Here is a 57,671-nt window from a genome sequence, read left to right on the forward strand (position 1 = left end):
CAAATTAAAACGAAATTGATCAAAAATTTAAAATAAAAAAGAAGTGTAAAAAGGCTCACTCATAAAGCTAATTAACGGGTTCCATATATAAGTATTGGAAACAACAAGGAAGAATGTGGTTTGTGGGAAGGAAGTTATTTAGTTGCGGCTTCATCAACAGTAACTACCACCCCTTATAAATCAATCAACCTCCCCTTGCTGTGGCGAATTATCATAAATAATACAATCACATATGAGGTTTAAGTTTGAAATCAAATAATAGAGTTCGTATTTTTGATACAACATTGCGAGACGGTGAACAGGCACTGCGAAGAAGCTTATCAAAAGATGAAAAATTACAACTTGCAAAGGCAATTGCGAAGCTAAATGTTGATGTAATGGAGGTTGGGTTTCCCGCTTCTTCTCCTGGGGACTTTGCCTCTGTAGAGTTAATTGCAAAAGAGATTCAAGGACCTACGATCTGTGCACTGGCCAGAGCCGTGCCTGAAGATGTTATCGCATGTGGTGAAGCATTAAAGCCCGCGCAACATAAACGTATTCATATTTTTATTGCAACTTCACCTATACATCTTGAGAAAAAGTTAAATATCAATTTACAAGCGGCCACGGATAAAGCTGTAGAGGCGATTTCCATCGCTAAAGAGTATACTGATGATATTGAATTTGGGTGTGAAGATGCCACTCGCACCCCACCTGAAGACCTTTGCTATATCATCGAAAAAGCCATTGCAGCTGGGGCTACAACCGTTAACTTAGCTGATACAGTAGGTTATACCACTCCGAAAGAATTTCATCAGCTCCTGAGCCACATCAAAGCCAATGTTTCTAATATTGATCAAGCTATTTTATCAGTTCACTGCCACAATGATTTAGGTCTAGCAGTAGCAAATAGTGCTGAATCACTGTTAGCCGGAGTAAGGCAAATTGAGTGCACGGTCAATGGTATTGGAGAGCGTGCCGGAAACTGCGCATTAGAAGAAATCACCATGCTACTAAGTGCTCGCAAAGACCTGTTCGGCCTTTACAGCAATATTAAAACTGAGCTCATCAAACCAACTTCAGAGCTTGTCAGCTCTGTAGCTAGAATGCCTGTGCAGTTGAATAAAGCGGTTGTAGGAGGTAACGCATTTGCACATTCATCAGGAATACATCAAGACGGCGTTATCAAATCCAGTATTACTTATGAAATATTTCACCCAGAACAAGTTGGCATAAGTAAAAACGAACTTTACTTCACAGCTCGTTCTGGTCGAAAAGCTATTGCACATTTTTTAACACAAACAGGTTGCCCATGTGAAGATCAAGAAATTAACAATATTTACAGTCAATTCCTACAACTTGCTGACAAAAAAGGGCAGGTTTATTGGTACGATTTAACATCTTTGTATTACAAGAACAAAGTAAACCTCTGTGACAAAAGATATAGCTTAGTGAGTGCTATCACCAAGTGCGCTTCTGAACGCGCTATTTCGGTTAATTTAGTCCTGCAAAACAATCAAAAATTACAGAGTTTTGAATCAGATAGCACAAATCTAATTGAAGCATTACAGAATCTAAAAATAACGAATGAGGCCATAATTATTCGAGATCTATCTTTAGAATTCGCTCCTGAAAACTTTATTTATAATGCAAAACTTAGCATCACCTTAAATAACAAACCTATTTATGGAGAAGGCTCTGATGAAGATCCAAATATAGCAATAATAAAATCATATATTTCTATATTGAACATCATTAATATGCTTAACCAGATAAGGGAACATCAACATTCTTTGCAATCAGCCTAAATAAAAATGCAAAATAATAAACAACAAACAAAACCTTAATGAAATTGAAGAAATGCAATACAAATGGGAAAGATTGTGAAAGCAAAAACACTTTACGATAAAATTTGGGAAAGCCACCTAGTGAAGGAAATGCCCAACGGATTTTCTTTATTATATGTTGACCGACATCTCATTCATGAAGTGACATCTGCACAGGCATTTTCTGGTTTGTCAGAAAAGCAGCACAGTGTTCGGCAACCGCTGCTTGCCATAGGCACCATGGATCACGTAGTGCCAACGGCAAAAGATCTTATCGACGTCATGTCCGCTGAGCAACGTAATCTTCTAGCATTAATGCACAGTAATTGTGAAACCCATGGTATTCCTCTGTTTGATTTAGGTCACACTCGTCAAGGGATAGTGCATGTCATCGGCCCAGAACTTGGTTTTATTCTTCCTGGAACAATTGTAGTGTGTGGAGATTCGCACGCTTCTACACATGGCGCATTTGGCGCACTTGCATTTGGTATTGGCGCTTCTGAAATCGAACATGTCCTTGTCACTCAGACGCTTGTACAAAAGAAACAAAAAACATTTCGGATCACCGTTGAAGGTCGACCTAATGATGCTATTTCTGCAAAAGATATTATTTTGAAAACCATCCAAACTCTTGGTGTAAGTTCAGGCAACGGCTATGTAGTCGAGTTTTGTGGATCGGTAATTGAAAACTTGTCCATGGAACAAAGAATGACGCTTTGTAATATGTCAGTTGAACTAGGCGCAAAAGCAGGGCTAATAGCTCCGGATCAGAAAACCATTGATTACATCAAAGGTCGGCAATTGGCTCCAAAAGGCGATGCTTGGCTAGAAGCTTTGGCAGATTGGACAGCATTACGTAGCGATAATGATGCCATCTTTGACAAAGAAGCAAGTATCAATGTCGACGATACTCACTCTTTTGTAACTTGGGGAACCAGTCCAGAACATGCGATTGACGTTACTAGTCTCTTACCTTTCCCAGAGCAAGAACAAGACGAGAACAGAGCACAAGGAATGAGCAGAGCCTACTCGTATATGCAGTTAACGCCGGGTATGCGCTTAGATGAAGTAAAAATAGATGTTGCTTTTGTTGGTTCATGCACGAATAGCAGAATCGAAGACTTACGAGCAGCGGCTACGCAAATAAACAAACGTCGTGTTAGCCCAACAGTTAAAGCGATCATTGTTCCAGGCTCAATGGAAGTCAAAAAGCAGGCTGAAGCTGAAGGGCTTCATATGCTTTTCGAACAAGCCGGATTTGAGTGGCGTCTCCCGGGTTGTTCTTTATGCGTTGCAATCAACAACGACACTTTATCCGCAGGCACTAGGTGTATTTCTACTAGCAACAGGAACTTTGAAAACCGCCAAGGTAAAGGCGTACTTACCCACCTTGCTAGCCCTAGAACCGTGGTGGAATCAGCAATCAAAGGACATATTGCTAACCCAGCATTATGAAATAATTAAATTAATTAGGAGTTTAATCATGTCTTTCAGCTTAGTATGTAATGCTGACAAAATTAATAATGACTTATTAAAAAGCTATGATGCGTTGCCAGCCGATCCTTACATCAAAGATGGCATGAAACGTTTTAGAACTTTTTCTTATGGTGAAGTAAAAAATGGTAAAGTCGATTGGAATGCGACTAAGCCTTTTTTTCAATCTAATGAAGCTAACTCATACGCTGGTGGAATTAAAAGATCGTTCCAACATACGGGTGAGGAGGCCAAAAAATTTGCGCAAGCGATTGTTACTGACGCATTAGAAAAAGAGTGGGTCAATGCCGATCACTTTTTTATTGGTTGCCATCAAATACGCGTTACCGCAGATGCTAAGATTGTCGGCTACCCTGCCCCTGAAGGTTTTCACCATGATGAAACCGACTTTATCGCTATCAACCTAATCAATGAGCATAATGTGAACGGTGCAATCTCTTTTATTAGCGACTTCAACGACACCAGCAACATTTTATTTGAGAAAAAGCTAGAGCCTGGACAAAGCCTTTATGTTGAAGATCTCAAGCACAAACATTATGTGTCTCCGTTCACACCCAAATTACCCAATATTGAAACGTATCGAGATATTATTGGCATCGCCTTTTATATGAACGATAGATAACTTAGCCAAGCGCGGGAAAATAGGTTATACCGCACCGGCGTGAGCTTTGAGTTGCAGTTAGGTAGCAAAAAATACGATACATTCGCTAGTAATGCTATCTGGCTGCACATTGTATGTAGGGATATTGAATAAACCAATGAACAAAATTTATAAAGTAGCTGTATTGCCTGGAGACGGAATTGGTCCAGAGGTCATGGCTGAAGCACTGAAAGTACTAGATATAATTGCAGATAAATTTGCATTAACATTCTACTTTCAACATTACGATGTTGGCGGTATCGCCATTGATAAACATAATCATGCGTTACCACAAGAGACACTTGCAGGTTGTGAGTGCGCCGATGCCATCTTATTTGGCTCTATTGGTGGACCGAAATGGGATAGTTTACCACTCGATCAGCGCCCAGAGCGAGCCGCATTGCTAAAGCTTAGGTCACACTTCGATCTCTTTTGTAACCTTCGCCCAGCGACAATATATCAAGGGCTGCAACATCTATCACCATTACGCAGCGACATTGCACAGCAGCAGGTTGATATGATGGTTGTTCGAGAGCTCACAAGTGGTATTTATTTTGGCCAACCAAAGGGACGTGAGTTGAATAACGACCAAGAAGTCGCGTTTGATACCATGCGTTACTCAAAGTCAGAGATAACTCGTATTGCTCATCTTGCTTTCTTAGCTGCTCAAAAAAGAAATAAAAAAGTAACCTCTGTCGATAAGGCAAATGTGCTTGAGTGCAGTCGGCTATGGCGTGAAACGGTAGATGAAGTAGCTACAAGCTACCCAGATGTACAACTTGAACACATGTATATTGACAATGCAGCAATGCAGTTAATTCGTAAACCTAGCGATTTTGATGTCATTTTGTCCTCTAATCTATTTGGGGATATTTTATCCGACGAGTGCGCTATGATCACAGGTTCCATGGGTTTACTCGCATCGGCAAGTATTAACCAATCCGGTTTTGGGTTATTTGAACCAGCGGGAGGCTCAGCTCCAGATATTGCCAACTTAGGCATCGCGAACCCTGTTGCACAGATCCTTTCAGCTGCAATGTTACTGCGCTATAGCCTAGATCAAAATGCTGCTGCTGATGCTATTGAACAAGGTGTCGTGCATGCACTTCAACAAGGGGTATTAACCAAAGAGCTTGTTCCTAGTGATGAGCAACATCTTGCTAAGTCAACTTCAGAAGTAGGCGATTACATCAGAGACTATATTGCAAGGAGCTACTAGTAATGCCTAAAACCTTGTATGAAAAAGTGTGGGATGCGCATGTCATTACGCAAGACGGTGATGAAGTATTGCTTTATGTTGACAGGCATTTAATACATGAAGTCACCTCTCCTCAAGCATTTGATGGGTTAAAGCAAAAGCAGCGCAAATTACGCAGCCCAGATAAAACATTTGGCACCATGGATCACAGTATCTCTACTCGCTCATTAGCCATAGATGCGTGCGGCGATAACAACCGCAGACAACTACAAGCCTTGATTGAAAATTGCGAGGAGTTTGGCGTTCAGCTATACCCTGTAGGTAATGTGAAACAAGGGATCATACATGTTATGGCACCAGAGCGTGGACTCATTCTACCGGGTATGACGGTCGTATGTGGAGATTCACACACCGCAACACATGGTGCATTTGGCGCACTGGCATTTGGGATTGGTACCTCTCAGGTCGAGCACGTTATGGCCACCACAAGTCTAAAGCAGCATAAAGCCAAGACGATGAAAGTTGAAGTCAACGGCACTTTACCTTTTGGGGTGACGGCAAAAGATTTGATCCTCGCTATTATAGCCAAAATTGGGCATGCAGGGGCGACCGGACATGTTATCGAGTATTGTGGTAGTGCAATAGCAAGTCTCTCTATGGAGGCTCGAATGACTATCTGCAATATGTCTATCGAAGCTGGAGCCAAAGCCGGAATGATCGCACCAGATGAGGTTACACTTGCCTACTTGAAAGATAAAGAGTTTGCACCAAAGGGCGAACTGTGGGAGCTTGCTTGTCAAGACTGGAGCCAACTCACAGCTGATCCCAACGCACTCTACGACACGGTTGTAACCCTCAATGCCAACGACATTCAACCGCAAGTGACATGGGGCACTAACCCTGGGCATGTCTTGGGTATTAATGACATAGTACCAGATCCAAATAGCTTCACGGATCCTGCCGATCAAGAAGCTGCCAAAAAAGCATTACACTACATGGATCTCACGCCGGGCTCTAAAATTTCAGACATTGAGATAAATCATGTATTTATTGGCTCATGCACCAATGGTCGCATCGAAGATCTCCGTGCCGCTGCAAGGGTAGTCGAAAATAATAAGATTGCATCTGGTGTGTCAGCAATTGTGGTACCTGGCTCTGGTGAAGTGAAAAAACAAGCCGAAGTGGAAGGGCTTGATAAGATTTTCACTCAGGCTGGATTTGAGTGGCGCTTACCTGGTTGCTCGATGTGCCTAGGTATGAATGATGATTTGTTGCTTCAAGGAGACAGGTGCGCTTCTACCAGCAACCGAAATTTTGAAGGACGACAAGGTCGCGGTTCACGAACCCACTTAGTCAGCCCTGCGATGGCCGCATTGGCAGCCATAAAAGGCAGATTTACCGATATTAGAGAATTTATTAAGGAATAGCTATGAGTTGTGGTATTACAACGGTAACAAGCAAAGCCGCGCCGCTCGATCAGGTTAATGTGGATACAGATCAGATAATCCCCAAACAGTTTTTAACTTCGGTCTCTAAGCAAGGCTTTGGTCGGCACTTATTTCATGACTGGCGTTACTTAGATAGCGCTGGCACGCAGCCTAATCTTGAGTTCGTGTTAAACCAGCCTCAACACCAAGGCGCGGAGATCCTGCTCAGTAGAGAAAATTTTGGGTGTGGTTCTAGTCGAGAACATGCGCCTTGGGCATTAGCAGATTACGGTTTCAAGGTGGTGATCGCCACCAGTTTTGCTGATATTTTCTATGGCAACTGCATCAACAATCAACTGTTACCCGTTTCGTTGTCTAAATCAGAGATGGATGCTTTATTTGACGCGGTACAAAGCGCCGCCGACACGGCTATCACCGTTGATCTGGTTAATCAAACGGTAAGCTGTAATGGTGATAACTATTCATTTACCATCAGTCCTCTTCACAAAGAGACGCTCATTAAAGGACTTGATGCAATTGGACAAACCCTTGAACAAGAAGCGTTTATTCAAGCGTATGAAAAGAAAATCCCACAGTGGCGATGCGCACCACACTACGAGTGAAGTCCGGAGTTAGCCGCGACGTAAAATAAGGCTAGGTGTAGCCCTAGCCTCAAATCATATAGTTTGCTAGATTAGATGATTAATCGCTACTGCAGCTTCTACATCAGCATCATAATCAACTGTTTCTAGACCAAACCCAAATAATTTTAAAAACTCATTATGATAGCCAACATAATCTGTTAGCTCATCAATTGTGTCTGTATCTACCGTATCCCAAATTGTTTGCACGCGACCCTGTACACCCTCTTCTAGCTCTTTATAGTTTTGGAATAAATGACCGCCTTCGTCAAAGCGCGGAGATTGTCCGTATAGGTTTTCGCGGAACAAACCATCTATCTGCTCAATAGTCCCTTCATAGGTACCATCCCCTTTCATGACTTTAAACAGCGCAGAAATATATAAAGGCATAATAGGAATCGCCGAGCTTGCCTGCGTCACAACCGCATTTAACGAAGAAACATAAGCCTCACCATTAATATCAGATGTCGTCTCGCGGATAGCAAGTGTCGCACGGTCTAAATCTTCTTTCGCTTTACCAATTGTCGCATGTCCATAAATTGGCCAAGTTAGCTCTTTACCGATATACGTATAGGCAGTCGTCTTAAAGCCATCGGCGAGTACATCCGCTTGTTTAAGCGCATCAATCCAAAGCTCCCAATCTTCACCACCCATTACTTTAACTGTATTTGCAATTTCTTCTTCATTTGCTGCCTCAACAGTCACTTCGTCGATAATACGCTTTGATGTATTTAGGTTTTTAGTAGTAATAGCAGAGCCAATAGGCTTAAGCGTCGAAGAGTAAACCTCTTCAGACTTAGGGTCTTTGCGGCGAGGGGAAGCAAGGCTGTAGATGACAAGATCGACTTTTCCAAGCTCAGTCTTAATGGTGTCGATGGTTTTTTGCTTTAACTCATCAGAAAATGCGTCACCGTTAATATTCTTTGACCATAAACCGGCTTCTTCAGCTGCTTGCTGGAATGCAGCGGTGTTGTACCAACCCGCAGAGGCTGTTTTTTTCTCTGTGCCTTCTTTTTCAAAAAAGATACCAAGGGTTTTCGCGCCAGCACCAAATGCCGCGGTAATACGAGAAGCCAAACCATACCCTGTTGACGCACCGATCACTAAAACATTTTTAGGGCCATTTTCAATTTGACCTTGTTGCTTTACGTACTCAATTTGCTCTTTTACATGTTCGGCGCAGCCTACAGGGTGCGCGTTCGTACAAATGAATCCACGAATTTTTGGTTTAATGACCATAAGTGATCCTATCCATTAATTTGATACAAAAAATAAAAGTGAGTCTACGCCCACTTTATTAAAATTACTGCGTAGTGTACTGGTAGAAATGCAAAACACACATCTGATCAGCTATCAAACTTTGAGCCACCTAAACATGTTGGTGATACTGGTGCTTGACCTTCTTTTTCTGAAAACTCTTCCGGCGTGTAGGCATGTATTGCTAAAGCATGGATGTGATTTTGTAATTCATCCTTCAGTACTTCGTTAATTTTTCTGTGACGCTGAAGTAAGCGCTGCCCTATAAACTGCTCACTCACAACGATAACCTTAAAGTGAGAGTCTTCGCCACGGCTGTGCATGTGACTTTCATTAATAACATTAAGGTGTTTGCAGGCAACTGCTTGCGCGATTTTGTCGTAAATTTGTGATTGCATTGACATTAAACTTTGTCTCCCATAGCAATTCGTGGCCTTACTATACGCCTATCACTCAGCATTTCCAACACTTCGAAAAGTCAGATTAATACGCCCTTGCGTGACTTTTGCTTGCTTGGGTAAGGCATGCTGGTAATCTCGCTGGCTGTTGCCTTGCATCATTAACAGGCTCCCGGTTTCTAGGAAAATATCGGTCACCTCCTGAGTGTTTTTGTGACGTATTTTAAATTTCCGTGTTGCCCCAAGTGACAAAGATGCAATCACAGGTGTAGCCCCTAGTTCAGGCTCATCATCACTATGCCAACCCATACTATCTTGACCGTCGCGGTAATAGTTTGCCAATAACGCATTGAATGAGACGTCAAAGCGCTGCTCAAGTGTTTTTCTAATACCTTGCAATATCCCTGGCCAAGGCGCACTGTCGAGTAGTTTTCCTGAATAGCTGTAGCGCACACCAGGATCGGCAATAAATCGCTCAAGTCTGGGGATTTTATGGGTCTTACCAAATAATGTGATGGTATTTTGCTGCCAAGGAATAGTGCTATAAAGCGCATCATATAGGGCTAAACTTTTCTCAAAGCTAATGGCACTTGGCTGATAGCTAAAACCGCTTGGCAAGTTCCGTGCGTTGTCTACTGCTCTCATGTTAAACTATCCGCTGCTTTTATTTACAGAAACGACTCATGACGACTGATGCAACTCTAGCCGGAAAACCATTTACGCTACATAGGTTTCCACTCGATCAAAAAAATCGTAGCTTACAAGCTTGGGATTCAGCCGACGAATACCTGTTAGATTATGTCTTTGAACACCACATCGACGCAAATCGTATCTTAATCATTAATGACGCATTCGGGGCATTATGTTGCGCACTTGCCGACAAACATTGCACCCTAGTGACTGATTCTTTTGTCAGTACCTTAGCTTACCAACACAACCTAGAAGTCAATGAACTGGAGCACGCCCAAGTTGAGGTACTCAGTAGCATCGACACATACCCTGAAGATATTGATTTGGTTGTGCTTAAGCTGCCGAAAAACGCCGGCTTATTACAGTCACAATTGGCGAAGCTGAGTAAACTTGACGCTGATATTCCGGTGATTGCGGCAGGCAAAGCGAAAGAAATCCACACCTCAACACTAAAAAGCTTTACGCACTTTCTAACTGAGCCTACCACAAGCTTAGCAGTTAAAAAGTCACGCCTAATATTCAGCAAGACGTCAGCCAAAGCGATTGATAGTAAATTTCCTGTGTCCTGGCCTTTGGAAAAAACAGACTTCGTACTGTCTAATGAGGCCAATGTATTTTCAAGAGACTCTTTGGATATTGGCGCTCGATTTTTTATCAATTATTTACCTATGGGGAAAAAGCCTCTCAAGGTTATCGACTTGGGATGTGGTAATGGGGTAATTGGATTAATGACGTTAGCGAAAATGCCTAATGCCACTGTGACTTTTATTGATGAATCTGCAATGGCTGTACATAGTGCGCAGCAAAATATTAGTCACAATTTGCCAGAACGAGTCAAAGACTGTCGTTTTATACAAAATGATTGCTTGACTGGTTTTGAAAATGAAGGGGCTGATCTGATACTGTGTAATCCGCCATTTCATCAAGCAAATGCAATAACCGACCATATCGCTTGGCAAATGTTTATGCAGGCAAAGGCCGCACTTCGTCACGGTGGAGAGTTGAGAATAATTGGCAACCGCCACCTTGAATATGACGATAAACTGAAACGCCTGTTCGGAAATTGTAAAACACTCGGAAACAACAAAAAGTTCACTGTATTAAGTGCAACTAAAAGGAGCTAAATAAATGCGTGTTATATTGTTAATTGCTGTGCTCTCTTTTCTTTTAGCTGGGTGTAGTAGTACACCTCGCAGCGTAATTTTGCACCCGCAGTATCAAGGTCCATCTTCGAATGCTTTGAATACCAACATGGCATTACAAGTCAATGACTTGCGCACGACTAAATACACTATTCGCGTGAAAGATCAGGAACCGGCGCTGTACATGCCGGATGCAAACTTGCCAGTCAACCTTAATCATGTGATGACACAAGCGCTTGCAGCGCATGGCGCACAAGTTACACCTATAGCACCAACCAAAGTTGTGGTGAACATCAACCGCTTTAAAGCAATTATCGCAGAAACCCTATCACAGCACCAAAGTGACGCTCAAACCAATGTAACGATACAAGTTACGCAAGGCACTAGAAGCTTTGAAAAGCAGTATAAGGGGAGCGCGAGCTTGTCGGGGCCGCTAAAGCATGATCAAGCCAAAGTGGAGGAACAGCTTAATAACCTAGCTCAACAAGTCGTTGCCCGCATCGTTCAAGACCCAGAATTTATCCAGTTTGTGAGAGGACGTTAATGAAAAAAATAATCTTAAGTTTAACTATCTTACTATTTAGTGTCTGCGCCTTTGCCGATATGAACGGCAAGTTTGTGCAAAAAAACAATCTATTCCCACGGGTGCAAATCAATACCACCAAAGGCCCTATTATCGTTGAACTAGATCGCTCAAGAGCACCTATCACGGTCAACAACTTCCTCACTTATGTGATTAATAAAGACTACAATGGCTCTGTTTTTCATCGTGTTGAGCGCGATGAAGCCAACGAAAGAGACTTCGTCATTCAAGGTGGAGGCTACGACAAAGAATACGATGGTATGTTTGAGCGAGAGGCCATTTTTAATGAAAGTGGTAATGGTTTGAAAAATGATATGTACACCATTGCAATGGCTTATCAAGATAATAAACCACATTCTGGTACTCGACAGTTTTTCTTTAACATGGCTGACAATGACCATTTAAATCCGGGTCGAGGCTGGGGTTTTGCTGTGTTTGGAAATGTAATGGAAGGCTATGAAACACTGGATGCTATCATGCAAGTGGAAACGGATTACAATGAAAAACTTGGCTATACCTTTATTCCCAAAGAGCCTGTTGTGATCCTGTCCATCGACGTACTAAAGCAACCTGAGTAAATCTTCGTTATGTTGGTATCATCTAGCTTTTCACAGTACCTCAGTTACTACAAGGACAAACGCCTACTTACCATTTTTGCCTTTGGAATAAGTAGTGGTTTTCCTTGGGTATTAATTGGCTCGGTGATGTCAGCTTGGCTCAAAGACGAAGGTTTGAGCCGAAGCACCATAGGTCTTTTTGGTCTGGTTTATGGTGCATACACCATTAATTTTCTTTGGTCTCCACTCGTCGACAGAATCAAAATACCGCTGTTGCACACTTGGTTAGGTCAGAGACGCAGCTGGATAGCTAGCTGCCAAGTTATTGTTATTGTTGCCACCTTTGCACTGGCGAGTGTGTCGATCACGGAACACCTTTCACATGCCGCATTATTGTGCTTCATTATTGCACTTTTATCAGCAACACAAGATATTGCAATAGATGCTTATCGTATTGATATTTTGCCCGAGAACGAGAGCGAGAAAGCAACCGCTGCCGCCGCGATGGCAACGTCAGGATGGTGGTCGGGTTATGCTTTATTAGGAGCAATTCCATTTTTTATCGCCGACTTGCCCGGATTCAGCTGGCCTATTATTTACCAAATCTTAAGTGCTGTTGTTTGCTGTCTATTTATCATCACACTCTTAGCCAAAGAGCCTGAGTCTCATCGAGAGCAGGTCCAAGCGCAGTTACAGCAAAGCTATGAGCAAAAGCTGACACTCGCCAGCTCACCTTCTGTCTATACCAAGGTGGTAGCGTGGTTAGCTGTCACCTTAGTCGAACCATTTAAGCGCTTTTTCGAGAAAAATGGAGTGAAAACAGCGTGTGCACTGCTTGCTTTTATTTTTATGTTTAAGATTGGTGAAGCGTTTTTGGCTCGAATGTCTATCGTCTTTTACAAAGAAATCGGCTTCACTAACACCCAAATAGGTCAGTACTCTAAGCTCGGAACAGGTGTTATTACTATCATATTTGCTTTTTTAGGCAGCATATTTAATCACAAATATGGCATCGTCAAAGGCCTATTTATCAGTGGTGTTGCCATGGCAGCGTCTAACTTGATGTTCTCTTGGATTGCAGTAGCAGGTCCACAAGAGCACTTATATTTGATGGCTATTATTATTGATGGATTTACACAAGCTTGGTCGCTCGTGGCCATGGTTGCATTCATTTCGATGCTTTGCGATAGAGCTTTCAGCGCTACTCACTATGCGCTACTCGCCTCTCTTGGGAGTCTAGGACGTACCATGCTATCGGGTTATAGTGGTTTTGTAATAGATGATTTACTTGGAGGAAATTGGGCGGTCTTTTTCGCGCTAACAGCACTAATGGTACTACCATCCTTGTTGTTCTTATATCTCATTAGACACAAACTTTATGCAATTGAACGTGCATATCACACTAACAAGCGCTAGAGGTGCAGTTCCTTGCACCTTTTCATTTTGCTAGCGTAGCGCTTATTGCTCTTCTTTAATTAGCTGCAATCCCTCGTAAGGGTCAACTTCAAGCGCTTCGCAATAACGTAAAAACTCGATTACATCCAAACGACGCTCTTGGTTTTCAATTTTACCAATGAAAGAATGTGGTGTACCTAGCACTTGAGCAAGGCTACGCATTGTATGACCCTTCTCATGGCGTTTTGATTTAAGCCACTTAGTTAGTTTGCCGTTTTCTTCGGAAGAAACCGTTTTACCCATCATATTAAACATCTCCTACTAGATGAAAGACTAAATTACCTAAATGAAATATGCCCGTCTCATTTAGTGTTTGCTCAAATATCACAGTTGACTCTTTAATGCTAAGCGCGGCACCCTCCGCCAGCTCAACATCAAACCAGTACAAAGCTTTGCTCAGTAAATTGTTTTTATTGACTGCTAAAGCGCTAAGGTTGCGATCACATATCACTGAACCATAAATTGTAACATATCGACAAATTGGCTTTGTCCCCATGTACCCAATTAGGTATAGACTAAAAAACAGTTAACACCTAATTAATTTTTTACTTTTTCTTAATTCATCAAGCACTGTAATATCCAGTAACACTTTAACAAATTTTTTAAAAAATGTACCAGTATTTGAAATAAATTATTTTTCTTTAAAAAATAAAAACTTATAGCTAGTATTCAATAAAAGGTTAAAAAAGAGGCCGATACAAAATGATTCGACTACTGTTTTTGCTGCCAATTTTACTGTGTTTTGGATGGTATTTCTTTTTGCGTTCAAACGGCGTGCCACTGAAACGAGGAAAGAAAGGTTTTGTATACATCCTAGCATTTTCATCATTTGTGCTGGGCTTTTTCGTCCTGATGATGTATCTGACGGGAAGTTTATGAGGTCGATTGCTGGACTTTTATACACCAAGTCATGAGTCTATAAAAACAAAAAGAGTCATGTAAACATGACTCTTTGAGTGACTTCTTTAGGTATTACCGTTATACGCTAAAGCTTGCGCCACAACCGCAAGTCGTTGTCGCATTTGGGTTATTAACAAAGAAACGAGCGCCTTCTAACCCTTCGGTGTAATCTACAATGCCATCAATTAGGTATTGAATGCTCATCGGATCAACAACCATAGTAACGCCATTTTTTACGATTTCTAAATCACCAGGGTTAACTTTTTCATCAAAGGTAAACCCATATTGAAAGCCAGAGCAACCACCGCCTGTAACATATACACGCAATTTAAGGTTAACGTTCTCTTCTTCCTCTATTAGCTCTTTTACACGGCTTGCTGCTGCATCAGAAAACTGAATTGGTAACTGTTCAGACATAGATGTGGACCCCTAATCCTGTAATTTGTAAATTATCTAATACCTGAGTGTTTTAATCAAGTATAGCGTCATACCCTTTTAAGTCTTCGAATGCGTACATAGGATGTGTAACCTGAACTTGGGATAACACAAGGATTTAATGTCAAAAATTTGGTATTCTTAAGATGTTAATTATCGTGGAATTACGTTTATGTCGCTGGATGCACTGAGACGAAGTCTTGCTAAACCGAAAACCTCAGCCCAACTGTGCCTCTTAGGAGCAGCCGCAGGGTTACTCGCAGCCATGCTGATAATCACATTTCGCCTTACTATAGAACTATTCCAGGGCACTTTTCTCGATAAACCCGATGACTTTACAGAGCTGTCAGAGTTACACAGACTATTTTTACCTGTACTAGCAGCCTTACTCATCGCAACTTTCGCAGCGCTTACTGGGTTTAAGCATTATCGCCTCGGGATCCCGTATGTGATCAACCGTATTAAGCACCATTACGGTCACATGCCGATTTGGAACTCTGCTAACCAATTTTTTGGTGGTGCAGTGGCCTTGATCAGTGGCTTTTCAGTCGGTCGTGAAGGGCCATCTGTTCATATGGGTGCGACCGCCGCGAGCGTCTTATCTGAACGCTTACATTTACCACTAAATGCAGCAAGAACATTGGCAGGCTGCGGGGTAGCTGCCGGTATTGCGGCATCCTTTAATACGCCACTTGCGGCTGTAATTTTTGTTATGGAAGTGGTGCTAAGGGAGTACAAAATTCACATTTTTGTACCTGTGATGTTGGCCTCAGTGATTGGTGCAATGAGCACACAATATGTGTTTGGAAACAATTCCGAGTTAGCTCTTATTCATATTACGCCTTTGAGTTTTTGGCACTATCCTTACCTGATTATCTGTGGCGCCGCACTAGGGGCTGTCGCTTTTGCCTTTAATCAAAACCTCATGCTTATCATTAAAACCTTTAAACCGATCAGCATGTTTCCTCGATTATTACTAGCGGGTTTAATTGCCGGTTTAATCGGTTATGCGGTTCCAGGTGCCATGGGCTCCGGCATGAGTGCCATCACCCAAGCTGTAGAGTCCCCCCATAATTTACAGCTACTCACCACGATATTAATTGCCAAACTTCTGGCTACTTTATTTGCTATTGGCTTAGGTATTCCCGGAGGGATTATTGGTCCTGTTATTGGACTTGGCGTAATTATGGGCACTCTAATGTCATTTTTTGCCCAATTTATTTCACCGAGTGTGGATGTCGCTGGCACTTATGGCGTACTTGGTATGGCAGGTTTACTTGCCGCAACCTTACACGCTCCCCTTGCCGCGCTGACCGCCGTAATGGAGTTGACTTCAAATCCCAAAATTATTGTGCCTGCAATGTTAGTGATCACCACCGCTTATGTAACCGCGTTACAGGTTTTTGGCAACCGTTCAATATTCATCCAACAGCTAGATTTTCAAGGTCTACCTTATCAAGTTTCACCGGCGAAAGAGGCATTACAGAAAGTAGGGATTGTGGCTGAAATGGATGAAAACTTTAAATTGCTCTATTCAGACGACAAAGAGCAAATAAAAGAAACCCTATCGGCGGTCGACAGCCAAACTCCGCTGATTGTGTACGATGAACAAAGTGGTTATCGTCTTGCTGAATACGATTTGAACCTGATCTCACAAGAAAGCGTATCGGTATCTTACATAGAGTTGCAAGGCTTGAGTACCCAAGCAACACTTGCCGATGCCTTTGATGTATTAAAAGACAAGCGCTCAGGTGCGGTATACATTTATAACCAAAAGGATAATAAACAAATACTTGGGTTATTGCGATGGGATCAAATTCGTCACATACTCACCACTAGAAACAGTCTACTCTAGGGGCTGTTTACCTTAATTTACTACTTGGGACTGACAATGAGCTTATTGTTAACATATAAAGCCTTACATATCTTTTTTATGATCGCTTGGTTTGCAGGCATTTTTTATCTACCACGCTTGTTTGTTTACCATGCCTTAACTGAAGAGAAATCTTGTAGTTCTATGCTCAAGATAATGGAAAGACGATTGCTCTACTTTGTCACTCCGTTTGCAATCCTTACTGCTGTATTTGGCGTGTTGACCATTATTGAGTATGGCAGGGAGTGGTTTAAACACAGTATGTGGCTGCACTACAAACTCGCCATAGTCACTGTACTTTACATTTATCACGGCTATTGCTTTAAGTTACTCAACGACTTCAAACGAGACCGCAACCAAAGAAGCGATAAGTTTTATCGTTACTTTAACGAATTTCCTGTACTGCTGCTATTAGCTATCGTCTTTCTTGCCGTCTTAAAACCTGCACTGTAGCCGTGCATTATGAGGGGTACTTGGGTATAATATACGCCCAAGTAACCGCCCACATTCTGCGTGTTATCTGGTTGGGTGAGCGCCCTGCAACCCGGTAGTCAATTTGTCTTTAGGAATCGCCACATGTTCAGTTTCCAAGGTGAAAACATTCTTTCTGTCAATCAACTAGACAGAGATTCTATTGAACACATCTTCTCCATTGCTAAAAAAATGGAACCCTATGCTAAAAAGCAAAAACGCACTCAAGTACTTGATGGCGCGATTTTGGCAAATTTATTCTTTGAACCAAGTACCAGAACACGTGTGAGTTTTGGTACTGCGTTCAACTTGCTAGGTGGTTTGGTTCGCGAAACCACAGGTATGCAAAGCTCAGCATTAGCCAAAGGTGAATCTTTATATGATACTGCCCGCGTGATCTCGGCTTATGCTGATGCTGTCGCGATGCGTCACCCTGATGCCGGCTCAGTCGCTGAATTTGCAACAGGATCGGATGTACCCGTTATCAACGGTGGCGATGGTCCAAATGAACACCCAACACAAGCGCTTTTAGATTTGCTCACCATTGATCGCGAGCTTGGCCGATTTGGTGCAGGAATTGATGGTATGCACATCGCCTTAGTCGGTGACTTAAAATATGGCCGCACCGTGCACTCGTTATCAAAGCTGCTCAGCCATTACAAAGATATCCGTTTTACCATGGTTGCCCCTGACGGCTTACAAATGCCACAATCAATTTTAGATGTGGTTGATAATGCTGGGCATAAGGTTGAACTGGTATCAAAAATGGAAGGCAATCTAGCTGCTGATATTGTTTATCAAACTCGCATTCAAGAAGAACGCTTCCCTTCTCAAGAAGAAGCAAATAAATACCGTGGCGGCTTTAGAATAAGCCAGGCAATTTATGACGCACACTGTAAACCTAGCTCAGTTTTAATGCACCCACTGCCACGAGATAGCCGCAGTGATGCAAATGAACTTGATAATGACCTAAATAATAATGACAACCTAGCTATCTTCCGCCAAGTACAAAATGGTGTATTGATCCGTATGGCACTTTTTGCCTTAACGCTAGGTGTTGAAAACCAAGTGGAAAAATACGAGGTGGATGTACCTTGGTTTAGCCGCAAACGTGAAAGCTAAAAAGGATCGACAATGACAATCAGTCAAGATTTATTCGAACGTGCCCTCGACTCAATTCCAGGTGGCGTAAACTCTCCAGTTCGCGCATTTAATGGCGTTGGTGGCACACCACTATTCATTACCAAAGCACAAGGCGTTCATACCTTTGATGCCGATGGTAAACAATACATTGATTATGTAGGCTCTTGGGGTCCGATGATCTTGGGTCATAATCACCCCGAAATTAAGCAAGCAGTACTTGATGCCGTTGAAAATGGCTTATCTTACGGTGCTCCGACTGAAACTGAAATTTTAATGGCGGAAAAAGTAAAAGCGTTGGTTCCCTCCATTGAAAAAGTACGTATGGTAAGCTCTGGTACTGAGGCAACAATGAGTGCTATCCGCCTTGCTCGTGGCTACACTGGCCGTGACAAGATTTTGAAGTTTGAAGGTTGTTATCATGGTCATGCCGACTCTCTACTGGTAAAAGCTGGCTCTGGCGCACTGACTATGGGTGTACCTAACTCACCGGGTATTCCGGCTGATTTTGCCAAACACACGTTAACGGTTTCATTCAATAACCTAGACGAAGTAAAAGCTATATTTGCTCAGTACAAAGACCAAATCGCTTGTGTAATCATTGAGCCTGTCGCAGGTAACATGAACTGTATTCCTCCTGTTGAAGGCTTTTTAGAGGGGCTACGCGAAATCTGTACTGACAATCAAAGTGTCCTTATTTTTGATGAAGTTATGACCGGTTTTCGGGTTGCACTAGGGGGGGCTCAGCAGTACTACAACATCCAACCTGATCTTACCTGTTTAGGCAAAGTGATCGGCGGCGGTATGCCTGTCGGTGCGTTTGGTGGTAAAAAAGAAATCATGGACTACATCGCTCCTGTGGGCCCGGTTTATCAAGCAGGGACGTTATCTGGCAACCCAATCGCTATGGCGGCCGGCTTAAAAGCACTAGAGCTACTTTCAGAGCATGGCTTACACGAAGAGCTTGAAGCAAAAAGTAAAGCATTGTGTGAAGGCTTCCAAGCCGCTGCTGATGAGGCTGGTATTGCACTCACCACAAACTATGCTGGTGGCATGTTTGGTTTCTTCTTTACTGAAGCTGAGAAAGTGACAAGTTACCAACAAGCAACAGAATGCGATTTGGCGCGTTTCAAAAAATTCTTCCACTTAATGCTTGATGAAGGCGTGTACTTGGCTCCATCAGCATTTGAGGCTGGTTTTGTGAGTACGATGCACTCTGATGAAGAAATTGCCAAAACTATTGGTGCAGCAAAGCGTGCATTTGCCAAACTATAAATAAAATTAATCATTTAAAAAGCCCGCTCAGGGCTTTTTTTGTTTTTTCAGCTACCCTTTGAATAAACTTTTGAAAAGATTCGGTCTACTTGTACCGTATCTTTGAAATAGACTATTCATACAGAGGAAGTGATGGCTGGATTCAATACCATAGTTAACCCTGCAACTCGCTTGATGGCAAGTTTGCAATATAAAACCAAAATGGCAGTTGTTTTTGGCCTGTTGTTATTACCTTTAAGCCTCAGCTTGTTTTTTCTAAATGGTGTGCTCAATCACTCGATTTCCGTCAGTGATATGCAGCGACAAGGGCTCACATTCTACCCTCAAATGCTAGAAAACATTCTAAATGGTGATAGTGCGAATAACACCAGCCTACTTAAGCAAGCCAAATTACCTTCGTTCAGCGCGCCAAATACCAGTGCACTTGAGCAGCTTTCAATTGCCTCTCAGCTCGCGGTTGACGATGATCTTGGCCGTAATTATCTCAATCGTACATTGGTAGAGTCTACTCCTCAGTTAATCGCACAAATTAATCAAATTGAAGTGCAAGCACGACGCGTGATCAGCAGAGGAAGCTTTACCCCAGACAGTTTTATCGCTCTATCTAACTTACATAAAGGTTTGCCTGCGGTAATGAAGCAGTTTTCAGGAACGCTAAACATCGCGATGAATCATAATAAACAACTAAAAAAGCAATTAAATCAATCTCTGGTAGATCTCAATGCTAGCTTGTCAAACTATCAAAGTGCGGTTAAAGCAGGGCTACTTGATCCAGACGAGTTAGCGCTATCACAATCGCAATTCAATCGACATTATCAGCAAGCCAGTCAAACTATTAAGCAGTTTGTTAACATAGCCACTCCCACGTTGGCAGCATTAGTTGCTGAAAAGCAGAGCCAACAACAATGGATCAGAAACACCGTAGCGATTGCATCTATCCTTGCGCTATTGCTGGCTATTTATCTTATGATTGGTTTTTACTTATCTGTCATCGGAACCATTACCACTTTCTCAAAAGCGGCACAAAGTGCAGCAAGTGGAGATTTGAGTGTTAAAGCTAAGACGATAGGCTCTGATGAATTAAGCCAAATTATTGATCAATTTAACGCGGTTTTAGACGCTTTTATATCGCTACTTGGTAACGTCAAGCTCACGAGCAACGAACTACAACAAGCAACGAAAACACTCAATCAAATAAGCCAAGACACCGAAAAAGATGTGGCGCAGCAAGAGAGTAAGATCCAATCGATTCACCACTCACTTGAAAATATGGCACAGTCCGCACGCTCAGTGGAAGATGCTGCATTTAATGCAACTGAATTGGCATCAGTTGCCGCTCAGCACGTCAAGCAAAGTAGTATCAATACCACAACGCTTGCGGGACAAATGACAGAGTTACAGACAGAGTTTCAACAAAGCCGGGCATCATTAGATAAGCTTGCCGAAGATACGCAAAATATCAGTCAAGTAAGTTCTGCGATTAGAGAAATTGCGGAGCAGACTAATTTACTGGCGCTAAATGCTGCAATAGAAGCCGCACGAGCTGGTGAACAAGGTCGCGGGTTTGCGGTAGTGGCTGATGAAGTCCGTACCCTAGCGCAAAGAACTCAGCAGCAGACGGAAGAAATACACAATATAATCCAGTCCTTGCAAGCGGCCTCTAAAGATACCCAAAATAAAATGCGCAGCAGTGAAGAGAATATGGCACAGAGCGTCACCGCTGCCAATGAAACAAATAATGTGTTACAGCATGCAGAGCAAAGTATGCGTGATATTGACGAGCAAGGAAAACTCATTAGTCAACTTGTTCAGCAGCAAACACAGGCGACCGAACATGCACTCAGTGGCTCTCAAGATATCAACAATTTAGCGCAGCACACATTAGGTTCAGCTAGAGCAACACAAGCTGACGCTAAAAAACTCGGTACCCTATCGCAAACCCTAAATAGGGAAATTGACAAATTTAGAACGTAATAGCATTTTGCCGTAATCATTACTCAATATGTGGGAGTAAAGCAGAAGCGATTGGCTTGTACCAAACCAATCGCTTTGTTGACTTATAGATTATCTATAGACTCAGTATATTAAACAAAGGTTAGGATTAGCACCTAGGTCTTGGCTCAAACATACTCGATCGAATAGGCAACTGCACAACAGGGCCACAACTAGGAGGTGATTGTTTACCTGTTTTAGGGTTAATGAATGCCCAACGGATTGAATCAGGGCGTTCATCCACAATAGCTTGAGGGTTAAGTGGTTTGAGGTAACGAATGTAAAGTTCGAGTGCACCTTGACTTCCTGTCAGCCCCGTTGGTTTATTATCATCTCTTCCTATCCAAGTCACTGTCACTGTATTTTGGTCAAACCCTGCAAACCAACTATCGCGTAAATCATTACTCGTCCCTGTTTTACCTGCTAGCTGGATAGAAGGGAAATGTAAGTTTAAACGCTTAGCTGTTCCCTTCTTCGTCACCCTTTTTAGTCCGTACTTCGTCATATACACAGCTTCTGGGTCTAATATTTGCTGCTTTTTCACTCTATGGTCGTAAAGCAATTTACCGATTGAATCCGTGATTGCCATAACACTTGTTAATTCACTATGTTTGCCATCAGCCGCAATCGTTGTATAGGCTTGTGCCACATCTAAGCTAGATAATTCCAATGCCCCTAACAGTAACGATGGATAAAGCGTGATAGACTTATCGACCCCAAGCTCATTTAATGTTTGTGCTACGCGGTTTACTCCGACATCCAAGCCTAAGTTCACAGCAGGAATATTAATACTATTACTAAAAGCATCAAACATAGGGACTTTGCCTCTAAATTTATGGTCAAAGTTTTCTGGCGACCACACTTTACCTGAGCCATCAGTCACTTCCAGCGGGTTATCATCCAATAGCATACCTAAGTGATAATTTGGATTAGCTAATGCACTCAAATAAATAGCAGGTTTTACTAATGAGCCTATGTTTCGCTCTGTATCCAGCACCCGATTAAACCCTGAAAACTTTAATTGCCTACCGGCAACTAGTGCTGACACGCCAGCCTTTTCAACGTTAACAGATAACATTGCGGTCTCTAGATCTTCAGTTTTAAAGCGGCGTTCTAAATATGGTAACCCCTTTTTAACCGCTTCCTCCATTGCCGTTTGTTTTTGTAAATCTAGATACGTGAATATTCTCAGTCCGGAGTCAATCAGGCTATCATCAGGAACTAGCTGTTTCAGCTCGCGGTTAACCAACTCTAGATATCCAGGATACGACTGTAAACGACTGGCTTTTAAAGGCTCAACATCAATCGGTCGCGCCAATGCTACGCGATATTCAGGCGTTGTAATTAAGCCGTTTTCTACCATTAATCGTAACACTAGGTCGCGTCTTTCCATCACCCGTTCAGGGTAACGTCTGGGGTTATAAAAAGAAGGACCTTTGACCATTGCAATGAGCATTGCAATCTGGTCGAACTCTAATTCATCGACGGGCTTTGCAAAATAAAACTCTGCCGCTAACCCCATGCCATGCACGCCTTGGTTATACGCTTGACCTAAAAACACTTCATTTAAATAGGCTTCCAGAATTTCATCCTTACTGTAGCGGAAGTCCAAAATTAACGCGATAAATGCCTCATTCACTTTGCGAATCAGTGTACGCTCACGAGTAAGATAAAAGTTTTTTGCCAATTGCTGAGTTAACGTACTTCCACCTTGCACCGTACGGCCTGCTTTTATATTGGTATAAAGCGCACGCAAAATCGACAGCACTGAAACGCCGTGATGGTCATAAAAGTTTCTATCTTCCACCACTAATAATGTTTCTTTGAGGATATTGGGAAACTTATCAAAAGGTACAAACTCTCTATCTTGGCGAGTTTCGTTACCGATACGTGCTATTTGCACTGGCTCAAGGCGAGCTGCGGATAAACGTCGCCCCTGATTATCAACAATACTTGCGAGCTTTTTACTAGCAAAATTTAGGGTAAAAATACGCGCATTTTCAGGCCCATCATAAAATTCAAATGCTCGACGGTGAATGGTGATAGTGCGACCTTGTACCGTATATTGACCGGTACGACTAATACGATTTACACGGGAGTAGTTAAGCCGTTTTAACTCCCATAATACCTCTTTTTCATTCAAGTATTGATCAGGAAAAAACTGCATTGCTCTGGCATACACTTGAACCGGCAGTTCCCATTTATTTCCTTCAAATTGCCTGCTTATTTTTGCATCTAGATAGATAACATACATTGCCACGACAAATATCATCGCTACCGTGCCTTTCCACACAAAAGACCATGTCGCGCTTAATATTTTACGCTTAACTTTTTGCATCTTAGTGCTAGCAGGTTGGGTCTTTTTTTTACGTGAAGTGCTCGCTTTGACGTTTGATTTTTTGGTAGGTGTTGTTTTCTTTTTGTCCGTCATGACCCAAATAAAACTGAAAAGTGAATCGCAAGATAGTAGAGTAACCTAAATTAACAACTGCTGAAAGCACAATCACGGTGAATAAGAAAAGTGAGCCCACTGGACTCACTTTATTTAGACAACGAGAACTCTAAGAGCGGCTTATCTGTTCACTGACTTTGTCTTATATCAAGCAAAACATTGTAAACATAAAATAAACCACTCCTCACATATTGACCTAGAGCCAATAAGTATTACTGTCCGCGAACTGTCACGAACTCTGGGTAGGCATCTACGCCGCAGTCATGTTGATCCATTCCGCTCAGCTCTTCCTCTTCGCCAACTCGGATCCCCATACTTGCCTTAAGTACACTCCACACAATGTAGGATGTGATAAACACAAAGCCAAGAATCGTCACAAGCCCAACCGCTTGACCTTGAAATGTGGCGTCTGAGTTTGAAAATGGCACCATCATCACTCCTAATGCACCACAAACACCGTGCACTGAAATTGCCCCGACTGGGTCATCAATTTTAGCCTTATCTAGCGCAATAATACTAAATACCACAAGTGCTCCACCAAGCGCACCAAGGATAAGAGCCAGTATCGGTGTCGGTGAAGCAGGCTCTGCGGTAATCGTTACTAAGCCAGCTAATGCACCGTTTAGCACCATTGTTAAATCTGCTTTACCCCACATCATTTTACATACTAATAAAGCCGCCACCGCACCCGCAGCGGCTGCGGCATTGGTATTGAGCATAATTTGACTTACTGCGATGGCATTTTCCTTATCTGCCAAAAATAATTGTGAGCCGCCATTAAAGCCAAACCACCCCATCCACAAAATAAACGTACCAAGTGTGGCTAGTGGCATATTTGAGCCAGGAATAGGATAAACCTCGCCATTTTTACCATACTTGCCTTTACGTGCACCGAGTAATAATACTCCTGCTAAGGCCGCAGCGGCGCCAGCGCCATGCACAATGGCAGAACCTGCAAAATCCACAAATCCAAGCTCAGATAAAAATCCTCCACCCCAAGTCCAATACCCTTCAAGAGGATAAATAAAGCCGGTAAGCACAACACAAAACGCTAAAAATGCCCACAATTTCATTCGCTCAGCTACCGCACCAGAAACAATAGACATCGCGGTAGCCACAAAGACAACTTGAAAGAAAAAGTCAGACTGCAACGCATGATCCGCATCAGTTGCGGCGCTTCCGATTAACGCGCCAATACTTGGCAGGACACCACCCTCAGCGTTATCAACATACATAATGTTATAACCAATAAGCAGATACATAGTACAAGCTATCGCGTAAAGCGCGACGTTTTTGGTTAGTATCTCAGTGGTGTTTTTGGAACGAACAAGTCCAGCTTCTAGCATGGCAAAACCTGCTGCCATCCACATCACCAGCACACCCGAAATCAAAAAATAAAAAGTATTTAATGAGAATTTGAGTTCTATGATTGTATTTTCCATCGTTAGGATCCCCTTAAATCGCTTCTTCATCAAGTTCGCCGGTACGGATCCGAACGATTTGGTCTAAGTCATATACAAAGATTTTTCCATCACCAATTTTGCCAGTGAAAGCTGCCTTTGTTACTGTCTCTACTACACGTTCTGCATTTTCAGCCAAGGTCGCAATTTCTATTTTTATTTTCGGTATAAAATCGACCTGATACTCAGCACCGCGATATAACTCGGTGTGACCACGTTGACGTCCAAAGCCTTTGACATCAACAACCGTCATCCCTTCAATCCCCAAGTCGGCCAACGCTTCGCGCACTTCGTCGAGTTTAAATGGTTTTATTATTGCACTTATCATTTTCATACTAAGTCCCCTTAGGACAGTTGATCCTGTTACATGCTGTAATCCAACCTTTATGCCAAATTTTTTATTCCTTAATTAACAATGAATTAATACTGAATCGCACTTTTTACGCATAAAAAATGCACCATCTAGGTGCATTGTTATTAAGTCTGAACTGGGTTGGTGCAAAACCCTATACTAAAGCAATATTAATGCGCAATAACACAATTTCGCTGCTTATCTTTAGCTTGATATAGCGCTTTATCGGCTTTACGCATCACCTCACTCAGCGTATTTGATTGACACGCCGCCATACCAATACTGATAGTGCATCGGTATTTCCCCTGCACAATCGTAAACGCTTGTTTAGCTAAACGCTCTCGAAAATCTTCTAACATTTGCTTTGCTCGATTAAGATCTGAGCTTGGGATCAATAGCGCAAACTCTTCACCGCCAATTCGAGCGACTATGTAATGCCCAAAAGCACTGCGTAATAAGTCAGCGACCTGTTTAAGTACTTCATCGCCACTTTCATGGCCATATTGGTCATTAATCGACTTAAAGTGATCGAGGTCGAGTAAAGCAAGAATATGCTGGTTGGGTTTATTTTTTATTAGGCGCTCAGCGTGTTGGCAAAAGTATCGGCGATTGTACAACCCTGTCAGATAGTCTCTGTGCGCATACTCTTTGATTTCCGCAATCAAATTAAGCTGCTCCATTGTTTGCATAATTCGACAATGGAACTCCTCACTCATAAATGGTTTCGCCAAAAAGTCATTTGCACCGTATTTGATAAACTTTGCCGATAGCCCATGACTGCCTGCCCCAGATAAACCAATAATGGCAAGTTCATCTCGACCGCGACTATTTCGCACCGACTTTACCAACTCAAAGCCGTCCATTGTTGGCATCGCAAAGTCAGTAAGTAGTAACTTAATATCGTGATCTCCGAGCAGCATTTCCAATGCTTCAGCACCATCTTGTGCTTCTAGTACAGTAAAAAGCTGCTTTTCTAACATCTGCTTCATAACTACACGACTAATCACTGAATCATCGGCGATTAGTGCTTTGCACCCTTGGTTTCTTAACAGGCGAGATGCAAGCTTGACTGCGTATAGATAAGAATCGCGGTTGTCTTTGATGACATAATCTACCACCCCCATCTCAAGCATTTGCTGGCGACTATATTCATCAATTTTCGATGTTAACACCACCGTTGGGATCTGATGACTGAGCGTAAGCTGCACAACTTCTGCGTCCATCGCATCGGGCAGCGTTAAATCTACCAGCGCCAATGTATATTCATGCTGGCTCAAAAAGGCCTTACTTTCCTTGAGTGACCAAGCAAAATCAATTGCGACATCAAGATATTGAGCGGCAAGGTGTCGTAATACCTGCTGTACGACCTTACTGTCTTCAACAATTAGAATTCTTTGCATGGATTGAGATCTCTTAAGTACAACGAGAAGCGCAGTGAAACAAGAATTTAACGAGGCTAAATACTTTATTACTACATAATTAAGTATTAAATATACGCGAATCTAGGACTAAAAAAAACCAGCAGCAGACAAATTTGTTACATAATAATAAATGAGTTGAGAACAGTTATCTTCAAACTAGCTGTTTTTTTACTCTGTTTGTCTCAATGACTTTGAATTTCACCTAAAATACTTTTTTAATGCCGCAATACCTTACCGTTTTATTGAGGAAGCCATGAACAAAATACTGTCATTTGTGTTTTTAAGTTGTGCTTTGTTTTCATTGCCTAGCATAGCTGAACAACACAACCGCACCATTGAGATAGATCATAAAATCACAACAGAACACCGCGTTGAAATTAAAGGCAAGCGTATAAACTATACGGCAACAACGGGGACGCAGCCGGTGTGGAATGAAAAAGGTGAAGCAATCGCCACGCTACATTACACCTACTACCAGCGTAAAAATATAAAAGAAGTAAGCGAACGTCCACTATTAATTTCTTTCAACGGTGGTCCGGGCTCTGCGTCTGTATGGATGCACATCGCTTATACTGGACCAAGAGTATTAAAAATAGATGACGAAGGTTATCCGCAACAACCGTACGGTTTAAAAGATAATCCGTATTCTGTTTTAGATGTCGCAGACATTGTATATGTCAATCCGGTCAATACTGGCTATTCCCGGGTTCTTAAAAATGCTGAAGGTAAATATCCCAGTAAACCAGAACAAACAAAAATGTTTTTTGGAATAAACGCCGATATAAAATATTTAGCGGAGTGGCTAAATACCTTCATTCATCGTAATGAGCGCATGTTATCACCTAAGTATTTAATTGGTGAAAGCTATGGTACCACGCGTGTTGCAGGACTCGCACACGCTATGCAAAACAAGCAGTGGTTATATTTAAACGGCGTTATTCTGGTATCTCCAACCGACATCGGAATCAAGCGTCAAGGCCCAGTAAAAGTTGCTAACCGTTTACCCTATTACGCAGCTGCTGCGTGGTATCATAAGGCCCTACCAACCGAGCTTCAAAGTAAAGACCTACCTGAGGTGCTAGCAGAAGTAGAAGCATATACTATCGACAAATACCTCCCAGCACTCGCCAAAGGAGCATTTATCAGCGAACAGGAAAAACAAAGTGTTATCAAAACTGTTGCTAAATATAGCGGCTTAAATGAGCGTTTCGTTGCTCAAAATAATCTCGACATTCCTACCGCAGCATTTTGGAAAGAGCTATTGCGCGACCGCGGTCGCACTATAGGTAGACTAGACTCTCGCTATCTCGGTATTGATAAAAGAGATGCAGGATCCCGCCCAGACTATTGGCCTGAGCTTACATCTTGGCTGCACTCATTTACACCGGCAATTAATCACTATTTTGCGACTGAACTCAATTATAAAACAGATGTAAAGTACAATATGTTTGGTGCGGTTCATCCTTGGGATAATAGCGACAATAATGTCGGTGAGCAGCTCAGATTAGCCATGGCACAAAACCCTTACCTCCATGTACTTACTCAGTCTGGCTACTACGATGGTGCGACTAATTACTTTGATGCTAAATATAATATGTGGCAACTAGATCCTAGCGGGAAGATGCGAGACAGGTTAACCTTCAAAGGTTACCGCTCTGGACATATGATGTACCTACGTCACGAAGACTTAGAAACATCCAATGAAGATCTCCGCCGCTTCATTCAAAACACCATACCAAAAGTGGGACAGTCAGCACTTTACTAATCTTCATTAAGTAGTGGCTGCAAATGTGGCCACTATTTTAGGCTCTGCCTTGTATAAATACCTATCAAACTGCTACAAAAATAAACTTGAAAGATCAACAGGCCCTAATAATAAAAATTTCCTTTTATCTTTCTACAGTTACCTATAATCTAGATATACTTAATACTATCTATTTACAACTTAGGCACGCACCATGAACGAGCAGTTTAAAGTCGTCTTCGTTGGCATGGCCGACGGTAAAGATCAGCAAAGTGCTGCGACGACCCTCGCTGAAAGGTTAAAAACCTCGCCATCGAAAATTCAGCAGTTTTATGCTGGAAAAGCTTTATTTGCCCCCAGTGATAAAACCAAAGCACTCAAACAGATCAAACTATTAGCCAGTGTCGGGATCACTGCCAAGCTGCACGCTCATTCCTCTGCTGCCGTATCAAATCCAGATCAGGAGAGAGTTTTTGAAGCGCTTGACTACATTACAAGTAGCCTAATCAGAATTGAAGAGCGCTTAGAAGACATAGAGCAGCGCCTCGCTCCTACTCAACAACATGAAGCCACAGATAAAGAAGAAGATGACTGGGAGTCTACTGATCTGTTTGACGAGCTCGAGTACGAGCCTGCACCACCAGCGAAATCAAAAACTTGGCTTTATTATCTACTCGCGGTGCTGATTATTTTATTTATTTTGCTTGGTATCAGCTTATTTTTCCCTGAATTGCTTGCAATAGAATGAGTAAATCTAATAACAACATTAATAATTCTCAACTTACTAGGGGTGAGTTGAGAAAAACCATTAGAAAACGTAGAAACTCGCTATCTTCAATAGAGCAATCTGTTGCAGCCACACAATTAAATATTAATTTTTTTCAACATGTAAACTTACCAAATAACGCCCGTATAGGTGTCTATTTACAAAATGATGGAGAACTAGACACATCCCTTTTAATTCAATCACTTTGGTCTAAAAAACATCAAGTTTACCTACCTATAATACACCCATTTAACCACACTAACTTACTCTTTCAGAAGTATGAAAAAAACTCACCCATGAAGACAAATCGCTATGCTATCTTGGAGCCTAAGCTAGATTGCTCAGCTGTGGCGCCTCTTGCATCGTTAGATTTACTATTGATGCCGTTAGTCGCTTTTGATGAGCATGGAAACCGCTTAGGTATGGGTGGTGGATATTATGATAGAACATTGGCGTTACATTATGCTGAGCAGCGAGATAAGCCAACTTTGATGGGGCTGGCTCATGACTGTCAGCGCGTTTTAAGCTTACCGACCGAAGCTTGGGATATCCCACTGCCAACTATTCTTACACCCACCCGCTTATATACTTGGCCGGAACAATAATAGAGTGCAACAAGTTAAGCGCGATTAGCGCTGCTTTTGACCATGACGCTACCACTTTGATTGAGTTATACTCTGTGCAACTTCAATAACAATTAAGTGTAGCGTTATGACTCAAGATGAAATGAAAAAAGCCGCAGCGTGGGCAGCCTTAAACTACGTAGAAGAAAATACGATTGTTGGGGTTGGAACAGGTTCCACCGTTAACCACTTTATTGATGCGTTAGGAAGCATCAAAGACAATATCAAGGGGGCGGTTTCCAGTTCTGAAGCATCAACGGAAAAACTAAAAGCACTTGGCATTGAAGTCTTTGAGCTAAACGATGTGTCAGAACTTGCAGTATATGTCGATGGCGCAGATGAGATTAACAGTCAAAACGAGATGATAAAAGGCGGTGGTGCGGCACTCACACGTGAAAAAATTGTCGCTGCCGTCGCTAAAAAGTTTGTTTGTATTGTTGATAACACCAAACATGTCGACACTTTGGGCGCTTTTCCGTTGCCAGTTGAAGTGATCCCGATGGCACGCAGTTATGTAGCGAGAGAATTACTTAAGCTTGGCGGCGACCCTGTGTACCGCCAAGGTGTCACTACAGATAACGGCAACGTTATTTTAGATGTACACGGCCTAGAAATTAGCGCAGCAAAAGCGCTTGAAGAAAAAATTAACCAGATTGTTGGCGTTGTCACCAATGGCTTATTTGCCTCACGTGGCGCTGACGTTGTTATAACAGGCACCGAAGAAGGGCCTAAAATCAACTAGTGAGATTACAGATGAGCAAGGTTTCGTTATCAAAGGATAAAATTCGAATTTTGTTGTTAGAAGGTGTGCACCAAAGTGCGGTAGAAACACTAAAGCGCAACGGCTACAGCAATATAGACTATGTCAAAACATCCTTACCGGAGCCTGAGCTTATCGAGCGGATCAAAGACGCCCACTTTGTCGGGATCCGCTCTCGTACACACTTAACAGAAACCGTGTTAGCGCAAGCTGAAAAGCTAGTCGCGATTGGGTGCTTTTGTATCGGTACCAACCAAGTTGACTTGAATGCTGCAAAACAGCGCGGTATCGCTGTATTCAATGCGCCATTTTCTAATACTCGCTCGGTTGCAGAGCTGGTGTTGGGTGAAATCTTGTTATTACTTCGCCGTATTCCTGAGCGCAATGCCAAAGCACACCGTGGTGAATGGGATAAGTCGGCCGATGGCTCCTTCGAAGCTCGCGGAAAAACACTGGGTATTATTGGTTATGGCCATATCGGTACTCAGCTTGGCATTATGGCTGAAAATATCGGCATGAATGTCGAGTTCTACGATATTGAGGATAAACTTACCCTAGGAAATGCAACCCAGCTCCCAACTCTGACGCAATTATTACAGCGTGCTGATGTGGTTAGTTTACATGTACCAGAAACGCCACAAACGAAAAACCTCATCGGTATGGCTGAAATCGAAGTCATGAAACAAGGTGCAATTCTGATCAACGCTTCTCGTGGTACTGTTGTTGATATTGACGCCTTAGCAGAGGCATTAGCGGGTAAAAAGCTATCCGGCGCGGCAATAGATGTCTTTCCAGTAGAGCCTAAGTCGAACAACGAAGAGTTTGTCTCACCACTGCGTGAATTTGACAATGTACTACTGACCCCACATGTTGGTGGCTCAACCCAAGAAGCACAAGAAAATATCGGTGTAGAAGTAGCTGGCAAGCTCACAAAATACTCTGATAATGGCTCAACAGTCACCGCCGTGAACTTCCCTGAAGTATCATTACCTGAGCTATCGAACAGAAGCCGTTTACTGCATGTGCATGTCAACCGCCCTGGTGTGCTGACTCAAATTAACCAAGCATTTGCTCAGCATGGTATCAACATCGCCGCGCAGTATCTGCAAACAGACGAGTCGATCGGTTATGTTGTCATAGATGTCGATAGCGACCATTCAGAAGTTGCGTTGAAAGAGCTGAGCGCAGTAGAAGGTACACTAAGAGCTCGTATTCTTCACTAAACCCAACAGTGTGAGGGTAAACCTCAGGCATAAAAAAACCAGTCACTGTAAAAGCGACTGGTTTTTTGTATCAGTCTGGCTTAAGCCATGAAATCAACACCTTCTTTGATGTCTTTTTCAAGTGTCGCTAGCATGTCGTCTTTTGCTTTTTGCTCAAACGCACTTAGCTCACCGTAAGGAAGTAACTTCTCTACACCGTTTTTGCCAAGGATAACTGGCTGAGCAAAGAATGTAGCATCGCCTGTGTTACCTTCAACATAGGCGTATTCTAACACTTCTTCACCTTGCAGGCCTTTCACTAACGAGAAACAGAAACGTGCAGCTGCTGCCCCCATAGATAATGTCGCTGAGCCGCCACCAGCTTTTGCTTCAACCACTTCAGTACCTGCGTTTTGAATGCGAGTAGTAAGTGAAGCAACTTCTTCGTCAGTAAACTCAACACCTTCAACTTGAGAAAGAAGAGGCAGAATTGTAGTACCTGAGTGACCACCAATTACTGGGATCTTAACTTCAGAAACATCTAGACCTTTTAGCTCTGCGATAAAAGTTTCAGCGCGGATAACGTCAAGCGTTGTTACACCGAATACACGAGCTGGATCATAAGTTCCTGCTTTTTTGAATACTTCAGCAACGATTGGTACCGTGCCATTTACTGGGTTTGTAATGATACCGACAAGTGCTTTAGGGCAGTTTTTAACAATACCTTCAGCAAGCGTTTTGATGATACCAGCATTTACATTGAATAGATCAGCACGGTCCATACCCGGCTTACGCGGCATACCAGCAGGGATAAGCACTACGTCAGCACCAGCTAGTGCTGGGTCTAGGTCATCTTTACCATAACCTGCAACAGTTACCGCAGTTGGGATGTGAGATAAGTCAACTGCAACACCAGGTACAACAGGTGCAACGTCATAAAGCGCTAACTCAGAGCCAGCTGGTAGACCATTTTTAAGCAATAAAGATAGAGCTTGACCGATACCGCCAGCGGCACCTAATACAGCAACTTTCATGTGAATTCTCCATAATTTGAAGGTGGAATTGAGTGTGCAGTAAAGATAATGAAAAGCGCAGGTAAACACAAATATATCACGGCTATTTTCAAGATTTTTTGACTAATGTCTTAAGTAAAAGTGTAAAGATCGCGACACTTTGTGCGCCAATGCTTTACGACAGCGATTTTGGTCGCGCAAATTTGGGGATCCTTACGGTTTTGTGTAGAATTTAAAAATTAGCCGTAAAAGAAGACAAACTATGCAGCCGCAAGAAAAACAAGAAGCACTTATCAAAGCATTTAAAGCGATTCTAAAAGAAGAAAACTTTGGCTCTCAAGGTGAAATTGTTGATGCGCTCAAACAACAAGGGTTTGACAATGTTAGTCAAAGTAAAGTCTCCCGTATGCTTAGCAAGTTTGGCGCTGTAAGAACCCGTAATGCAAAGCAGGAAATGGTTTATTGTTTACCTGCTGAGATGAGCGTGCCCACGGCAAAAAGCCCACTACGCCAACTAGTCGTAGACATTATGCACAATGAAATGATGATCATTATTCGCACCAGCCCAGGAGCTGCCCAGCTAATCGCGCGATTATTGGACTCTCTTGGCACAGCAGATGGTGTACTAGGTACCATAGCCGGTGACGATACTATTTTTATTGCACCAGCTAAAATATCAGAAATAGACGTGACCCTAGATAAAGTAAAGACACTATTTGATAACGTATAATACTCCGCCGCGCTGGTATCACAACTGGCGCGATTTCCCCGCCTCAGCTTATTGCACACAGCTAAACAAATGGGTTAAAACAACAGCAAATATTTAGTTGACATAATATGTCTCATTGTGGCAACTTTAGATACACAGGGTGACTATTTCTCACCTTACAAGAGGGACAGCTTGTTTTATACCAATTATCTATTGAGTATTATCAGCAACACAGCATATCGATTATCCCTCGTTCAGCTATAATGCAATGCGCTGTCAAGTCGTGAAAGCAAAAACCCATGAACACGCAGCCTTTTCTAATTATTTGCTGAGCACAAAGTAAATACGAGGAGTTAAGGAGCGCAAATGGAATTTTTAAATACAGCATTTACTTTTCCTACGATCATTTTTTCAACCTTACTATTGATCGTCATCTTATTTTGGATAATAGCTCTGCTGGGCTTGGTAGATCTCGATATTTTAGAGAGTGATGTTGATATTGAAGCGAACACTGCTTCAAGTAGCTCGTATTGGCAACTCGCATTTGGTGGAGTGCCACTGAGTATCTCACTGAGCATTATTATATCGCTTGGCTGGATTATCAGTTTATATACTCAGCAGCTTTTTGCTTATTTGCTCGGTAATGGTATTTCCTATTATTTTATAGGTACAGTATTCATGCTCGCCAGCCTTATCGTAGCTTTACCACTTACCGCGCTGTTGGTAAGGCCTTTACGACGCTTTTTTGAAAGCCAAGAAACCACTTCAAAACATGCGCTGGTTGGACTTGAGTGTACCATCGCCACGTCACGCGTAAGTAGCACCTTTGGTCAAGCCAGAGTATATATTCAGGGTACTGAACAACTGATTGAGATCCGTTCAGACGAAGACAATACCTTCACCATAGGAGACAGTGCGTTACTTATTGACCATGACATCACGACCCATAGCTACACGGTTGTAGCTAAACCTTGGTAATTGCACCCTTACTCTGCTCAATTAGTGACAGAGTAGAACACACAATTAACTCGTATCTGAAGTAAAAATAAAGTGCTTGTTAAATCGGACTCAACAGCCTTTTTATCTAGCCAACAGCTTTACACAGAGCGTACTTAGTCACCTATCTATTTGCAGCAGGAACATAACTATCAATGCAATGGGTGAAACATACAAAACAACGGAATTAAAACACGAGCCACTACTTCTGGTTCAAACTATATAGCGCAAAGCAGGAACAAGCATGGAATTTCTAAATAACCTCGGACCGGTACTCGCAATCGCGGGAATAGCCATTGTAATCATATTCGCCATTTTACTTTTAATAGGTAAATTCTACCGTAAGGTTGAGCAGGGTCAGGCATTAATCATCAACAAAATGAAAAATGAGCCTGATGTTACTACCACAGGCGGTGTTGTATTACCCGTGATCCACAAAATGGAAGTGATGGATATTTCAACTAATCGCATGGTATTAGAGCGCCGTGATAACAGCGGCCTCATCTGTAAAGACAATATCCGTGCCGATATTGCCATTACCTTTTATATCCGCGTCAACGAAAATAAAGAAGACATTCTACGTGTTGCAAAGCAAGTTGGTTGCGCTCGCGCATCAGCACCAGAAACCTTGCAGGCACTGTTTGAGGCCAAATTCTCAGAAGCCTTGAAAACAGTAGGTAAACGTATGAACTTTGAGGAGTTGTTTACTCACCGTAATGAATTCCGTGATGCAATTAAAGAGGTGATTGGCCAGGATTTATCGGGCTATACATTAGAAGATGTCGCGATTGATTACCTTGAGCAAACTTCTATTGATAAACTAGATCCAAATAACATCCTCGACGCTGAAGGTATTCGTCGTATTACCGAAAAAACCTCTAGGCAAAACGTTGAAACCAATCAGCTTAAATGTGATGAGAAAGCGCAGATCGACAATCAAAACCAAGCTGCATTCGAAAAAGCCGCAGAAGTTGAGCGTCAAAGAGAAGATGCAAGCGCAAAACAACGTCGTGAAATTGAATCGGTGCGTGCAAGAGAAGCTGCTGAAGCGGAGCGCGTGAAACATGAAGAACGCTTAAAAGCCGAAGAGGCTCGTTTAAAAGCCGATGAAGCAATCGCGATTGCTGAGCATAACAAACAACGTGAAATCGACGTAGCGGAGCAAAACCGCCTTCGCTTGCTTGCCATTGAAGAAGAGAAAGTGGCACGCTCACGAGAAATTGAAATCATCGAACGCGAGCGCGAAACCGATATTTTACGTATTCAAAAAGCCAAAGCTCTTGAGGTTGAGCAAAAAGAAATTGCTGACGTTCAGCGTGAACGCGTTGCTGTCGAGAAGACCGTCGCAGAAGAGCAAGAGCGTATCAAAGATGTACAGTGTATTGCTGATGCTGAGCGTCAAAAACAAGCCAAAATTATTCTTGCGCAAGCAGAGGCCGAAGAAGCTCTAGTGAAAGATATTGAAGCGGCAAAGGCCAAAGAGCAAGCAGCTGAGTTTAAAGCCCGTGAAATGGAAAAAATGGCTTCAGCAGAGCTACGTATTGCAAATCAGACAGCTGAGTCGAAGAAGATATTGGCAGAAGCTTCGCAAGTTGAAGCAGCAGCATCTGGGCTTGCTGAAGCCGATATTATCAAAGCGAAAGCAACCGCTAATGCACTGCAAGGTGAAACAGAAGCACAAGTACTAAGACAAAGACTTGAAGCTGAAGCACAAGGCAAGCGTGACATTGGTATGGCAGAAGCCGAAGTGCAGACAGCCATGGCTGACGCCATTGAAAAACAAGGTGAGGCGGAAGCCATCAATCTTGAGCGCAGAATGTCAGCTGAGGCAAAGGGTCTCACAGAAAAGCTTGAAGCGCTTAACAAGATGGATAACGATGCTCGTGAATACGAAGCCTTCACACTGCAACTAAATCAGCAAAAAGAACTGACACTGGCGAATATCGAGGCAAATAAACAAGTTTCAGCAAGCCAAGCAGATGTGTTAGGCAAAGCACTAAGCGGTGCTGATATTAACTTTATGGGTGGCGACGGTCAGTTCTTTAACCAGTTCATGAATGCGATTACCGTAGGTAAGTCTATCGATGGCTTAGTTGGGGAAAGCAAGACTGTGCAAACTGTATTCAAAGATCACTTAAATGGTGAGCGCAATCTAATGGATGACCTAAAAGGGGTGCTAGCAGGTGCCAATGCGTCTTCTGAAACACTAAAGAACATCAACATGAGTAAGTTTTTCCAACAACTGAGCAGCAGCTCAGATGCGGATAAACAGCAGTTACTCAAGTTACTTGGTGGTTCATTAAATGCCAGTAAACAAAACGAACCTGTAGAGTAATCAAGCAAAGGGGCCAAAACCTTGGCTCCTTCCCCATTTGCGCAGTGCACATAGGAAAGCAAAGAATGACGGAAGCAACGCAACAAGCGCCAGAGCGAACGCTCGAGCAAGATTCTTATCAACTCATAAAGCGCCGACTTGGCAACTTTGGTAACGATCTAAAAAGCCAAATAGACCAAATTAACCAACAACGTGTTGATACCTTTGGCAGTACAGAACTTAAAGTACAAGGTCGAGCAAGAGTTCGTACTGAGCATAACTGCGTGCCACGAGACATCGTGCTCATAGGCGATAAACTTATCTTCGCCTACAATGTGTTTATGGGGCTCAAACAAAACACCCAAGTGAGTGACGTATTCACAGTACAAAAACTACACCTGCAAGATGACCATTACGAGATAGAGCCTTACCCCCAAGAAACTAAGTTTCTTACCGATCCGCGTTTTTTACGTGACTTTGATGAACTATACACCTATTACAAAGACACTCGACTACAACACCTCTTTGTCAAATCAAACAAGCTCTTTGCGCTATTTCAGATTGGTGAAAAACTCTCTGATGTCCGTGTCTTTCGCTGGCAGATCGCCAAAGACGAGACCTTAGATTACATTGATAACCGCGGAGAGCGTGACTTAGGCGAGGTAGAAAACTTTGACTTTGAGTGGCAAAAAACCGACCGCTCCGACCATGTCGAAGGCCGCCATCCACATATTAATGTAAACGATAAAGTCTTTATAGAAGTTTCTCGCGGCAAACTCACCGTTAAAATTGAAAATAACACCCAAAGTGGTGAAGGTATTTACCAAGAAGATGTAGATGACGCCAGCCAATCGCTTACAGATTGCGATTTACGCTTTGCCGAAGTTGGCGAAATGGTACTGCTCAAGTTGCTCCCCTATCGTGAAAAACAGTGGCGTTACTTTATTTATAACTGTCGTACCCAGCAGATACTGCGCCAAGATGCACTAGGTGGTGCCTGTGTGCAGCTACCAGAGAATCAAGGTATTATTTTTCCTGGGGGATATTACCTACAATCTGGGCAAACTCGCTATTTTGACGACCAACTAGATGAGTTAATTTTTCATCGTCAGCTCAAGTCCCCCAATGGTGAAGACGTACTCTATATTTTTTACGAACCAAACGATGGGCGCTATGCACTCTTCTCTTATAATATTATTGAGAAAAATCTGCAAAACCCTATTTATTGTCATGGCTATGGTATTTATGACGACGGTTTGGCGCTGACCTTTAAAGCGGAGCCTGAGCCTGAACGCGTTCACCCTATTCAGATCTGGCAAAGCCCTTTTTATAGCAGTGAGTTTGCCGCCAAAGCGCCTCGAGCCACTGGATTATTTGGCCGGATTGGGAACCCTGATTTAGTGAGGGCGATCTCCGATTTATACAGCGTTTTTAAAGCAATCAACGACCAAAGCCCAACGGTATTTCATTATGAAGATTTGATAGCCCTTACCCGCAGTATTTTAGACCGTTACCACTGGCTTGCAGAGCCCGATTTTAAAGACGTAACGGCAAAGCTGCATGATATTTTTGAAACTTCAGAACAAGTACTTGATGAGTTTGAAAAAGTAAGTCAAATTGAAGCTGACGCCAAACGCGCAGAAGCTGAAATACAACAGTCCTTACAAGGCGTATTACGGGAAGTACGCCCAGACAGCTTTAAAAAAGCAGAACAGTTTGTGCAAAGTTTAGAGTCACTTAAGCGTTTAAAGGGAAAAGTAATTAGCCTTGAAGAGGTGAAATACATCAACCTTGAAGCGCTCTTTGCAATGCAGCAGCAAATTGATGAACACACCCTAAGTCTAAGCCACAAAACTGCCGAGTTTTTGCAACAAGACAGTGCATTAGCGCCCTACTACGCCCAACTTGAGGGTTTAGAAGAAGCCAGAGCACACACTGAAAGTGTCACAGAACTAAATGGCTTTCTATCGAACTTAGAAACTTTGAGCGCTGAGCTTGATTTGCTCAACCACACCATGCTGGATCTCGACATTGAAGATAGCCGTGTTCGCACTAAAATTTTGGAAGATATCAGCACTATTTATGGCCAAGTAAATCGCACCAAAGCAGCATTAGAAATTCAGAAAAAAAGTGTCGGCAGCGTGGAGGCTAAAGCGGAATTTGCAGCTCGCTTTAAGCTCTTTAGTCAAAGTATTACCAGTGGTCTTAGCGCAGCTAAAACCCCAGAGCAGTGTGATGAACAGTTATCTCGCTTGCTTATTCAGCTAGAAGAATTAGAGTCCCAGTTTAGTCAATATGATGAATTTTTAACGGAGATTTTGGCTAAACGTGATGACGTTTATGAAAGCTTTGAGGCACATAAACAGCAGCTCATTGACGACAGACAGCGCCGCGCACTGAGCTTAGCAAACGCTGCCGAACGTATTTTACAAGGGGTAACAAGGCGCACACAAAGCTTTAAAACTTTAGATGACATTAATAGCTATTTTGCGTCTGATCCTATGATTGGCAAGCTTCGCGATTTAACCCAAGAGCTAAAAGATCTCAGTGATGAAGTGAAAGCAGATGATATTCAGGCCAAACTCAAAGCCTGTAAAGATCAAGCGATCCGAGCTTTGCGAGACAAGCAAGATATCTATACCGATGGTGGCAACACAGTAAAAGTAGGAAAACACGCATTCAGTGTTAACAAACAAATGCTTGATTTGACTTTGCTACCACGTGACGAACAGCTCATGTTACACCTCACAGGTACTGAGTATTTTGATGTTATTCCAGATTCAAAAAGCAACCAATTACTTAATGATGCAAGTGCCTACTGGCAACAAAATCTGATATCAGAGAATCGCCATTTCTATCGTGGAGAGTACTTAGCAGCACAAGTTTTGGCTGCAGCTGAACAAGAAGAGAATGATTTTACTCAAGCTACACTTGAGCTTGCTGCTGATAATGGAAGTTTGCTTGCCATCGTACAAAAGTTTGCCGAGCCAAGATACCAAGAAGGCTATGAAAAAGGCATTCACGATCATGATGCCAGTCTGATTTTAGAGAACTTACTACAACAAAAGCAACAGCTGGGGTTACTCATCTATCCAGCCAGTTGTCGGGTTGCAGCACAGTTATTTTATACACAACTAAGCCAAACTGAGCTCACTGAATTGACGTTTCAAGCGACACAAGCTGAGTTAATGGCAACGAAGTTAGATGATCATGGTTTTAGCCAGCAGCTGAGCAACACACTAAGTAAACGTATCACTATATTTTGCCAACAGAACTTATCGGGCTATGTAGAAGAGTTAAGCCGCTTTTCAGGCGAATTAAGTGCAGCTTACCTCATTAAAGCCCTTGCTAGGCAACACAAACCGAGACAATTTGATCTGGCAGCGTCGGCTAAACAGATAAGCGAGCAGTTTATCTCAATGGCAAAAGCCAAAGGGGTGTGGCAACAACTTGAAGACTCATTGGCGCATTTAACTAAACTTGCAGACAAATGTCGCCTACTAAGCAGCTGGCTGCGCGCCTATGGCAATAAGCAAAATGCAAGCACAGAGATATTACTCGAAGCGGCAAACAGCATTTTGCTCTCTAAGCATTTTAGCCTCACCTACCAAGTCAAAGAAGCAGAAATAAACACTGAAATTTCAGACTTGATGGGTCAGCACCCTCGTATTGCCAATCAAGTATTGCACCTAGATTACGCCGACTTTTTTGCCCGAAGCAATGAGTATCTTAGTATTCATGTTCCCGCTTACAAACAGTACCAACAACTAAAAGCACAAGTGCTTGAGGCACAAAAGCAGCGCTTGCAGCTGGATGAGTTTAAACCCAGACCACTAAGCTCATTTGTACGTAACCAGCTGATTGACAAAGTCTACTTCCCTATTATTGGCGATAACTTAGCAAAACAAATCGGAGCGGCAGGTAATAATAAACGCACCGATTTAATGGGCATGCTACTCCTTATTTCACCACCGGGCTATGGTAAAACCACACTAATAGAATATGTAGCGAATCGCCTAGGACTCACTTTCGTTAAGGTAAACTGTCCATCAATTGGTCATGACCAAGTATCCTTAGATCCCGCGCAAGCCATCAACGCCACTGCTGCAAAAGAAATTGAAAAGATCAATCAAAGCTTTGAGATGGGCAATAACGTGATGCTATACCTTGACGATATTCAGCATACCAACCCAGAGTTTTTACAAAAGTTCATTTCTTTATGTGACGGCTCAAGACGCATAGACGGTGTGTGGAACGGTCGCAGTAAAACCTATGATCTCAGAGGCAAGAAGTTTGCCGTGGTAATGGCTGGAAACCCTTATACCGAATCTGGTGAGTCATTTAAAATCCCTGATATGCTAGCCAACCGTGCCGATATTTATAATCTTGGTGATACCCTAAGTGGCTGTGAACAAGAATTTGCGATGAGCTTTATTGAAAATACGCTCACTTCCAACGCCGTGCTCGCACCTCTTGCTAATCGTGGCATGGAAGACTTATATAAACTGGTTCGCATTGCTCAAGGTGAAGATCTTTCTATTAATGAATTGGAGTTTAATTACTCTCAAGCACAAGTAAATGAAATTGTCAGCGTACTGAAAAAGCTACTCACCATTCGCGACACTATTTTAAAAGTAAATGCACAGTATATTGCCTCTGCTGCGCAAGATGATAACTACCGCACAGAGCCGCCATTTAAGTTACAAGGCAGCTACCGTAATATGAATAAAATGGCTGAAAAGGTGGTTGCTGCCATGAATGACAGTGAGCTTGAAAACCTAATTCAAGATCACTACCGCGGTGAGGCACAAACACTGAGCAAAGGCAGTGAAGAAAATCTACTAAAACTGGCCCAATTGCGCGGCACATTAACGGATGAAGCAGCAGCTCGCTGGTATGAAATTAAAGCAGAGTACGCGCGCCTAAACCGTAGTAGTGATGAAGGAAGCCCTGCACAATTGGCCGTTGAACAACTAAGCTTTGTTAATAAATCCCTTGCCCAAATCGCCGCTAAACTCGATAAAGAACAGCTTAGCTTTGATTACAGTGCGCTGCTGCAGCAATTGGCTCAAGTGCTTGACGAACAAGAGTTCTCCACCCAGTTAACTGAGCTACGAGAGACCTTATCACAGCAGCCTTATGCCGCCCCGCTAACACAATTGATAGCTTCACAGCAACAAGTTGTTCAGGAAATGACAGGGTTACAAAATACTATCCAACAAACCGCGAATGGCCAGCAGCTACTCGCTAATCTGGATAAACTCAATGACTTGCTTAACACTCAAGCACAAATACAACACGCATTGGGTCAACAGAGTCAGCAGCAAAATACGTTATTTTCACACTTGTCAGATCGCTTAGAGGCGGTGGCACAACCGCAGATCCAAGTCGATAATCACCTTGATGACAGTAATGCAAAAGCGCTTGAGGCCGTCACGACATTATTAGCAAATACCCTAACAAACTCAAATACAGAGCCAGTTCAGCAACAGCTCAAAGACATTTTACATAAGCTTGAGGAAATTAAATCAAGACCCGTCGTCAGTAATGACTCAGGTGCGAAAAATCCATACATGCTATGATACCAATTTGACTTAATACTTGCTCAATTTGAAGGCGAAAACCTGACGCTAACCGCGTTAAAAATTTCTTATTTAGAACAACTAAATAGCAAAATTTTTGCCTTGCCTATACGGAGGTAGAGGACGCGGTAGCGGGGTTATCGACAAGATTTTCTCGCCTCAAAATAGACCACTTAATTAAGAAAATTGGTATCAGCTCGGCGCAATTCGCGCTAAAACTGGCTGCTAGTAAGGCATTAATTATTCAAGGTTCAAATTATTTAGGCGCTGCGACTTTTTTCATTGAGTATTCACTCCATGACCAAGGACTGAGCTCAAATATTTTATCGGATTGAGCTTCACCATTAGCGCAAACATCCTCATGTCCGATGATCCTAACAGGCAAACGCTCCGAATATGATTTTTTCAGAATATCAAATTGATATTGCGCGACAGGTGAAGAAAGGTCTAATTGCCATGTAAGCTCATCACCATTGGCAATACAAGTTTCAAAATTAGAGTACTCTTTCATTACTTCAATTCTAAAGTAAACTGCGTGGTCGCCATTAGCACCCGACCTTGTGATCAGTTGATCAACAGTCCCATATACGTCATTTGCAGCACTAACCGACAATGAAAAAAGACACAGTGTAGTCAGGCAGAAGGTTTTTATTCTCATTATTTTATCCATTATTAAAGTGATACCAACTTGCTTAAGAGGGTAAATCATGTTGATAGCTGCATTACTAAGCAATTACAATTCCAAAAAAATAAATACAGGAATTATTTATTACATAAAATTACCATTTTGGTTAATTTGTAACAAGTAAGTTTACAACTATTTAGATTGGATAAAGGAAAGACCAGGCCGTCGCCTCAATGCTTGCTTTATATTACTTTCTGTCTAATTCCAAAATAAGAAGACCGCTCGGTCAAAATAGTATTCAGATCAACTTGCGACTCACTCCGGCATTTTTGCCATCACTGACAAAAACTCTAAGGATGGTGCAAAAAAAGCAGACCCCATATCTGCGCTGGAATAATCTAATATCGGATCATAATTCTCTGCTACTCCCAGCCTACTTTTTAACACCTGCTCAAACGCATCACCTTTGGCGCTACAACTTAAATACAAGCTTCCTTGTTCAAATACATCGCCAAATGGCATACTTTGCTCCAGTATTAGCGCATGACCATTTTCATCTTTTAATTCGGTTAAAGTTGCGTGGTTCGGGAGTTCACAATCGACTATCAAGTCATTGTCTAACCGTGTGCGACCCATTAAATGCTCTTGTTCACTAAGTGATAAACTCTGCCAACGCATTAGGTCAAACTTCACCCGCTTTACATGAATATAACTTCCTAGGTGATCAGCTGCATTTGGGTTATGCACCAAAGCCACTTCACGCTTGTTACGCCCTCTGGGGTTATTGGCGCCGTAAATAAAACCGTTAAAATCACGCCCATCCAGAAAACGAAAAGCACGGACATGTGCCACCATCTCGACTAAACCATTGAGCATATGCAATACACTTTGGGCAAAGATATGATTAACATCTTCGCGATCAGAGCGGATCACATAGAGTAAGTCGAAAGGTTGAGTATGTACGGTATGCTCCGCATCAATAATGTGCGGAAAGCTTTTTAGCTCTTTAGGAATAAATTCGGGATAGATATGCGGCCAATACTGTGCACCAATAGCCACAAAACTCGACAACATGGACTCAGAAAAGCGGTCTTCTAATTCTTCTTGTAGACGCCCGCAATTACCAAGCGCCGTTCGTAACGCTTCATCTTGCCCTTCAAGCACATTGAAGAACAAATGTAAGCCGTGCAAATTAGCTTCAGCACACACACCAGATTGGGCAAGCGCCATGCTCTACTCCCTGCTTTATTCATCTACTATTAAGAAAAGAAATTTACAGCATGTGCCTTAATTTTTAAAGAGATTGGTTTAGTTAAGTCAAGAGGCTCATGTGCAGGGTGAGATACCTCAAGCTCTTGACCCTCTACGGTCACGCGATAAATATACTCTGTTCCCATAAAACGTTGATTAAGGATCTTAACACTGCCTTGGGCGCAATTTTCTAGAGTAATATGCTGCGGTCGTAGATACACTTCACCTTTTGCATCCATATTCCCAAGTTCAACCAAAGAGTGTACAGCACCAAATTTCGTTTCGACGGAAGCACCATTGACCCTTTGTGCAGGAATGTAGATCCCTTGGCCTAAAAATTCAGCAACCATTTTACTTTTGGGACGTTGAAATAGTGTTTTTGGATCACCAACTTGGGCAATCTTTCCTTTGTCCATAATGGCAAGGCGATCGGCAAAAGCAAACGCCTCTTCCTTTGAGTGGCTCACAAAAATAGCAGAAACCTGCTGATCTTTAATGATACGACGAATATCATTAATTAATTGAAAACGTACCTGCGCATCAATATTTGAAAATGGCTCATCAAGTAATAGCAAATTAGGCTTGTAAGCCAATGCACGAGCAATCGCAACTCGTTGCTGCTGACCACCAGAAAGCTCATGAGGGAAGCGTGCTGCATAGTCTTGAAGCTGCACCAAGTTGAGCATTTCAGCGACTCTGCTTTCACGCGCCGATTTGTCTTTGATAGTTAAACCAAACGCCACATTTTGCGCCACAGTCAAGTGCGGAAATAGCGCGTAATCTTGAAACATCATCCCAATATTACGCTTTTGTGGTGGGATAAATCCGCTAGCACCATTCATGGCTTTACCCAAAATACTGACGCTACCCTGAAATGGCTCTATCAAGCCAGCAATCACTTTAAGTGTCGTGGTTTTTCCGCAACCGCTAGCACCGAGCAAACATACGATCTCATTTTGCTCTACATTTAGAGTTAAGTTATTCACTACGGCTTCGCCGTCATAGCGATAAGAAAGATTTTCTAGCACTAAGCTATGCATTAACTTCGCTGCTCCATTGAACGGTTTACGACATAAAGCGGAATTAAACCAACTAAAACAATAAATAACGCCGACACAGAGGCTAATTCTAGCTGCTCATCACTGACATATTGAAAAACATGAGTGGCTAATGTCTCATAATTAAAGGGTCGCAATAACAACGCTGCGGGTAGCTCTTTCATACATTCAATAAACACCAACAGTGCAGCGGTTAAAATACCACGACGTAATAAAGGCAAATGAATCGATAACATCGTGCTGAGTCGATTGCGTCCTAAAGAAAAGCTTGCCATATCTAGACTTGGGCTGATCCGTTGATAACTTGACTCTACCGCTCCTTGAGCTATGGCATAAAACCTCACTACATATGCAAAAACTAAGGCAAAGATAGTTCCACTAAACAATAACCCAGGCTCAAATTGAGTGCCTTCAAACCATGTGTTTAGCTTATCATCTAGTAAGGTTAGCGGGATCAACACTGCGATTGCCAACACAGTTCCTGGAAGTGCGTAGCCAGTACTCGCTAATTTACCCGGCACAGCAACACGCTTACCATGACTGATACGCTGGTTAAATACCACCAACATACTCATGATAATCAAGACTACACTCACCCAAAATGCAATTTTTAGACTTTGCCACGCGTACAAGAAAAAACTATCGTTCCATGCTTGCTCAAAGTAGTTAATAGCATAATCGACCAGTACCCATGTTGGTACAATGAATGCTACGGCAAGAATCAGCCAACAAAACCCGCTGGCCAACCATGCCTGCGTGCCTTTGAAGTGATATAGCGTGGTGCTGTTTACACTTGATTGGCGCTCATGTACTACTTGTGTTGGCCGGCTCAACCGCTCTAATGTTAACGCCAGAAATAAAAACAACAGCATAATGCCAGATATTTTTGCGGCAGCAGTAAGAGAATAATACCCAAGCCAAGTATCGTATACCGCGGTAGTTAGCGTGCTTACAGCAAAATAGTGAACGGTAGCGAAGTCTGCCATACTTTCCATTGAGATCAACGCTAAACCAGCAACAATGGCACCACGAGATAAGGGTAAACTGACCTTAAAAAAGCTTTGAGAAGGTGATTTACCCATAAGCTGACTAGCTTGCACAAGCTTGAAAGATTGCTCTCTCAGTGCGGTCCTGAAGATCAAAAATAAATATGGATATAGTACCAAAGCTATCATCACGATAGCACCGGGCAAAGTGCGAATATCGAAAAACCAATAGTCATCAGGTGATTGCCACCCAAACCACTCTCTTAGCGCAATTTGTACAGGCCCAGCATAATCAAGTAGATCCGTATAGACGTATGCAATAAGGTAAGTTGGCATCGCCAGCGGTAACATCAACGACCACTCAAAAAAACGCCGCCCAGGAAATTCACAATACGCGGTTAACCAACCTAGAGGTAAAGCTATTAACGCGCAGACAAGACAAACACCAACAATAAGCCAAATGGTATTGCTGACGTAATCCCATAGGACAGTATCCCAAAGGTGAGCAAATACTTCAGAGCCTGGTTGAAACGACTCAACGATCAAAAATAAAAGCGGGACTGATAAGCTAAGCCCTATCAGCCACGCAAACGTCTGCCATTTAGACAGTGACAATGATAACTGCATTAAAGGTCAAATTTTACCTCATCAATTAACTTAAGCGCTAATGGACGGTATTTACTGATCTCTGACAATGGTAGGCTATCTTCCTTAAATTCGCCCCATGATGCCACTAGTTTAGATAACTCGACGCCAGGTTTCACTGGATATTCCATATTCATCGACGCATACATATTCTGCGCCTTATTGTCGGTCATAAACTCAATGAGTTTCAAGGCATTTTCAGTATTTTTAGCGTGCTTGGTTAAGACAACACCAGAAACATTAATATGCGAACCACGATCTTTCTGATTTGGGAAGTTGATATAAACGGCATCAGCCCACGCTTTTTGCTTTTCGTCTTCCATCATTTTACCGAAGTAGTAGCTGTTTCCGATGGCTAAATCACATAGCCCTTCTTTTACCGCTTTCACTTGCGCACGATCGTTACCTTGAGGCTTGCGCGCTAAATTTTCCTTAACCCCTTCTAGCCATGCTTTAGTTTTTGCTTCACCGTGATGTGCAATCATAGAGGCAACTAAACCAAGGTTATAAGGGTGCTTACCTGAGCGTGTACAAATTTTGCCGCGATACTGCTCGTCTGCTAATGCCTCATAAGTAAGTGCATCTAACTTGCCAGTGCGAGCTTTAGATGAATAAACATTACGTACCCGTTTAGTTAATGCTACCCACTGCCCTTCAGGGTCTCTAAAGTTTGCCGGAATATTTTTTGCAACCGTGTCGCTACTAATTGTTTGCGTCAGGTTCTCATCCTCTAACTGGATTAGCGCGCTGAAGTTTGATGTAAGTACAAGGTCAGCACGACTGTGTCTACCTTCACGCTTAACTCGCTCTATCAAGCCTTTTTTTGCAAAAACCACATTAGTTTTAATACCAGTTTGCTTTGTAAAATCATCCAAAATTGGTTGGATTAGAAAAGGTTGTCTAAACGAATAAATATTAACCTCTTCTGTCGCCACTGCTGGTAAGCAAGTGAGCGCAGCCAGTAAAGTAACCAGTGCTTTTTTCATAAAGACTCCATTTAGTAAACAATAATTATTATCAAATAATTCTACCTGTAATTATATCGTTTTACACCCTGAATATTTAATCTTGTATCAGGGCTTGGTGATCCATTGTAGAAAAGCGGAAAATCAACTGTGAGATATTTCTTACTTAACTACCAGAAATTGAGTAAATAGACGCTGAAATAACCCCCAAAACAAAGCTAACCTATTGAAATTTATAGAGTTATAAATTTTTATATTTATCCCTCTTGTAAAAGGTCTACTTTTAACTACAGCGATTTTTTTTGGCTTGCTTATAATTAACAACATCTCAGGAAGAGAGATAAAGGGACATCAGGATACGCTCAGGGTAGGAAATGCAAAAGGAAGCGCACCCACTTAAAGGATGAGAGGGTAAGTAGAGCGAGAATAGTGTTTACAGGGAGTAAGCACAGAGATGGGAATGGAATATAAGGTTCATGATGAACCTGAGGAGCGCTTCAGGGGAGAAGCTAGACGTTAAAGGTTAACGTTACTGTGTTGGATACGCAGTTGGTTAAGGATGAAAAAGGAAGGTACAAAGGATGTACCCGTAACTAGTGGTTTAGGAGATACCAATCGTTGCAGTTATAAGCGCAACACTTAGCTTGATATACCAGCTTCAAGCTACTAAGTGCCTAAGTAGATAAAGCGATTATTGGCACTGCTGCTTTGGAAAGTAGCAACAAGGGACAATGAGAACAAATGGATGTTCTTAGCAATTGGACGGCGAAGGATAAAACAGCGGACGTTTAAAAGGAACAAGGACACAGGGCTAGATGCCTTTATTCGCAAAATGAGAACACTAAGCGATACCATGGAAGAGGAAAGATTCAGGACGTTGAACTACTCAACTTTGCAGGATGCAGTTAGAAGATTCCGTAAGCGCGGCTCAGCAATGGGTCGCGCTCTTCTTATTTTGCTCCCTCTCTAAACTCACCCGCTATTGAGGCTATGTAAATCAAAAGCGTCGTTATACCAATTGCATTATTTGCACAAAATGAAGTATCCATTTACAGCCTATCATTCGAAATAACATCAATAGTTAGCAATAATACCTATTTTCTTAATTAAGTGGTCTATTTTGAGGCAAGAAAATCTTGTCGATAACACCGCTTCCGCGTCCTGCTATCGCCAAGGTAGCTACATCCGTGTAGGCAAGGCAAAAATTTTGCTATTTATTTGTTCTAAATAAGAAATTTTTAACGCGGTTAGCGTCAGATTTACTCCGTCAGATTGAACAAGTATTAAGTCAAATTGGTATTAGTGATTGCTCACAATATACCTAGGCTACATTTTGCTGCGCTTTCCTTTTAGGTAAGCATCTCTAAAGTCGACAAAGTGGGCAGTTAATTTATCAGCGGCATCTTGCTCACCACACTCAGCAAACAATACACAAGCCACTTCTGCCGTTCCAAGCTGGTGCTCATGTGGTGCCACCCGAAGCTTATAATCTGAAAGCTTATCCGGTGCGATTGACAGCACAGGCAGGTTATCCAAGTAAGGGCTTTTTCGAAACATTTTTTTCGCTTCTCGCCATGTTCCGTCCAAAAAGATAAACAATGGTTTTTTATCGGCTGTACGATGTATTTGCGTGATCACCCGCTCAGGCTCTACCCCTTGTTCAGGAAAAACGACTATCGGCGCATATTGTGGATCTGCAAGTAGCGCCAATAAACCTTCATCAGGTTCTGTTCTGTCCCAACGAAACGCATAATTATCAGGAATAACATCAGCAATGAGACGCCCGGTATTGGACGGTTTAAAGCTTTCGTTGTGATACATCAACAAGCATACTGCACAGTTTGCTTCAGCAACTTGTACTTTATCGCAAATACACAAAGTGGACGCTAATAAGCAACATTCACAACGCGCTAATTTGGAGCCTCTGGCTTTATACTCTCGTCGTGCAGCAGCAATTTGTTGCTGTCTAAGTGCTAATACTGAATTGTTCACTCTGTTCCCCATCAAAAAATGCCGGCGTATTTTAGTCAAGCGTTACGCCTGCGTCTACGCAAACTTAATCACTACCTTTACTCAGGATGTAAGCTCTTGTACGCTAAAGTTTTATTGGGAGTATAAATAGATGCAAGTAAAGGATTCAAAAAGGTTACATTACCGTTTGCTCACCGCAGCAGACGCCCAACTACTCGCCGACCTTGATAGCGACCCTGAGGTGATGAAGTTTATTACAGGTGGCAAAACAAATTCACTGGAAGAGGTGAAAACGGTCTATATTCCACGCTTAAGTACATTCACCGAAGAGTCTAAAGGATGGGGACTTTGGGGCTGTTTTGAGTTGCCAGATAAACACTTTCTCGGCTGGATACTAGTCCGCCCTGCTCATTTTTTTAGCGAACAAAGAAATGATCGAGATTTAGAACTTGGCTGGCGATTTAAACAGATATCATGGGGAAAAGGACTTGCAACCGAAGCGGCGCAACAAGTCATGTCTGAATTAGTCAGTGCAAACCCTGATCTTACGCACTTTAGTGCGATTGCTGATGAAGGCAACACAGGCTCTATCAATATAATGAAAAAGCTCGGGATGAGCTTTGTCAAAAAAGGGCTACACACTGACATTTTAGGCGATATGGAAGTCGTATATTACGAAAAGCCAGTATCGGAATAATGCGCTTTGAGAGTGTTCCCCATTCACTGTTCGGTGCGCGATACAGTTAACAGTACCTGCGTACAAGCCTTTATCTTACTGAAGAAAGACTGGATCAAGTGGTATGGTTTAACCACGAGTGAATAGCAGGCAAAACAAATCGCGAGAAAGGGATTAAATCCCTTTTCGGCGTAGCGGTTCAGCATACATGCTCACCACAAACTGTTTCAGTTCATCAGGAACAGTTTCAAGCTTTGACATAAAATCAGCTCTATCCTCAGCGCTTACTTTCGTGTCATCCCCTGCTGCCAAGTGATTAGTTGAATGTAAGTGATAAAGCTCTAAGATTTGTTTATCAATAACTTGGGCTAGTTCGTCGGGATTCTCCACATCGCAAGTAATTGGCGCACCAAAGGCAACATGCACATGGCCTTTGTCTGAGCTAAAGCCGTCAACAATACTGGCGATATCTTCCCCTTGCGCCTTAACATACTGGCCAAACTGCTGCTTATGATACAACTCTTTTGCTTTGGCTACTGCACATGGTTCATATTGATATGAAATCGCAACCGGTACAATTTTTAGCTGCTTAATATACTCAGAAAAGTCTACTTTTAGCTTTCTGCCGTTCAACTGCAACATCTTTAGTAAAGCAGGATCCGTTTGATCGATGCCATCTTTAGCTCGTCCTTCTTTTTGGGCAATCCAAATAGAGTTTCCTTCGCTAAGCGAGTCAAAAATATAGGCAGAGAGCTGGGTTAACGCCTTTAGCATTTCTTTGGGCGCTTTTGCAGAACGTTTCACGATAAAGCTTTTGTTAAGACGCATCAGCTCCGTGATGTAAGGTACTTGCAACAGGTTATCCCCAATCGCGATTCGAACAGTACGCATATGCTGTTGATGCAATCCCCAGTTTACCAAAGCTGGATCCAGCACAATATCACGGTGATTTGAAATAAATAAATAAGAGGTATGCGAGTCAAGCGACTCAAGACCTGAATATGTGACTTTAGACGTCGTTTTGTTGATTAAAATCTGTAAATAGTACGCAACTTCATTTTGTACCTGCTCGATACTGCAAAAGTTTCCCCACTTATTTTTAAGCTTCATTCTTACTAGGGGTCGGGCAACTACCGGCCAGGCACTTAGCCATGCCGGCAAGTTATATTTAGCGATAACATCGATAAACTGGTCATCTCCCAATAAACGTGCCAAGGCAGGTACAACTTCATCATCATTATACGGTCTTATGTCAGCGTATTTATCCACTCTACTTCTCAAACTCTCGGATTAAAGCATACTTTGGCGCATTCTATCGTGTCAGATAAACAGACGCTAAGCATTTCATGTCTGACCACCAGAGTAATACATCTTGCTGGAACATAAAATGCCTAAGCGTAATTTAGCAGTGCTGGATAACGATTACTTTAAAGTCAGCACTACACACTCTCTGCTCTAAATACTTCACTCAGCTTAAGTATCGCCAGTCTCAGTAGTAATGCGGCAAGTAATATTCCCATGGATACGCTAAGCCAGTGAGGCAGAATTTCATGCTCTTCACCAATCATCGGAGTGACCACAAAGCCATAGGTAGCAACGAGGTGATCGGTCAGGAAGCCAAAGATAAGCGCAACCCCAATCACACCGACCAAATAAGCAAATACGGCTCTACGCCCAAGCTCTTTACCTACAACACCTATAGTAGCAATATTGGTGGCAGGGCCTGCCAACATGAATACCAATACCGCCCCCGGAGACACTCCAGCCATTAATAAACCTGCTGCAATTGGCGTTGAAGCGGTAGCACAAATATACATTGGAATACTGATCAAAATAACCACCAGCATCGCTAAAATACCATCGCCCCATTGAGATAAAAATGACTCAGGTACAAATGTTTGCACTAACGCGGCAAAAAATAAGCCTATCAATAACCACACCGCGGTATCAGATAATAACTTATTACAGCTAAACTTTATTGCTTCAATTATTTTTGCCGTAATCGCTGACTGCGCTTCTGTTGGCTGTGAGCTACAACAATTGGTTTCAGAAGGGCTGGGATCACAACAATTTGACGCCGATGAAGCCTTACTCTGGCAACTACTATTACTACTTCCAGCGGCTACTAGCTTTGGCTCTGTTGTTGTACAGCAGCTTGGGCTGGTTACCGGCTTAGTATCGCAACAAGACTTGGTTACCTGCGGTTTTGGCTCCGATGGGGCTGAGGCGCTACAACAACTGCTAGTTTTAGGAGACGTGTTTGACACTTTTTCCGTCGTTGATTTTTTATCTTCATCTTTTTCCTTTCCAACCAATAAACCCGCTGCAATCGCACTAGCAACCGCAGCAATAGGTCTTATCACCGCCATAAAAGGCCCAAGCAGCACATAGGAAACAGAGATTGAGTCGACGCCGGTTTCGGGCGTTGAAACTAAAAAAGCTGTCGTCGCACTTTTCGACCCTCCAGCTCTTCTAAGCCCAACCGCTGCGGGTATAACACCGCAAGAGCATAATGGCATTGGCGCACCAATTAAGGCAGCTTTAATTGTCGTCCAAAATCCTTCCTGACCTAAGTGCTTTTGCAGTAAGTCTTTTGGAATAAAAACGTTGAGTAAGCCCGCCAACACTAAACCTAGTAACAACCATGGCGCTGATACTAAAAATAGCTGCCAAAAATTCAATATCAGTTCATTCATCGATAGCCTCCAAGGCGGTTAAAATTGAGCAGCTCACTGCTGCTTCCTCACCACCACAGCATTGCTTTGCCAGTGTTGACAAGGATTGTTCAAACTTTTGTAACTCTGCTATGCGCGCTCTGACTAAATCACGCTTAGTGAGCGTCAGCGTTTTTACTTCTTCACAGCTGTGCTGATGCTTTTCAAATTTAATTTTTAACAGATCTTGCACTTCTTTGAGGCTAAATCCCACTTTTTTAGCACGAAGAATAAAACGCATCTGTTTTTCACTTTGCTCATCAAACAAGCGATACCCTCCTTCACTCCTTGCGCAAGGGTGAAGCAGATCATTTGCTTCGTAATATCTTAACGTGTCCGTCGATACATTAAGCCGATTTGCCAGCTCACCAATCTTTATCACTTTACACTCCTCAGTCCCGAAGATTATCCTAGCCGATATGATAAGTATAAACCTTAGAGTTAACTCCAAAGTCAAGTAAAGGATAAAAATAATGCAAATAGTGGTTTTAGACGCTAAAACTCTTGCCAATACCGACCTTACACCTATTGCTAAATTAGGCACACTCACATCTTATGATATGACCGCCTACGAAGACATCTTGTCTCGATGTGAAAACGCAGAAGTCATAATTACCAATAAAGTCAAACTTGATGCGAAGCTCATTGCGTCTTTACCTAAATTAAAGCTGATTTGTGTCGCAGCCACCGGGGTTAATAATATCGAGTTAGAAGCAGCTAAGGCACATCATGTTGCGGTGGCAAATGTAGCTGGTTACTCAACCCCCTCTGTTGTTCAGCATACTTTTACTATGTTAGGTAATTTGATGACAAATATTCATCGTTACCAACAAGATTGCCAAGCTGGACGCTGGCAGCAAAGCCCTATGTTTTGCCGTTTAGATTACGACATTAGCGAAATCGCAGGAAAGCATTTTGTCATTATAGGGCATGGCGCTTTGGGTGAAGCGGTTGCAAATGTTGCCAAAGCATTTGGTGCAAAGGTGATCATTGCTGAGCGTAAAGGCGCCACTCAAGTTAGAAATGGCCGAATGGCTTTTACTGAGGCACTACGTATTGCTGATATTGTGTCTATCCATTGCCCCCTGACAGCAGAAACTGAAAACTTGATTGATGACGCTGAGTTTGCAGCACTTCAAGGTCATGCTTTTATAATAAATACAGCAAGAGGTGGGATAGTAAACGAGCAAGCTCTTGTTAATGCACTTAATAATAATCAAATTGCAGGAGCTGCGGTGGACGTGTTAACACATGAACCTGCTCGCACAGATAATCCATTAGTGAACTATCAAGGCGATAATTTGCTACTCACCCCTCATATTGCATGGGCAAGTAAAGAGGCTATTGCACGCTTGGTAAATGAGATCGCACTCAATATTAACGCATTCGCCTCCGGCACAGACAGAAATAGAGTGGTCTAGTTACTTGAACAATGATGAATATCACTAAATTTTGGTAAAAATGTAACCCCCAGGTTGGACATAAAAAAGCAAGTTATTGATATTATTAAACATTACAAGTTGGCAAAAAGTTTGCATTGATAAGGTACAAAAAAGTGAAAAGCTGTTTACAATAAAAAACAGCAATAAAGAGCAAAAAGGAAAGAATAATGAAAAAATTAATGTTAGTAGCAGCACTAAGCTCGACTCTGTTATCAGGTTGTATTGTTGCAGTATCGGATGGTGAAGTTGAGCACGGCTGGGCATCTAAATACAATTCGAATTGGGAACAAAAGCAGCGTGAAAACCGTGAAAAGATAGCGGATTTTAAAATGGGCACCGATTACGCAACGGTAAAAGAAGCGCTGTCTACTCCTGACTTCAGTGAACTCGTGGCAAAAGATGGTGATAATTATCAAGTGCTTTACTACGCTACAAACAGCAAGCATTCAGATGGAAAAATAACCAAAGATGAATGTACTGCGCTAGTATTCAAAAATAATCAGCTTATCGGCTTTGGTGATAGCGCACTTAAACAAATTCTGTAACGTGTATACACACCAAGGATGGTGTAATTAAGACAAGCTACAAAGCAACTACACAACCTATTGCGTGCCCATTCTTTATCTAAGCTCGAAACCATGCTGAGCTATAGCTTTTATAAAAAACGTATTATATCTGTTTGATAAATATTGTACTCTGTTGCTTTTGCGCTTCTGCCAGCGCGCTATCAGCATTTTTTATCAATTCGTTGAGCTCTAGGGTTTTATGTTGCTCAATATGGACAGCCCCGATACTGACACTAACATGTGCACAAATGGGAGAAGCGATATGTGGTATTTTTAACGCATTAACTGCATCATGAAGTGACTGTGCAATTGATGTTACAGTATCAATATCATGCTGCGCCGATACTAATGCAAAGCGAGTACCATCGAAGCGACCTATAAATACGCTGTAGCGTGCGGCCGTTTCTTCTAGCGCTTTAGCCACCTTAAACAAACAAGTATCACCATGCATATAACCATAATGCTCGTTAAACGTTTTAAAGAAATCGAGTTCAACCAACATGATAGAAAAACAGCCCTGTGCAGCCTCACTTCCGGTTAATAACGCTCGCATTTGTTCATCTAAACGTCTACGATTTGGTAATTCTGTCAATCCATCCAATGAAACCAGCTTTTCTAGTAAGTCATTCTTTTTCTTAATTGCCAGATGATTTTTGAGTCTTGTTTTTACTATCAGAGGGTTAAAAGGCTTTGTAATATAGTCTACGGCGCCTAATTCGAGTCCCCTCGCTTCGTCTTTAAAACTCACGCTACCCGATATGACTATCACCGGGATCCCATAAGTGCTCGCGTCTTTTTTTAGCTTCTCCAAAATGGTAAAACCAGATCCATTGCCCATAGCAACATCTAAAATAATCAGATCGGTACGATTCGCTTTTACCTCATCGATGCAAAACGCAGGATCTTCACAGTGAAAAAGTGTGTGATCCTCACTCAGGATGTTGGTTAATACCATTTTGTTTATCGGGTCGTCATCAATTATAAAAATATGCTCAGCTTGCTGCATCCCTTAGTACTACCTTCTTTGCTCAATAAAGCATATGACTTGAGATAGTGCGGTGGTAAGTTTATCCAAGTCTGTGCGATTTGTTATAGTTGTAATTTTTTTACTTTGCGTTTCAAGGTCTTTGGCCACTTTAGCAAGCCGCTTAAACCCTAATCCCGCAGCCGCCCCTTTGATGCCATGTGCAAGTTCAAATAAAGCTGCCCCCTGTTCAAGTTGGCTGACCTGTTCTAGGTAATCATGACAAAGTTTAGCAAATTTATCTAACATTGTTTGCAAAAACGTTTCATTTTGCATCATCTGTGACAAGGCAAACTCATAATCAAAAAATGCCTCTGTAGTAAACTCTGACTTAACAATATTACTTGCAAGCGTTTTACAAGCTTGAGCGCTACTAATGGGTTTTACCAAATAGTCATTCATACCGACTTTAGCAGCCTTCGCACGCTCTTCTTTACTTGCATTTGCAGTCAACGCGATAATCGGAAGCTCAGCTGCTGAGCATATCTTTCTTATTTGTTGAGTGGCTTGATAACCATCAACCTTGGGCATATGAATATCCATCAAAATGACATCAGGACTTAAGGTTTGTACTATTTCCTGAATTCTCTCAGCACTTTGAAGTGCAACTGTCGATATGCCATTCTTTTTCAACATATTTTCAGTAATATCCAGATTCAGACTGTTATCATCTACCACCAAACACAGCGCGCCTGCTACTTGCACACAACCACTATCCACGGTTTGCGTCATGTGAGCAAACTCCGCAAGCCAAGTATATGCAGATTGATAGAACACATGTTGATTCAGGGCGATATGGTTATTTTGCTCTGTTAGTTGCTCGTCACAATGTAATATAACGGCCTTAGTACTCGCTAAAACACCTGCAGGTAAATTGGCACAGTGTGGAGGCACAACCACGATGGACTGCTCCAAATCTTCAGCACTTTGCGATACTTGATCTAACAATATAGGGGTTGCCAGTCCCGCGAGGTAGCTCGG

The 57,671-nt window shown here is 42.4% G+C and carries 48 protein-coding genes (1 of these 48 running past the window's edge); 27 read left to right on the plus strand and 21 right to left on the minus strand.

Annotated elements, in window-relative coordinates:
• Positions 1–245: 245 nt before the first annotated feature.
• From J8Z24_RS12855 to leuD, 6 genes are all read left to right on the plus strand, one after another.
• A complete protein-coding gene (locus tag J8Z24_RS12855) occupies positions 246–1,787 on the plus strand; it encodes a 2-isopropylmalate synthase (protein WP_252094799.1) in 1,542 nt (513 codons plus the stop codon).
• 63 nt (positions 1,788–1,850) lie between these two features.
• Positions 1,851–3,260 carry a 3-isopropylmalate dehydratase large subunit gene (gene leuC / locus J8Z24_RS12860; protein WP_176031964.1) on the plus strand — a complete coding sequence of 470 codons (1,410 nt, stop codon included), beginning with the start codon at positions 1,851–1,853 and terminating at the stop codon, positions 3,258–3,260.
• A gap of 28 nt (positions 3,261–3,288) precedes the next feature.
• A complete protein-coding gene (locus J8Z24_RS12865; protein ID WP_125250940.1) occupies positions 3,289–3,921 on the plus strand; it encodes a 2OG-Fe dioxygenase family protein in 633 nt (210 codons plus the stop codon).
• Between the two features lie 136 nt (positions 3,922–4,057).
• The gene (leuB, locus tag J8Z24_RS12870; RefSeq protein WP_176031965.1) at positions 4,058–5,158 is read left to right on the plus strand and encodes a 3-isopropylmalate dehydrogenase; all 1,101 of its coding nucleotides are present in this window, start codon (positions 4,058–4,060) and stop codon (positions 5,156–5,158) included.
• Between the two features lie 2 nt (positions 5,159–5,160).
• On the plus strand, positions 5,161–6,564 hold the full coding sequence (gene leuC, locus J8Z24_RS12875) for a 3-isopropylmalate dehydratase large subunit (protein ID WP_176031966.1): 1,404 nt from the start codon (positions 5,161–5,163) through the stop codon (positions 6,562–6,564).
• A 2-nt stretch (positions 6,565–6,566) separates the two neighbouring features.
• Positions 6,567–7,187: a 3-isopropylmalate dehydratase small subunit gene (gene leuD / locus J8Z24_RS12880; protein ID WP_252094800.1), complete on the plus strand. Its 621-nt coding sequence runs from the start codon at positions 6,567–6,569 to the stop codon at positions 7,185–7,187.
• 66 nt (positions 7,188–7,253) lie between these two features.
• On the opposite strand, the gene fabV is transcribed toward leuD, so the two are convergent.
• The 3 genes from fabV to J8Z24_RS12895 form a co-directional block, all read right to left on the minus strand.
• Positions 7,254–8,444, minus strand: coding sequence for an enoyl-ACP reductase FabV (fabV, locus tag J8Z24_RS12885; protein ID WP_252094801.1), 1,191 nt, complete (start codon positions 8,442–8,444; stop codon positions 7,254–7,256).
• Between the two features lie 107 nt (positions 8,445–8,551).
• On the minus strand, positions 8,552–8,866 hold the full coding sequence (locus J8Z24_RS12890) for a BolA family protein (protein WP_125250945.1): 315 nt from the start codon (positions 8,864–8,866) through the stop codon (positions 8,552–8,554).
• Positions 8,867–8,911: 45 nt separating this feature from the next.
• Positions 8,912–9,505 (minus strand): alpha-ketoglutarate-dependent dioxygenase AlkB family protein, encoded by a 594-nt coding sequence (locus tag J8Z24_RS12895; RefSeq protein WP_252094802.1) that lies wholly within the window; start codon positions 9,503–9,505, stop codon positions 8,912–8,914.
• A gap of 38 nt (positions 9,506–9,543) precedes the next feature.
• Here J8Z24_RS12895 and J8Z24_RS12900 point away from each other — a divergent pair, with 38 nt between their 5' ends.
• Genes J8Z24_RS12900 through J8Z24_RS12915 form a run of 4 tightly spaced genes read left to right on the plus strand, consistent with a single transcriptional unit; the run spans position 9,544 to position 13,248 of the window.
• Positions 9,544–10,674 carry a methyltransferase gene (locus tag J8Z24_RS12900; RefSeq protein ID WP_128729730.1) on the plus strand — a complete coding sequence of 377 codons (1,131 nt, stop codon included), beginning with the start codon at positions 9,544–9,546 and terminating at the stop codon, positions 10,672–10,674.
• 4 nt (positions 10,675–10,678) lie between these two features.
• Positions 10,679–11,236 (plus strand): YajG family lipoprotein, encoded by a 558-nt coding sequence (locus J8Z24_RS12905; RefSeq protein ID WP_125250948.1) that lies wholly within the window; start codon positions 10,679–10,681, stop codon positions 11,234–11,236.
• Positions 11,236–11,853 (plus strand): peptidylprolyl isomerase, encoded by a 618-nt coding sequence (locus J8Z24_RS12910; protein ID WP_125250949.1) that lies wholly within the window; start codon positions 11,236–11,238, stop codon positions 11,851–11,853. The genes J8Z24_RS12905 and J8Z24_RS12910 overlap by 1 nt, the downstream gene beginning before the upstream one ends.
• 9 nt (positions 11,854–11,862) lie before the next feature.
• Complete coding sequence (locus tag J8Z24_RS12915) at positions 11,863–13,248, plus strand: AmpG family muropeptide MFS transporter (protein ID WP_252094803.1); 1,386 nt, start codon at positions 11,863–11,865, stop codon at positions 13,246–13,248.
• A 42-nt stretch (positions 13,249–13,290) separates the two neighbouring features.
• Here the strand turns inward: J8Z24_RS12915 and J8Z24_RS12920 are convergent, their stop codons facing one another.
• Both J8Z24_RS12920 and erpA read right to left on the minus strand, forming a co-directional pair.
• Positions 13,291–13,533 (minus strand): helix-turn-helix domain-containing protein, encoded by a 243-nt coding sequence (locus tag J8Z24_RS12920; protein WP_125250951.1) that lies wholly within the window; start codon positions 13,531–13,533, stop codon positions 13,291–13,293.
• A gap of 732 nt (positions 13,534–14,265) precedes the next feature.
• Positions 14,266–14,604, minus strand: coding sequence for an iron-sulfur cluster insertion protein ErpA (gene erpA, locus J8Z24_RS12925; protein ID WP_088529908.1), 339 nt, complete (start codon positions 14,602–14,604; stop codon positions 14,266–14,268).
• Positions 14,605–14,794: 190 nt separating this feature from the next.
• Here erpA and J8Z24_RS12930 point away from each other — a divergent pair, with 190 nt between their 5' ends.
• From J8Z24_RS12930 to J8Z24_RS12950, 5 genes are all read left to right on the plus strand, one after another.
• Entirely contained in the window at positions 14,795–16,477 is a 1,683-nt protein-coding gene (locus J8Z24_RS12930; RefSeq protein WP_125250952.1) for a chloride channel protein, read from the plus strand.
• Positions 16,478–16,513: 36 nt separating this feature from the next.
• Entirely contained in the window at positions 16,514–16,948 is a 435-nt protein-coding gene (locus J8Z24_RS12935) for a CopD family protein (RefSeq protein ID WP_128729734.1), read from the plus strand.
• 123 nt (positions 16,949–17,071) lie between these two features.
• Positions 17,072–18,088, plus strand: a complete 1,017-nt coding sequence (locus J8Z24_RS12940; protein ID WP_125250954.1) for an aspartate carbamoyltransferase — start codon at positions 17,072–17,074, stop codon at positions 18,086–18,088.
• 12 nt (positions 18,089–18,100) lie between these two features.
• A complete protein-coding gene (gene hemL, locus J8Z24_RS12945; protein WP_176031972.1) occupies positions 18,101–19,381 on the plus strand; it encodes a glutamate-1-semialdehyde 2,1-aminomutase in 1,281 nt (426 codons plus the stop codon).
• Positions 19,382–19,513: 132 nt separating this feature from the next.
• Positions 19,514–21,355: a methyl-accepting chemotaxis protein gene (locus J8Z24_RS12950; RefSeq protein ID WP_252094804.1), complete on the plus strand. Its 1,842-nt coding sequence runs from the start codon at positions 19,514–19,516 to the stop codon at positions 21,353–21,355.
• A 127-nt stretch (positions 21,356–21,482) separates the two neighbouring features.
• On the opposite strand, the gene mrcB is transcribed toward J8Z24_RS12950, so the two are convergent.
• The 4 genes from mrcB to J8Z24_RS12970 all read right to left on the minus strand — a co-directional run bounded on the left by mrcB (position 21,483) and on the right by J8Z24_RS12970 (position 27,037).
• Positions 21,483–23,804, minus strand: a complete 2,322-nt coding sequence (mrcB, locus tag J8Z24_RS12955; RefSeq protein WP_176031974.1) for a penicillin-binding protein 1B — start codon at positions 23,802–23,804, stop codon at positions 21,483–21,485.
• A gap of 233 nt (positions 23,805–24,037) precedes the next feature.
• Entirely contained in the window at positions 24,038–25,267 is a 1,230-nt protein-coding gene (locus J8Z24_RS12960; protein ID WP_176031975.1) for an ammonium transporter AmtB, read from the minus strand.
• Between the two features lie 13 nt (positions 25,268–25,280).
• Entirely contained in the window at positions 25,281–25,619 is a 339-nt protein-coding gene (locus tag J8Z24_RS12965; RefSeq protein WP_125250959.1) for a P-II family nitrogen regulator, read from the minus strand.
• Positions 25,620–25,807: 188 nt separating this feature from the next.
• The gene (locus tag J8Z24_RS12970; protein WP_125250960.1) at positions 25,808–27,037 is read right to left on the minus strand and encodes a GGDEF domain-containing response regulator; all 1,230 of its coding nucleotides are present in this window, start codon (positions 27,035–27,037) and stop codon (positions 25,808–25,810) included.
• Between the two features lie 274 nt (positions 27,038–27,311).
• Between J8Z24_RS12970 and J8Z24_RS12975 the strand changes: the two genes are divergently transcribed.
• From J8Z24_RS12975 to serA, 5 genes are all read left to right on the plus strand, one after another.
• Positions 27,312–28,823 (plus strand): S10 family peptidase, encoded by a 1,512-nt coding sequence (locus J8Z24_RS12975; protein WP_252094805.1) that lies wholly within the window; start codon positions 27,312–27,314, stop codon positions 28,821–28,823.
• Positions 28,824–29,016: 193 nt separating this feature from the next.
• The gene (locus J8Z24_RS12980) at positions 29,017–29,550 is read left to right on the plus strand and encodes a hypothetical protein (protein ID WP_176031977.1); all 534 of its coding nucleotides are present in this window, start codon (positions 29,017–29,019) and stop codon (positions 29,548–29,550) included.
• A complete protein-coding gene (locus tag J8Z24_RS12985) occupies positions 29,547–30,173 on the plus strand; it encodes a 5-formyltetrahydrofolate cyclo-ligase (RefSeq protein ID WP_128729741.1) in 627 nt (208 codons plus the stop codon). The genes J8Z24_RS12980 and J8Z24_RS12985 overlap by 4 nt, the downstream gene beginning before the upstream one ends.
• Before the next feature lie 106 nt (positions 30,174–30,279).
• A complete protein-coding gene (gene rpiA / locus J8Z24_RS12990) occupies positions 30,280–30,933 on the plus strand; it encodes a ribose-5-phosphate isomerase RpiA (protein ID WP_125250964.1) in 654 nt (217 codons plus the stop codon).
• A gap of 11 nt (positions 30,934–30,944) precedes the next feature.
• Positions 30,945–32,174, plus strand: coding sequence for a phosphoglycerate dehydrogenase (gene serA / locus J8Z24_RS12995; RefSeq protein ID WP_125250965.1), 1,230 nt, complete (start codon positions 30,945–30,947; stop codon positions 32,172–32,174).
• Positions 32,175–32,254: 80 nt separating this feature from the next.
• Here the strand turns inward: serA and mdh are convergent, their stop codons facing one another.
• Positions 32,255–33,187 carry a malate dehydrogenase gene (mdh, locus tag J8Z24_RS13000; RefSeq protein ID WP_125250966.1) on the minus strand — a complete coding sequence of 311 codons (933 nt, stop codon included), beginning with the start codon at positions 33,185–33,187 and terminating at the stop codon, positions 32,255–32,257.
• A 241-nt stretch (positions 33,188–33,428) separates the two neighbouring features.
• Here mdh and argR point away from each other — a divergent pair, with 241 nt between their 5' ends.
• The 4 genes from argR (at position 33,429) to J8Z24_RS13020 (ending at position 42,767) form a co-directional block, all read left to right on the plus strand.
• Positions 33,429–33,896, plus strand: coding sequence for a transcriptional regulator ArgR (gene argR / locus J8Z24_RS13005; RefSeq protein ID WP_125250967.1), 468 nt, complete (start codon positions 33,429–33,431; stop codon positions 33,894–33,896).
• Between the two features lie 345 nt (positions 33,897–34,241).
• On the plus strand, positions 34,242–34,853 hold the full coding sequence (locus J8Z24_RS13010; RefSeq protein WP_176031979.1) for an OB-fold-containig protein: 612 nt from the start codon (positions 34,242–34,244) through the stop codon (positions 34,851–34,853).
• A gap of 262 nt (positions 34,854–35,115) precedes the next feature.
• Positions 35,116–37,206 carry an SPFH domain-containing protein gene (locus J8Z24_RS13015; protein WP_252094806.1) on the plus strand — a complete coding sequence of 697 codons (2,091 nt, stop codon included), beginning with the start codon at positions 35,116–35,118 and terminating at the stop codon, positions 37,204–37,206.
• A gap of 65 nt (positions 37,207–37,271) precedes the next feature.
• Positions 37,272–42,767, plus strand: a complete 5,496-nt coding sequence (locus tag J8Z24_RS13020) for a DNA repair ATPase (protein WP_252094807.1) — start codon at positions 37,272–37,274, stop codon at positions 42,765–42,767.
• A gap of 256 nt (positions 42,768–43,023) precedes the next feature.
• Here the strand turns inward: J8Z24_RS13020 and J8Z24_RS13025 are convergent, their stop codons facing one another.
• The 6 genes from J8Z24_RS13025 to J8Z24_RS13050 all read right to left on the minus strand — a co-directional run bounded on the left by J8Z24_RS13025 (position 43,024) and on the right by J8Z24_RS13050 (position 50,289).
• Entirely contained in the window at positions 43,024–43,425 is a 402-nt protein-coding gene (locus J8Z24_RS13025) for a hypothetical protein (RefSeq protein ID WP_125251648.1), read from the minus strand.
• A 282-nt stretch (positions 43,426–43,707) separates the two neighbouring features.
• A complete protein-coding gene (locus J8Z24_RS13030) occupies positions 43,708–44,622 on the minus strand; it encodes a Dyp-type peroxidase (RefSeq protein ID WP_252094808.1) in 915 nt (304 codons plus the stop codon).
• Positions 44,623–44,651: 29 nt separating this feature from the next.
• Complete coding sequence (locus J8Z24_RS13035; protein WP_252094810.1) at positions 44,652–45,683, minus strand: ABC transporter ATP-binding protein; 1,032 nt, start codon at positions 45,681–45,683, stop codon at positions 44,652–44,654.
• Positions 45,683–47,314, minus strand: coding sequence for an ABC transporter permease (locus J8Z24_RS13040; protein WP_252094811.1), 1,632 nt, complete (start codon positions 47,312–47,314; stop codon positions 45,683–45,685). The genes J8Z24_RS13035 and J8Z24_RS13040 overlap by 1 nt, the downstream gene beginning before the upstream one ends.
• Positions 47,314–48,318 carry a Fe(3+) ABC transporter substrate-binding protein gene (locus tag J8Z24_RS13045; protein WP_125251644.1) on the minus strand — a complete coding sequence of 335 codons (1,005 nt, stop codon included), beginning with the start codon at positions 48,316–48,318 and terminating at the stop codon, positions 47,314–47,316. Before J8Z24_RS13045 ends, J8Z24_RS13040 begins: the two co-directional genes overlap by 1 nt.
• A gap of 1,305 nt (positions 48,319–49,623) precedes the next feature.
• The gene (locus tag J8Z24_RS13050) at positions 49,624–50,289 is read right to left on the minus strand and encodes a tRNA-uridine aminocarboxypropyltransferase (RefSeq protein WP_252094812.1); all 666 of its coding nucleotides are present in this window, start codon (positions 50,287–50,289) and stop codon (positions 49,624–49,626) included.
• Positions 50,290–50,419: 130 nt separating this feature from the next.
• Here J8Z24_RS13050 and J8Z24_RS13055 point away from each other — a divergent pair, with 130 nt between their 5' ends.
• The gene (locus J8Z24_RS13055; protein WP_252094813.1) at positions 50,420–50,965 is read left to right on the plus strand and encodes a GNAT family N-acetyltransferase; all 546 of its coding nucleotides are present in this window, start codon (positions 50,420–50,422) and stop codon (positions 50,963–50,965) included.
• A 153-nt stretch (positions 50,966–51,118) separates the two neighbouring features.
• Here J8Z24_RS13055 and J8Z24_RS13060 read toward each other — a convergent pair whose 3' ends face one another.
• The 3 genes from J8Z24_RS13060 to zntR all read right to left on the minus strand — a co-directional run bounded on the left by J8Z24_RS13060 (position 51,119) and on the right by zntR (position 54,040).
• Complete coding sequence (locus J8Z24_RS13060; protein WP_125251641.1) at positions 51,119–52,213, minus strand: lysophospholipid acyltransferase family protein; 1,095 nt, start codon at positions 52,211–52,213, stop codon at positions 51,119–51,121.
• 170 nt (positions 52,214–52,383) lie between these two features.
• Entirely contained in the window at positions 52,384–53,640 is a 1,257-nt protein-coding gene (locus tag J8Z24_RS13065) for an SO_0444 family Cu/Zn efflux transporter (RefSeq protein WP_176031985.1), read from the minus strand.
• The gene (zntR, locus tag J8Z24_RS13070; RefSeq protein WP_147390675.1) at positions 53,633–54,040 is read right to left on the minus strand and encodes a Zn(2+)-responsive transcriptional regulator; all 408 of its coding nucleotides are present in this window, start codon (positions 54,038–54,040) and stop codon (positions 53,633–53,635) included. The genes J8Z24_RS13065 and zntR overlap by 8 nt, the downstream gene beginning before the upstream one ends.
• A gap of 91 nt (positions 54,041–54,131) precedes the next feature.
• Here zntR and J8Z24_RS13075 point away from each other — a divergent pair, with 91 nt between their 5' ends.
• Both J8Z24_RS13075 and J8Z24_RS13080 read left to right on the plus strand, forming a co-directional pair.
• Complete coding sequence (locus J8Z24_RS13075; protein ID WP_125251638.1) at positions 54,132–55,079, plus strand: D-2-hydroxyacid dehydrogenase; 948 nt, start codon at positions 54,132–54,134, stop codon at positions 55,077–55,079.
• Positions 55,080–55,267: 188 nt separating this feature from the next.
• Complete coding sequence (locus J8Z24_RS13080; RefSeq protein ID WP_128732384.1) at positions 55,268–55,645, plus strand: DUF3192 domain-containing protein; 378 nt, start codon at positions 55,268–55,270, stop codon at positions 55,643–55,645.
• Between the two features lie 124 nt (positions 55,646–55,769).
• Here J8Z24_RS13080 and J8Z24_RS13085 read toward each other — a convergent pair whose 3' ends face one another.
• Complete coding sequence (locus J8Z24_RS13085; RefSeq protein WP_176031986.1) at positions 55,770–56,672, minus strand: GGDEF domain-containing response regulator; 903 nt, start codon at positions 56,670–56,672, stop codon at positions 55,770–55,772.
• A gap of 9 nt (positions 56,673–56,681) precedes the next feature.
• Positions 56,682–57,671 carry the 3' end of a hybrid sensor histidine kinase/response regulator gene (locus J8Z24_RS13090; RefSeq protein WP_176031987.1) on the minus strand. 2,706 nt of this gene lie beyond the right edge of the window, so only the last 990 of its 3,696 coding nucleotides appear in the window; its start codon lies beyond the right edge, outside the window; its stop codon occupies positions 56,682–56,684.

It is taken from the genome of Pseudoalteromonas sp. SCSIO 43201 (assembly GCF_023716725.1).
Taxonomy (GTDB): domain Bacteria; phylum Pseudomonadota; class Gammaproteobacteria; order Enterobacterales; family Alteromonadaceae; genus Pseudoalteromonas; species Pseudoalteromonas peptidolytica.

What these genes read in the sequence shown, in the direction of transcription:
- leuD (WP_252094800.1), top strand. Translation starts at nt 6,567, where the DNA reads ATGAGTTGTGGTATTACAACGGTAACAAGCAAAGCCGCGCCGCTCGAT.
- J8Z24_RS13085 (WP_176031986.1), bottom strand. Translation starts at nt 56,672, where the DNA reads ATGCAGCAAGCTGAGCATATTTTTATAATTGATGACGACCCGATAAAC.
- J8Z24_RS12890 (WP_125250945.1), bottom strand. Translation starts at nt 8,866, where the DNA reads ATGTCAATGCAATCACAAATTTACGACAAAATCGCGCAAGCAGTTGCC.
- J8Z24_RS12980 (WP_176031977.1), top strand. Translation starts at nt 29,017, where the DNA reads ATGAACGAGCAGTTTAAAGTCGTCTTCGTTGGCATGGCCGACGGTAAA.
- J8Z24_RS12940 (WP_125250954.1), top strand. Translation starts at nt 17,072, where the DNA reads ATGTTCAGTTTCCAAGGTGAAAACATTCTTTCTGTCAATCAACTAGAC.
- J8Z24_RS12950 (WP_252094804.1), top strand. Translation starts at nt 19,514, where the DNA reads ATGGCTGGATTCAATACCATAGTTAACCCTGCAACTCGCTTGATGGCA.
- erpA (WP_088529908.1), bottom strand. Translation starts at nt 14,604, where the DNA reads ATGTCTGAACAGTTACCAATTCAGTTTTCTGATGCAGCAGCAAGCCGT.
- fabV (WP_252094801.1), bottom strand. Translation starts at nt 8,444, where the DNA reads ATGGTCATTAAACCAAAAATTCGTGGATTCATTTGTACGAACGCGCAC.
- J8Z24_RS12865 (WP_125250940.1), top strand. Translation starts at nt 3,289, where the DNA reads ATGTCTTTCAGCTTAGTATGTAATGCTGACAAAATTAATAATGACTTA.
- J8Z24_RS13030 (WP_252094808.1), bottom strand. Translation starts at nt 44,622, where the DNA reads ATGGCGCTTGCCCAATCTGGTGTGTGTGCTGAAGCTAATTTGCACGGC.
- J8Z24_RS13035 (WP_252094810.1), bottom strand. Translation starts at nt 45,683, where the DNA reads ATGCATAGCTTAGTGCTAGAAAATCTTTCTTATCGCTATGACGGCGAA.
- J8Z24_RS12970 (WP_125250960.1), bottom strand. Translation starts at nt 27,037, where the DNA reads ATGCAAAGAATTCTAATTGTTGAAGACAGTAAGGTCGTACAGCAGGTA.
- J8Z24_RS12905 (WP_125250948.1), top strand. Translation starts at nt 10,679, where the DNA reads ATGCGTGTTATATTGTTAATTGCTGTGCTCTCTTTTCTTTTAGCTGGG.
- hemL (WP_176031972.1), top strand. Translation starts at nt 18,101, where the DNA reads ATGACAATCAGTCAAGATTTATTCGAACGTGCCCTCGACTCAATTCCA.
- rpiA (WP_125250964.1), top strand. Translation starts at nt 30,280, where the DNA reads ATGACTCAAGATGAAATGAAAAAAGCCGCAGCGTGGGCAGCCTTAAAC.
- J8Z24_RS12915 (WP_252094803.1), top strand. Translation starts at nt 11,863, where the DNA reads ATGTTGGTATCATCTAGCTTTTCACAGTACCTCAGTTACTACAAGGAC.
- J8Z24_RS13045 (WP_125251644.1), bottom strand. Translation starts at nt 48,318, where the DNA reads ATGAAAAAAGCACTGGTTACTTTACTGGCTGCGCTCACTTGCTTACCA.
- J8Z24_RS13055 (WP_252094813.1), top strand. Translation starts at nt 50,420, where the DNA reads ATGCAAGTAAAGGATTCAAAAAGGTTACATTACCGTTTGCTCACCGCA.
- J8Z24_RS13025 (WP_125251648.1), bottom strand. Translation starts at nt 43,425, where the DNA reads ATGAGAATAAAAACCTTCTGCCTGACTACACTGTGTCTTTTTTCATTG.
- J8Z24_RS12965 (WP_125250959.1), bottom strand. Translation starts at nt 25,619, where the DNA reads ATGAAAATGATAAGTGCAATAATAAAACCATTTAAACTCGACGAAGTG.
- mdh (WP_125250966.1), bottom strand. Translation starts at nt 33,187, where the DNA reads ATGAAAGTTGCTGTATTAGGTGCCGCTGGCGGTATCGGTCAAGCTCTA.
- J8Z24_RS12920 (WP_125250951.1), bottom strand. Translation starts at nt 13,533, where the DNA reads ATGATGGGTAAAACGGTTTCTTCCGAAGAAAACGGCAAACTAACTAAG.
- leuC (WP_176031966.1), top strand. Translation starts at nt 5,161, where the DNA reads ATGCCTAAAACCTTGTATGAAAAAGTGTGGGATGCGCATGTCATTACG.
- J8Z24_RS12910 (WP_125250949.1), top strand. Translation starts at nt 11,236, where the DNA reads ATGAAAAAAATAATCTTAAGTTTAACTATCTTACTATTTAGTGTCTGC.
- J8Z24_RS13040 (WP_252094811.1), bottom strand. Translation starts at nt 47,314, where the DNA reads ATGCAGTTATCATTGTCACTGTCTAAATGGCAGACGTTTGCGTGGCTG.
- leuC (WP_176031964.1), top strand. Translation starts at nt 1,851, where the DNA reads ATGGGAAAGATTGTGAAAGCAAAAACACTTTACGATAAAATTTGGGAA.
- J8Z24_RS12930 (WP_125250952.1), top strand. Translation starts at nt 14,795, where the DNA reads ATGTCGCTGGATGCACTGAGACGAAGTCTTGCTAAACCGAAAACCTCA.
- serA (WP_125250965.1), top strand. Translation starts at nt 30,945, where the DNA reads ATGAGCAAGGTTTCGTTATCAAAGGATAAAATTCGAATTTTGTTGTTA.
- J8Z24_RS12975 (WP_252094805.1), top strand. Translation starts at nt 27,312, where the DNA reads ATGAACAAAATACTGTCATTTGTGTTTTTAAGTTGTGCTTTGTTTTCA.
- mrcB (WP_176031974.1), bottom strand. Translation starts at nt 23,804, where the DNA reads ATGACGGACAAAAAGAAAACAACACCTACCAAAAAATCAAACGTCAAA.
- J8Z24_RS12935 (WP_128729734.1), top strand. Translation starts at nt 16,514, where the DNA reads ATGAGCTTATTGTTAACATATAAAGCCTTACATATCTTTTTTATGATC.
- J8Z24_RS12900 (WP_128729730.1), top strand. Translation starts at nt 9,544, where the DNA reads ATGACGACTGATGCAACTCTAGCCGGAAAACCATTTACGCTACATAGG.
- J8Z24_RS12895 (WP_252094802.1), bottom strand. Translation starts at nt 9,505, where the DNA reads ATGAGAGCAGTAGACAACGCACGGAACTTGCCAAGCGGTTTTAGCTAT.
- leuB (WP_176031965.1), top strand. Translation starts at nt 4,058, where the DNA reads ATGAACAAAATTTATAAAGTAGCTGTATTGCCTGGAGACGGAATTGGT.
- argR (WP_125250967.1), top strand. Translation starts at nt 33,429, where the DNA reads ATGCAGCCGCAAGAAAAACAAGAAGCACTTATCAAAGCATTTAAAGCG.
- J8Z24_RS13075 (WP_125251638.1), top strand. Translation starts at nt 54,132, where the DNA reads ATGCAAATAGTGGTTTTAGACGCTAAAACTCTTGCCAATACCGACCTT.
- J8Z24_RS13020 (WP_252094807.1), top strand. Translation starts at nt 37,272, where the DNA reads ATGACGGAAGCAACGCAACAAGCGCCAGAGCGAACGCTCGAGCAAGAT.
- J8Z24_RS13080 (WP_128732384.1), top strand. Translation starts at nt 55,268, where the DNA reads ATGAAAAAATTAATGTTAGTAGCAGCACTAAGCTCGACTCTGTTATCA.
- J8Z24_RS13010 (WP_176031979.1), top strand. Translation starts at nt 34,242, where the DNA reads ATGGAATTTTTAAATACAGCATTTACTTTTCCTACGATCATTTTTTCA.
- J8Z24_RS13015 (WP_252094806.1), top strand. Translation starts at nt 35,116, where the DNA reads ATGGAATTTCTAAATAACCTCGGACCGGTACTCGCAATCGCGGGAATA.
- J8Z24_RS12960 (WP_176031975.1), bottom strand. Translation starts at nt 25,267, where the DNA reads ATGGAAAATACAATCATAGAACTCAAATTCTCATTAAATACTTTTTAT.
- J8Z24_RS12985 (WP_128729741.1), top strand. Translation starts at nt 29,547, where the DNA reads ATGAGTAAATCTAATAACAACATTAATAATTCTCAACTTACTAGGGGT.
- J8Z24_RS13065 (WP_176031985.1), bottom strand. Translation starts at nt 53,640, where the DNA reads ATGAATGAACTGATATTGAATTTTTGGCAGCTATTTTTAGTATCAGCG.